Source organism: Mycobacterium sp. C31M (genome assembly GCF_053345865.1).
The window spans coordinates 1-57671 of sequence record NZ_JBKFAX010000020.1 but is presented as its reverse complement, the minus strand read 5'-3'; the positions used below and the strand labels follow the sequence as shown (position 1 = coordinate 57671).

Here is a 57671-nt window from a genome sequence, read left to right as displayed (position 1 = left end):
TCGATCGCCGACGACTCACAGCTGGTGCGCGATGCACGCGCCCGTGCCTTCGAGGACGCCAAGGATCGCGCCGAGCAGTACGCCGAGCTGTCCGGGCTGGACCTCGGCGATGTGGTGTCGATCTCCGAGACCGGTGGGGCGACCCCGCCGCCTCCGCCGATGCCGATGCCGCGCGGGGCGATGGCCGAGGCTGTCCCCCTGGCACCCGGCGAGCAGACCGTCGGGTTCACCGTGACGGCGGTGTGGGAACTGGTCTAAAGGGCCGCGAGATCCGCGTACCCGGGGTCACCGCCCCGACGCCGACCCCGATTACGCGGGTCTCGACAGAGATACGGCAGTCGGCTACGGGCTCTCGTACACCTTCGGCTCCAGCGTCCCGATGTAGGGCAGGTCGCGGTACCGCTCGGCATAGTCCAGCCCGTAACCGACGACGAACTCGTTGGGGATGTCGAAACCGACGTAGGTGACGTCGACATCGGCGCGCACCGCATCCGGCTTACGCAGCAGCGTGCATACCCGCAGCGACCGCGGGTTACGGGTCGCCAGGTTGCGCAGCAGCCAGGACAGCGTCAGGCCGGAATCGATGATGTCCTCGACGATCAGCACATCCCGGTCGTTGATATCGCGGTCGAGGTCCTTGAGGATGCGGACCACGCCGGACGAGGATGTCGAGGATCCATATGAGCTGACCGCCATGAACTCCAGCTGGGTGGGCACCGGGATGGCGCGCGCCAGATCGGTGACGAACATGACCGCACCCTTGAGCACGGTGATCAGCAGCAGGTCCTGATCCCCCGCCTGGTAGTCGGCGGCGATCAGGCCGGCCAGTTCGGCCGTCTTGGCCCTGATCTCGTCCTCGGACAGCAACACCGATTTGATATCGCCCGGATACAGCTCCGCAGTCACGCCCACAGCGTAGCGGGCATCATCGGACCGGTTCGCGGTAGAGCACCAGCATGCCGTCGCGGCGGGCCGCGAACAGCCGTTCCCGGGTCAGCCGACTGGGCACCGCGACACCACCCTGACCGCGCCAATCGGTGATCAGCGCGTCGACCGACCGGATCTGACCGTTGTTCAGATCGTTGGCCCCGCCGATGTGCAGCCAGTCTCGGATCACCCGGCGTCGCAGCGCGGTCGGCAGCGCGGCCAGCGCAGCGGTGGACAGGGTGCCGTCGGCGGGGACAAGCGACCCGGCGGCCGCGTCGAGCGCATCGGTGTCCTCGCGCAGCGCGTCCGCGGTCCGGGCCAGGGCCTCGGCCACGCCGCCGCCCAGAACCTCCTCCAGCAGCGGCAGCACCTCGGTGCGCAACCGGACCCGGGTGAACCTCGGATCGATGTTGTGCGGGTCCTGCCAGGGTGTCAGCCCGAGCGCCGCGCAGGCCGCCACCGTGGTGGTCCGCCGGATGCCCAGCAGCGGCCGGCCCCACGGATCGTCGTAGGCCCGCATCCCCGCGATCGAGCGCGGACCCGACCCGCGACCCAAACCCAGCAGCACGGTCTCGGCCTGATCATCGAGAGTGTGCGCCAACAGCACCGGCGCGCCGGCCCGCGCAGACTGCAACGCGGCATACCGGGCGGCGCGGGCGGCCGCCTCCGGCCCACCGACTTCCCCCACCTGAACCCGAACAACCTGTGCGTCAACACATCCCAGCGCCATCGCCTGGGCACGCGCCGCCTCGGCCACCGCAGCCGACTCGTCCTGCAGCCCGTGATCGACGATCAGGGCCGTAGTGGATCGAAGCGCGGCGGCCACAGCGGTGAGCGCCAACGAATCCGCCCCTCCGGACAACGCCACACACCAGGGGCTGTCACCGGGTAGCTGCGCGTCGGCGAAAGACCCTACCGCGGAACGCAACTGCGCTACAGGACCCGATCGATCCATCGCTGGGGCTCTTCGATCTCCTCGGGACGCGGCAGGGTGTCGGCGTCGGTCCAGATGGCGTTGAAGCGGTCCATGCCGACCCGGGACACCACCTCGTCGACGAACACCTTGCCGCGGGTGTACTGATTGAGCTTGGCGTCGAATCCCAGCAGCGTGCGGATGATCCGTTGCAGCGGCGGCTGTTTGCGTTGTCGGCGTTCGTCGAACCGGCGCCGGATGGTGGCCACCGACGGCACCACGGCGGGGCCGACGGCGTCCATCACATGTTCGGCGTGCCCCTCCAGCAGAGTGCCCAGCACCAACAGACGGTCCAGCGCCTGACGCTGTGGTTCGGCCTGCACGGCACGCAACAGGCCCACCACACCGGCCGAATTCGGCCCGTCTGGCCGGCCGCTGCGCTGGTTGCGCACGAACGCGCTGAGTCGTCCGACGATCTCGCCGACCTGTTCGCCGGTGTCACCGGTCAGCGTCTCCAACGATGACGACATGTGTTCGGCCAGCCAGGGATTGGCCCGGAACTGCACCCGATGGGTGACCTCGTGCAGGCACACCCACAGCCGGAAATCGGCCGGGTTGACCCGCAGCTGACGCTCCACCGCGATCACGTTCGGGTAGACCAGCAACAGCTCACCGCCATTACTGAACGGGTCGTACTGACCCAGGATGCCTCCGGAGATGAAGGCCAGCACCGCGCCGGTCTGCGCGCCGGTCACCTTCGCGGTCACCGCACCGGCCAGACCGTGCTTGCCGTCGTCGGTGCCGCCGGTCATCACCCGCATCGACTCAGTGGCCGCTTGCACCCATTGCGGGCGGTCGACCACCCGGGATTCGGGGACCTCGGCGCCCTCGTTGAGATGGGTGACCTCACGGACCGGCAGCTCGGCGGTGCGGGCCGATTCGGCGAGCTGGGCGATGGCCTGGTCACGGGTGTACTCGGTGGTGGCCGGTCCCGGCCGGGACAGTTTCACGCCGATGTTCGCGGCCACCGCCCAGTCGACAGACGCACCCACGGATCCGATTCCCCGGTCGCTGCGCTCTCCCCCGCAAGCGGGAGGTGCCCCCAGCCCGCCGGATCCGGCGCTCATCCGCCACACCCACAGGACCGCAGCTTGGCGGCCAGCGCGTCCAGCGAGGTCCGGCCGGTGGGCCCGGCATTGTTGGACAGGAAGGCGAAGGTCAGCACGCGCCCGCTGGAATCGGTGACGATGCCGGCCAGGGTGTTGGTCCCCGTCAACGATCCGGTCTTGGCGCGCAACCAGCCGGCCGAGGCCCGACCCTCCTCGGTGTCCAGGTAGCGATTGGACAGCGTGCCGCTGCCGCCGGCGATGGGCAGCAGGTCGACCAGCGGCCGCAACTTGGGCTGATCATCTCCGACGGCGACGGCTACCACCTCGTCCAGGGTAAGCGCGGTCAGCCGGTTGTCCACCGAAAGCCCACTGGAATCAAGCAGTTTGGCGCCGGTGGTGTCGATGTTGGCACCGCGCAGCTGGCTCAACACGGCCTGGGCGGCCCCGTCGAAGCTCTGCGGGCGGTTCAATGCGGCGGCCACCTCACGACCGATGGATTCGGCCATCACATTGTCCGACTCGTACATCATCTGGCGCAGCCGCTCGATCAGCGGCGGGGACTGCACCGACGCAATCTCCTCGGCATCCTGCGCAGAGCCGTTGTTGATGGTCACCGCGGCCGGGTCGACACCCAGTGCCACCGCCAGCGCGCGGCCGGCGTCCAGGGCCGGGGTCCGGGAGCGGCGCGAGTCGTAGGAGACCGGCTGGGTGCGGCCGCCGTCGAGCATCACCGACTCCATCGGCGCGATATCGCCGCCGTCGATGTCCAGCGGATCCCAGCCCACCGCCATCGTCGGCCCGCTGTAGGCGCTCAGATCGACCTGCACGCCGGTGACCCGCACCCCGGACTTCTCCACTTGCTCGGCCAGGTCGCTGATCCGCGCCGCACCCTTGTACCAGGTGGTTTTGCCGGCCGGAAAGGCCGACAGGGTGGGGTCGCCGCCGCCGCGCAGCACCACGATCCCCGGCCGGTCGCCGGTGTGCACCGTGGTGGTGAGCCGCGCATCGCGGTCCAGCGTCAGCAGGGCGGCAGCGGTGGTCAGCGTCTTGTTGGTCGACGCCGGCTGCATGGGAATGTTCACGCCTTGGGACCACAGTTCCTCGCCGGTCACCGCATCGGTGACACGGCCGGTCAGCGCGCCAAGATTGGGATCGGCCAGGGCGGTGGCCAGGGTGGCGGCCAGGCCCTTGACGGTCGGTTCGGTGGTCGCGTCACCCAACGGGTGCACGGCGGGGGCCGCGGTCGCCGCGGCGGGCTGCGCAGGCAGCGCGTTGCGGGCAGCGGTGCGCGAGGACGTCACCACCGCCGCGACACCGACCACGGCGGCGACGAGAACCAGAACCACCAGACCGATCACCAGGTGGGTGGATCGGCGCCATCGACCGGGCCGCATAACGTGCAGCGTATCGCTCGGATAGGTTGGACCCCGCCACGCCAAGCCAGACGAAGGAGCTACGCCGGTGTCGTTCGACGTCGTCATCGAGATCCCCAAGGGGTCCCGCAACAAGTACGAAGTGGACCATGAGACCGGCCGGGTCAAGCTGGACCGCTACCTCTACACCTCCTTCGGCTACCCCGCCGACTACGGCTTCTTCGAGAACACCCTGGGCGAGGATGGCGATCCGCTGGACGCGCTGGTACTGCTGCCCGAGTCGGTGTTCCCCGGCTGCATCGTCGAGGCCCGTCCGGTCGCGATGTTCAAGATGACCGATGAGGCCGGCGGTGACGACAAGCTGCTGTGTGTGCCCGCCGGCGACCCGCGCTGGGACCACATCCAGGATCTCGCCGACGTCCCGCCGTTCGAGCTCGAGGCCATCAAGCACTTCTTCGTGCACTACAAGGACCTGGAGCCGGGCAAGTTCGTGAAGGCCGCCGACTGGGCAGGCCGCGAAGAGGCCGAGGCCGAGCTGCAGCGTTCGATCGAGCGGTTCAAGGCCGAAGGGCACTGATCGGCTCGCCGATCGAAGGTCACTGAACCCCGCGGTGATTTAGCACCGCCGTAACAAGCGGTAACCCGGGTGTGTCCTGACCCTTCCATCCTGGACGGGTGTTGATGCATCAGGGAGTCGGCCTCGAGGTCTTCAATGCCTGGCCGGAACGCAAGGCCGTGCACGCGCTCTACGAGTGCACCAACAGCTACACGCTGGCCCGTGAGCTGGCCCGTGGGCGCGAGTACGACGACCACGACACCCTGTTCCGGCGTCTCGATGCGCTGCTGTTCGCGCTGTCGGAGGCCGATGTCGACCAGATCCTGGACGCCTGCCCAGATATCGGACGGCGCCCGCGCAGCGCGAAGTCGCAGGCCGAGCACTGCTCGGTGTGGGATGACGACCCCGAGCTGATGGCCGAGCTGGGTACGGCCTCGCACAGCTATGCCGACAAATACGGATTTGCGTTCGTGATGTTCGTCGACGGTCACTGCGCCAACGAGGTGCTGGCCGCGGTGGGTGACCGGATGCACCACGATGCCGATATGGAACGCAAGGTCCTGCGCAACGAGCTCGCCAAGATCGGGCGCAGCAGGCTGGAGCGGATGTTGGGCCCCGAGGGCGGCTTCCACAACTGGTAGTTGCGGGGGCCGGTCATCGTTCATGATGACCGGCATGACCGTTGACGGATTCTGCGACTCCCGGTTCGATCAGGTGGCCGACGCGCTCGGCCGGGCCGTTGACGACGGCGAGGAATGCGGCGCCGCCATCGCCATCGATATCGACGGGAAACTGGTCGTCGACATCTGGGGCGGGTATGCCGACGCCGCCGGGACCAGACCGTGGACCGCGGACACCATCGTCAACGTATGGTCCTCGACCAAGAACGTCACCGCGCTGGCCGCACTGATGCTGATCGACCGCGGCCTGATCACCCCCGATACCCCGGTGGCACAGGTCTGGCCCGAGTTCGCCGCCGCGGGTAAGGAGCGCATCGAGTTCCGGCATCTGCTCACCCATTCCAGCGGGCTGTCCGGCTGGGAGCAGCCGGTGACACCGGAGGACATTCTGGACTGGGATCGGTCGACGGCCATGTTGGCGGCGCAGGCACCGTGGTGGGAACCGGGTTCGGCCACCGGCTACCAGGCGTTGACCCACGGGCACCTGATCGGTGAGGTGGTGCGCCGGCTGACCGGCACCACGCTCAAACAGTTTGTGGCCGAGGAGATCGCCGGCCCGCTCGGGGCGGATTTCCAGATCGGCGCACGGCCCGCGGATGAGGATCGGATCGCCGAGATCATCGCTCCGGCAGATCCTTTCGAGGGCATACCGCCGATGGACCAGTGGACCGAGCAGATGCTCAAGACGTTCACCGGGCCTGCCCCCGACCCGCTGATCGCCAACACACCGGGTTGGCGCGCCGCCGATATCGGCGCGGCCAACGGGCACTCCAACGCCCGCGCGCTGGCCAAGCTCCTTTCGGCAATCTCGTTGGGCGGCACGGTCGACGGGGTGAGGCTGCTGTCCCCGGCGACCGTCGAGAGCGTCTTCGACACCCAGATCGAGGGCCCCGATCTGGTGCTCGCAGACCACCAGATCCGGATGGGGCTGGGCTTCGGCCTGCCCAGCCCGGCCATCGGCTACATCCCCGACGGCAAGATCTGCTTCTGGGGCGGCTGGGGTGGGTCCTGGGAGTCGATGAACCCCGAGTCACGCACCACCGTCGCCTATGTGATGAACAAGATGGGCCCGGGCATCGAAGGGTCGGCACGCACCGACCGGTACTTCCGGCTCATCTACGACGCGCTCGGAACCGCGTGACGTCGAGTCACTCGTCCCGCCTCCGCTGAATACAGGTCCGACGGAGCCTGGCCCGTCGGGTTCGCGTTCGGCAGGCGTCACGCCAGATGAACCCCGAAATACAGGTGTCGGGCCCGTACGGCTGAGCTGCTACCGGGGCGATGCCGGCACCCAGGGCCGAGGCGGCCAACGTCACGATGGGCGCAGCCACGGTCACCGCAAATTTGATGGTCATGGTGCTTGGACGCTAGGGTCCGCGCGCCGAAATCGGATCGGGTGTTTCCCTACGATCTGCGTATCTAGGGCCGCACCACGTTATGCAGCGGTTCACCGCGCACCAACCGCCCGATATTGGCCGCGATATCGTCGACCCGGCCTGCGAAGGTGTCGGTGGTGATACCCGAGGAATGCGGCGTCATCAGCAGATTCGGCAGCTCGTGGAACGGCAGGTCGGCCGGCGCCGCGGTGGCACCGCGGCCCGTCGCCTCCGGGTAGCGGTACCAGACGTCGATCGCCGCGGCCCCGAGTCGCCCCGTCAGCAGCGCGTCGTAGAGGGCGTTCTGGTCGACCAGCGGGCCGCGCCCGACGTTGATCAGCACCCCGTCCGGGCCCAGCAGGCTCAACTGATTCCGGCCGATCATCCCGGTGGTGGCCGGGGTCAGCGGTGCCGACACCACGAGCACGTCCGAGGCTGCGGCCAGCTCGTCGAGTCGGGACACGTCACCGGCCCAGTCCAACCCGTGCCCATCGTCGACCCGGCCGGAGCCGGTGACCGCGGCTCCGCGACATCCCAGTGCGCGCAACAGGTTCCACGATTGTTGACCGATATGCCCGAAGCCGACGAAGCCGATCTGCGCCCCGTGCAGGGTGGGCGGCTGGGCGATGGTGTCATCGTAGACCGCGCTGGCCCACACATCGCGGCGCAGCGCACGGTCCTGGGTCAGAAAGCGCCGCCGCAACATGATCGCTGTGGCCAGCACGTACTCGGCGATGGAACGTTCATGATGAAAGGTGTTGGCGACCAGTACATCAGGCCCCAAAGAGTCGAAGGCCACCCGGTCGGTTCCGGCGCCCGCGACATGCACCAGCTGTAATTTCTCGGCCACCGCCGCCATCTCGGGAGTGAATCGGCCCCCGACGTGGACGGCCGCATCCCGCAGCTGCTCGACGGTCCCACCCGGACCGGCCCAGACCACATGCACGCCCGGTGGCAGCGCGGACTCGAAATGTGTGCGGTGCGGCACCAGATTGCGGTCTGCGACGTGTACCTTCATGCGCGTTGCAGGCAGGGTCGCTTGCTGTCGAAGGTCCAGCCAGGGATCAGGTACTGCATGGCGATGGCGTCATCACGGGCGCCCAGACCCTCGGCGAGGTAGAGCTCATGCGCGGCGGCCACCCGGTCCTCGTCCAGTTCCACCCCGAGTCCCGGAGCGGCCGGCACATCGAGGTATCCGTCGACGATCTGATAGGGCGCCTTGGTGATTCGCTGGCCGTCCTGCCATATCCAGTGCGTGTCGATCGCGGTGATGTCCCCCGGCGCGGCCGCGGCGACGTGGGTGAACATGGCCAGTGACACGTCGAAATGATTGTTGGAATGCGACCCCCACGTCAGCCCCCAGGCATCACACAACTGGGCGACACGCACCGACCCGTTCATGGTCCAGAAGTGCGGATCGGCCAACGGGATGTCGACGGCGCCGGCCCGGATGGCATGGCCCATCTCGCGCCAGTCGGTGGCGATCATGTTGGTGGCGGTGGGAAGTCCGGTGGCGCGTTTGAATTCCGACATCACCTCGCGGCCGGAGAATCCGCCCTCCGGACCCACCGGATCCTCGGCATACGCCAGCACGTCGGTCAGGCCCCGGCAGGTCTCGATGGCGTCGGCGAGCAGCCATCCGCCGTTGGGATCCAACGTGATCCGGGCCTCGGGGAACCGCTGTGCCAACGCGGTGACGGCGGCGGCCTCCTCGGCAGCGGGCAGCACCCCACCCTTGAGCTTGAAATCCTGGAAACCGTACCGGGCCTGGGCGGCCTCGGCCAGGCGCACCACACCCTCGGGGGTCATCGCCTCGTCATGGCGGACCCGCAGCCAGTCATCGGCATCGGCGGCCTCATCGGCGGCGCTGCGGTAGGCCAGATCGGTCTTGGTGCGGTCGCCCACGAAGAACAGATATCCCAAGGCCTGCACTCGATCCCGCTGTTGGCCCTCACCCAGCAGAGCGGCGACGGAGACGCCGAGGTGCTGCCCGAGCAGGTCCAGCATGGCCGATTCGACGGCGGTGACGGCGTGCACGGTGACACGCAGGTCGAAGGTCTGTGCACCGCGTCCGCCCGCATCACGGTCGGCGAAGGTGCGGCGGATATCGGCCAGCACGTTGTTGTAGGCGCCGATGCCGCGACCCTCGACCAGGGAACGCGCCTCGGTCAGGGTGCGCTCGATGGCCGCACCGCCGGGCACCTCCCCGACACCGGTGTTGCCGTCGGAGTCGGTGAGGATCACCAGGTTTCGGGTGAAGAACGGAGCGTGCGCACCACTGAGATTCAGCAGCATGCTGTCAAGTCCGGCGATGGGGACGACCCGCATCTCGGTGACGATCGGGGTGCGCTTCAGCGAACTCATACCAGCCAGCCTATAAACGTCGGTTGATGCACGTCCAACACTGTTATCGCATCAATTGATCTACACATTGAATCCTCCACCTGGTCGTACCGCCTGATCAGGCAAACCACTTGTCACCATTGGCGACAGGTCGCAGCACCCGGCTGACCTTGTCCCCGACTGCGCACAAGGCCGCCACGATGCCCCTCTCCCGCTCCTCGGTCAGCCGCGCCAACGGCACCGAGGCACTGATCGCATCCTGGGCCGGGCGGCTGTAGCGCAGCGCCACCGCAAAACACCGGACCCCCTCGGTGTTCTCCTGATCGTCGGTGGCGTATCCGCGGATGCGCGCGGTGTCCAGCGCCTCGGCCAGTTCGGCGTGCGAGGTGAGCGTGTATGGCGTCAAGGCGGTCAGCTCGGCCGGCAGGTGCGCGCGGCGTTCGACACCGGCCCGCTCTGCCAGCAATGCCTTGCCCAGGGCAGTGGCATGGGCCGGCAACCGTCGGCCGACCCGGTTGGTCGCACGCCGGTACTGCCGGGACTCCCTGGAGGCCAGGTAGACGATGTCGGTGCCGTCGAGCCGGCCCAGATGGAACGTCTCGTCCCAGTCGGTCCGCAGATCATCGAGGAACGGCGCGATCATCGGAAGGTACGGGTCGCCGTCGAGATAGCTGGTGCCCACCAGCAGTGCCCGGATGCCGATCCCGTATCGGACCGCGGTCTCGTCCGTGTCGGTCTCCTGCATACGCACCCAACCCTGGGCCATCAGCGTGCGCAGCAGAGCGTGTGCGCTGCTGCGCGGCATGCCCAGTTCCTCACTGATCTCCCGGATCCGAGCGGGCTTGTCCTGGCGTGCGGCAAGGTATTCCAGCAGTTCGACGGTGCGAGCGGCCGATTTGACCCCCGCGCGTGCGGTCGATTCGCTCATAACAGCCCTGTCTGTTGGACGACCAGTACCAGCGCGCCGGCGGTGGAGGCACCGATGGCCGTCCAACGCTGCCGACGTGGTGTGAGAATGCGATTGGCGTACCGGGACAGCACGTATCCCAGCACCGCGGCGGGCACCAGCACCGCGAACATCTGCACGGTGTGCCGGTCGACGGCGCCGGTGACGGCCAGCATGGCGATCGACATCACCGAACCGACCAGGAAGAACCCGGCCATGGTGGCGCGCAGTTGGGCGCCGGTGCTGCGCTGCCAGACCAGTGCCATCGGCGGACCACCGATGGAGGTGGCGGTCCCGAGCACACCCGATGTCGCGCCCGCCAGCACCAGGTTGCGCCGGTGCGGTTCGGGGATCCAGCCCAGGCTGGTGACCACGACCCCGCCCAGCACCACCGCCGCGATCAGGATCGCCAGTGCCCGTTCGGGTATCGCCGCGAGCAGCAGCGCACCGGCCACCGTGCCGGGCACTCGGCCCAGCAGCGCCCAGCCGGTGCCGCCGAGATCGATGGCGGTGCCTTCACGCAGCACCACCAGCAGAGTCAGCAGGGTGGCCAGCATGATCAGCGTGCCGGGCACCAGGCCGGGGTCGACGATCGCGACCACCGGCGCGGCCAGCATGCCCATCCCGAACCCGATGGACGCCTGCAGGCACGATGCCAGCAGGACCGCGGTCACCACGACCGCGAATCCAGGCACCCCGAAACTGTTCACATTTTCCCGTCGCTTCGCTCGCCCAGGGTCATGCGCTGTGCGACAACGCCGATTCCTTGTGCGCCAGCGGATGGTGGCATTCGGCCGAATGCCCGGCGACCACCGGATCGATGGCCAGCGGGGGCCGTTGCTGGGCACAGATCTCGGTGGCATGTGCGCACCGGGTCCGGAACCGGCATCCCGACGGCGGGTTCAGCGGTGAGGGCACCTCGCCCTTGAGCAGGATCCGCTCGCCGCGCGCGGTGTCGTGCAGCTTGGGTGCCGCCGACATCAACGCCGCCGTGTAGTGGTGCTCGGGGCGATCGAAAACCGCACCGGTGGGCCCGTTCTCGATGATCCGGCCCAGGTACATCACCGCCACCCGGTCCGCCACATGACGCACCACCGACAGGTCGTGCGAGATGAACACGTAGGAGATCTTGAGTTCGGCTTGCAGGTCGTTGAGCAGGTTGAGCACCTGGGCCTGTACCGACAGGTCCAGCGCCGAGACCGGCTCGTCGCAGATGATGACCTCGGGATTCAGTGCGAGCGCACGGGCGATGCCGATGCGCTGGCGCTGCCCGCCGGAGAACTCCTGCGGGTACTTGCCGAATGCCTTGGCGCCCAGCCCCACCATGTCGAGCAGGCCACGCACCCGCATATCGCGGTCGGCGCGGGTCTTGTACAGGCCCTTGTGGGTACGCCACGGTTCGGCGATGATCTCGGCGGCCGTCATCCGGGAGTTCAGCGACGCATACGGATCCTGGAACACCATCTGCACGCGGCGACGGAACGTCAGCAGTTCCTTGCCCTTGAGCGCGAACGGATCGATCCCGTCGAAGCTCACGGTTCCGGAGTCTGGCCGCTCGAGCATCATCAGGGTGCGGGCCAAGGTGGACTTACCGCAACCGGATTCGCCGACCAGTCCCAGCGTCTCGCCGCGTCCCAGTTCGAGATTGATCCCGTCCAGGGCGCGCAACTGCTTCCCGCCGGACACCCGGAACGACTTGCTCAGATCGCGGACCGAAAGCACACGGTCGGCGTCCGCCACGGTTGATTCAGGCATGGTTAACCTCCCCGGGGAAGTGGCACGCGGACTTCCGGCGGCTGCCGGTGGTGCTGAGGGTGGGCCGGGTGCTGCGGCAGATATCGGCGACCAGCGGGCAGCGGTCCTGATAGACGCATCCGGCCGGGATGGAATGCAGATCCGGCGGCGAGCCGCCGATGGACTTCAGCTCGGCGCCACGTTCGGCGTCGACCGGGACCGAATCCAGCAGGCCCTTGGTGTAGGGATGCTTGGGGTCACCGAAAACCTCGGATACCGGCCCGGTTTCGACGATGCTGCCGGCGTACATGATGGCGACGCGGTCGGCTTCCTCGGCTACCAGGGCCAGGTCGTGGGTGATCAGCACGACCGCCATGTCGTATTCGGCGCGCAGGCTCTTGAGCAGGGCCATGATCTGCGCCTGCACCGTCACGTCCAGTGCGGTGGTCGGTTCGTCGGCGATCAGCACCTTCGGGTTCAGCGCGACCGCCATGGCGATCAGCAGGCGCTGGCGCATACCGCCGGAGAACTGGTGCGGGTAGGCCTTCATCCGGTCTTCGGGCTGCGGAATTCCCACGCGCGCCATCAGTTCGACGGCCTTGGCCTTGGCTTCCTTGGCCTTCATGCCGTGGTGGATGCGGAACGGCTCGGCCAGCTGCGTGCCGACGGTGTAGAGCGGGTTCAGTGCGGTCAACGCGTCCTGGAACACGATGGCCAGTTCGGGCCCTGCCATCTCGCGGCGCTTCTTGCGGTCCACGGCCAGGATGTCGACATCACCGATGCGCGCCGACCCGTCGGCGACCTGGGCCACCGGTTCCAGCAGCCCGACCAGTGCGGTCGCGGTCATCGACTTGCCGCAGCCGGATTCGCCGAGCAGCGCCAGGGTTTCGCCGCTGCGGGCGGCGAAGCTGACGTGGTCGACGGCCCGGACGGTGCCGTTGATGGTGCGGATGTCGACCGTCAATCCGTCGACCCGCAGGGCGGGATCGGCGTCCACCTGGTCCACCGGCGGATGTTCTGCTACTGCAGTCATTTAGAGGGCCTTTCCGGACTTGGTGAAGCGGGACAGTCGCTTCTGCGGGACGGTGAGGCGCCACCGCTGACCGGGATCGGTCGCGATGCGTGCCCAGGCGGCCAGGATGGTCGCCGAGACGGTGGTGATGACGATGGCCAGGCCGGGCAGGAAGGACAGCCACCAGGCGGTGTGCAGGTAGGTGCGGCCCTGCGAGACCATCAGGCCCCAGCTGACATCCGGGGGCTGGATACCGATACCCAGGAAGCTCAGCGAGCTCTCGGCGAGCATCACGTAGCAGAAGTCCAGGGTGGCCACGGTGAGCAGGGTGGGCAGCACGATCGGCAGCACGTGCCGGGTGATGATCGAGGTACCGCTGGCGCCGAAGGTGCGGGCGGCGTCGACGAACACCCGGCTGGACAGCTCGGCGGATTCGGCGCGGGCGGTGCGCAGATACACCGGGATGCGGGTGATGGCCAGCACCGCAACAATATTCGCTGCGCTGGGCGAGAACACGTAGAGCACGACGACAGCCAGCAGCAGCGACGGGAAGCTCATGATCACGTCGGCGACGCGCATCGCGACGGTCTCGCGCCAGCCGCGGTAGTAGCCGGCCCACATCCCGATGATCGAGCCGATCACCGCGGAGATCACCACCGCCGGGATGGCCACCGACAGGGTGGTCTGGCAGGCCACGATGAGGCGGGCCAGCATGCTGCGGCCCAGCGGGTCGGTGCCCAGGATGTTGGCCCAGCCGTGGGCCAGGGTGAACGGCGGCTGATTCGAGTTGTCCAGGTCGATCTTGGTGGCCAGGTCGCCGACCAGCATCGGGCCGAAGATCGCGGTCAGGATCACCAGGCTCAACACGACGGCCGCGGCGGCGGCGACGCGATCGTTGACCAGGAGCCGGAACCAGACGGAGCCGGCCGATTTCTTCTTGGACACCGGCTCGCCGACGATGGCGGTGGTCGGTTTGACCGGGACGAGATCGATCTGAGTCATGTTGGACTACCTAAACTTTCGCAGGTTCACGGACGCGGGCGTCGAGCAGCGCGTAGCAGGCGTCGATGGCGATGTTGAGGACGAAGATGCTGACCGCGGTGAGCAGTACCGCCGCCTGCAGCACCGCGAAATCGCGTTGCAGGATCGCGTCGATCATGAGCTTGCCGATACCGGGCCAACCGAAGATGGCCTCGACGACCACCGCACCGTTGATCAGGCCGACGGCCAGATCGCCGGCCACGGTGAGGGCGGGGGCCGCGGCGTTACGCAGTGCGTGGTGGGTGACGACCCGCAGATCGCCCGCACCCTTACTGCGCGCCAATCGGACATACGGCGCGGACAGCGCCGACACCATGGCGCCGCGGACCACCTGGGTGAGCACCCCGAGCGGGCGGATCATCAGGGTGGCGATCGGCAGGATCCAGGACAGCATGCCGGCATCGGTACCCGAGGTCGGCAACCAGCCCATCAGCACCGCGAACAGCCAGACACCGGTGATGGCGAACCAGAAGTCCGGGATGGAGGCCGCCGTCATGGACAGCAGGCTGGAGAACCGGTCGGCCAGCGAGTTCGGCCGGTAGGCGGCCCAGCAACCGATCACCACGGCGCCGATGATGGCCAGCAGCATGGTGACGAAGGCCAGTTGCAGGGTGGCCGGGAAGGCCCGCAGGGCCATCTCGGCTGCGGACTCACCGGTGCGCAGCGAGGTGCCGAAGTCCAGGTGGATGACACCCTTGAAATAGTCGATCAGCTGGGTGATCAGCGGATCGTTGAACCCGTTGGCCTCGGCGAACGCGGCGCGCTGTTCGGGGGTCGCCGACTCGGGCAGGTACAGGTTGGTGGGGTCACCGGTGAGCCGGGCGAGCAGGAAGACACCCAGCAGCACGATCACCAGAGGGATGGTGCTGGTGTACATCCGGCGTCGGAGAAAGGGAAACATGGGCTGTGCCTCTTTCGAATGAGGTCTAGGACTGGTCGGTACGGTCGCTCGCGGCCGGAGTCATTGCGGCCAGGCGCATCTCGTCGCCGGTCGCCGGGTCGGGGATGTAGTCGATGCGCGGCGACTTGCCCAGGATGCCCTGCATGTGGGCCAGGTAGGCCATCTGCATGATCTCCTGTGGTTCCTCGGCGAACAGTTTCGCGAAGGCATCCTGGCGGGCTTGTCCGGTCAGCACCTCAGCGGCACGGATCTTGGCATCGAACTCCGGTGTGCCGTAGGCGGCCTGCGGTCCGTCGGAGAGCATGTACTGGTCCAGCGTGAAGGCGGCATCACCGGCCTGGTTGCCGTGCATGATCATCAGCAGGTAGGGCCCGGTGTTCTCCGGGAAGGGGCGCAGCTGGTACTGCAGCTGGCCGGCGGTGTCCATCATCTCGATCTTGACGTTGAGTCCGATCTCGGTGAATTCGCTCTGCAACACCTCGATGGTCTCGGTGATCTTCGGGAACTGGGCGGTGCGGCCGATCAGCCGGATCTCGCGGTCCACCGGGACCCCGTCGGCCTTGGCCTCGGCGACGAGGGCCTTGGCTTTGTCGATATCGTGTGGCCACAAGGGCAGTTCGGCGTTGTAGCCGACGACACCCGACGGAATCAGCTGCGCGGCAGGCTCACCCAGGTCGCGGAAGAGCGCCTTGACGATGCCGGTGCGGTTGACGGCGTAGTTGATCGCCTGCCGGACCCGGATATCGTCGAGTGGCGGCTCGGTGGCCTGCATACGCAGTGCGGTGGTCTCGTTGTTCTGGAAGGGCACACCCAGATCGCCTGCGCCATCCTCCGGGCCCAGGCCCACGGCGATATCGGCCTCGTCATTGGTGATCATGGCGGCGCGCACGCTGCCCTCACTGCGCCACTGGTATTCGGCCTTGCCGAAGGCCGGGGCCTGACCCCAGTAGGTGGGGTTGCGGGTCAGCGTCAGCTTCTGGCCGTACTCCCAGTTGCCGATGGCGTACGGGCCGGTGCCGATGGGCTCGCGCACCTTCTCGGTCGTGCTGGTGGTGCGGGGCACCATTTCGACGAACGAGATACGCAGCGGGAGAATCGGATCGGGCTCGGTGGTGCCGACAACGACGGTGTTGACATCCGGCGTCTGCAGGTCCAGCTTCTCATCACCGAAGACATATCCGTCGACATTGCACTGCAGATCGGAGTTCACCGCGCGGTCGATGGAGAAGGCGGCGTCCTCGGAGGTGAAGGGCGCACCGTCGGAGAAGGTGACACCGTCACGCAGGTGGAAGGTCCACTGGTTGGGGCTGGTCTGCTCCCACTCGGTGGCCAGCAGCGGCTGCAGGTCGCCGGTGTTGGCGTCGCGTTCCAGCAGCGGTTCGGTGATGTTGGACCGCACCACGATGCCGGTCGACGTCAACGAACTCTCGCAGGGTTCCAGTGTCGGGGGCTCCTGCTGCAGCACGATGCGCAGGGTGTCGGGGTCGTAACCCCCACCGCCGGAGTTGGCGACGGTGCAACCGGCGCTCAGCACGCAGATACCGGTGAGGACGATGAGCTTGCGCATCGGTTGCAATGACCCGGTCGCTGCCATTGGGACCTCCAGATGAGATGTGGGCTGTTCGAGCTGAGTCGACGGATGAGATGTCTACGTATGTGGACGCCATCTGTGACGGTAGACACACGGTAGGAGCGGTTCTCGGACAGCGTCAACCGCCCGAAACGGCGTGATCTGCCGCGATTCGACGGGCCGGCGAGCCGGCATGCGGCCGCCGAGATTGCGTGTGACCTGCAGGTATGATGCTCGTGGTGACCGTTTGATACCTCGACGCAATCGGCAAAACGCAAGTCATGCGCGTTCTGCATTAACCCATGCTATTTCCGTGTTGGACAGGTATCCGCAGGTCTCCCTACCGTTGATCGTGAGCAGCAGAGGAGCAGCCATGTCCCAATCAGCCCCGATCACCGGCCGAGTCCTGCAGGTGGGCCCGCTCAAACCGTCGTTGGAGCAGACCCTGCGCACCGCATACGACGCTCTGGTGTTGCCCGAGGAGGCCGCGGCGCGGGCCGATTTCCTGGCCACCCACGCCGACGAGGTGACCGCCGTGGTGACCTCGGGACGGACCGGCGTCGACGCCGATCTGATGGCAGCGCTCCCCCGGCTCGGCGCGGTGGTCAACTTCGGTGTCGGCTATGACACCACCGATGTGGATGCCGCTGAACTTCGGGGCGTCGGGGTGAGTAATACCCCCGACGTCCTGACAGACTGTGTCGCCGACACCGCGGTCGGACTGATGATCGACACGTTGCGCGGATTCTCGGCCTCCGATCGTTATGTGCGGGCCGGCCGGTGGGTCAGCGACGGTAACTTCCGACTTACTCGGCAGGTCAGCAACACCCGCGTCGGCATCATCGGCCTGGGGCGGATCGGCAGCGCAATCGCCAAGCGGCTCACCGCCTTCGGCTGCTCGATCAGCTACCACAACCGGCGCCAGGTCGAGGGGTCGCCGTACCGCTACGTCGACAGCCCGGTGCAGCTGGCCGCCGATGTCGACGTGCTGGTGATCGCCGCTGCCGGTGGCAGTGCCACCAGCAAGCTCGTCGACAGTGCCGTGCTCGACGCCCTGGGCGCCGAGGGTTACCTCATCAACATCGCGCGCGGCAGCGTCGTCGACGAGCAGGCCCTGGTGGCCGCGCTGCGCGACGGCCGACTGGCCGGCGCCGGTCTGGACGTGTTCGCGCACGAACCACAGGTTCCCGCCGAACTGTTCGAACTGGACAACGTCGTTCTGCTGCCGCACGTCGGCAGCGGAACCGTGCAGACGCGCGCCGAGATGGAGGCGCTCACCCTGCGCAATCTCGACAGTTTCCTGACCACCGGGCAGCTGGTCACTCCGGTGGCGCAGCCCGCGGTGCGGGTCTAACCACCCACAAAACCGTCGAGCAGATCGTCGGTGGTCCACTCCCGGGCCGGCAGCACATCACGCAGCAACCGCAGCAGCGCCGGGTTGCTGCTGTCCTGTCGCCAGCAGGCGTCCAGTTCCACCGGGCGTTCCCGGAATGCCCCGATGGTCCGGAACACCACACCCTCGGGGTGCAATGTCGCCGCCGACGCCGGTACCAGGGCGATCCCGATTCCCGAGCGCACCAACACCAACATGGTGTGCACCTGGGTGACGAACTGGACGTACCGCGGGGTGGCCCCGGCGATGGTGAAGGTGCTGATCAACAATTCGTTGAAGTAGCGCGCCTCGACGGGCGAGTACATCACGAAATCCTCACCGTCCAGATCGTTGAGCGTAAGCTGCCGCGCCTGCGCGGCCAGCGGGTGATCTGCCGGCAGCGCGGCGACCAACTGCTCGTGCAACAGCGGACGGGACACGATACCGGGCCGTTTCAGTGGTGGCCGGGCCATGCCCAGGTCGATGTCACCACTGGTCAACGCCTCCAGCTGAACCGATGAAACCATCTCGCGCAGTTCGAGTTTGACATCGGGCAGCTTGTCCCGGGTGTGCTCCAGCAGCCGGGGCAGCACGGCATGGGCCGATGCCGCGGTGAATCCCACCACCACGGTGCCGAGGTCGCCCGCGGGCACCCGCTTGACGGTCAGCGCCGCGCTCTCGGCCAGCGCGACGATGCGGCGGGCATCGGGCAGGAAGGCGACACCGGCCGGCGTCAATGTCACCGACCGCGTGGTGCGGTCGATCAACTGGACGCCGAGTTCGGCCTCGAGTTGCTGGATCTGCCGACTGAGCGGCGGCTGGGTCATGTGCAGACGCTCGGCGGCCCGGCCGAAATGCAGTTCCTCGGCGACGGCGATGAAACAGGACAGCCGGGCCAGCGAGAACATCGATGCACTCCTCGTATCACCGCGACGGTGCGGGACGTCAGCAGTGCATCAGTCTAGCGCGGCGCGAACGATTCCAACTCGTACTTGTCGTGGAAGGCGCGCAGCTGCTCGTAGCGGTACCGGTTGTAGGCCATCGGCTCCAGCACCGCCCATTTGGGCAGCCAACGCCGGGCCGCCCGGATACCGGCCCGGTAGCAGGCGGACTCCAATTGCTTACGCGAGTTCCACTCACTGCCAAGCAGTTCCATCATCTTCGGGTGCGTCGCAGATTCGGCGCAGATCCGCGCGGGCCGGGCCAGTGCCGGGGTGGTCAGTGCCCACAGCGGCGCCACCAGCCGGTGCAGCCAGGCCGGGCCGAACAAGCTCGGCACCGGCGGACCGGAGAACTGGTCGGCCGCCCACAACAGGAAGGGGTTGGCGGCCAGCTCGGTGGCGGCGACCTCGTCGTAGTAGGCGCGCATCTTCGGCACGGTCGGCGGGACGTCGGCCGCCGAACTCGGCAGCCCCACATCGGCGATGGCGCAGACCGTGCGCCACACCACCTCGTGCTGCTGCGCGCTGAAGTTCTTGCCGTACACCGCGATATAACCGGCGTAGAAGATGTTCAGCGAGGTGGTGCCGACCCACTTCCACAGCTTCGGGTCCAGCGCGCTGAAGCGTTCGCCCTCGAACTCGCCCTTGCCGACACCGTGCACCGCACCGTGTTTGGCCTTGAGCCGCTCGGCGGTGGCCCGGCGGTCGGACTCGTCGCTGAACGCCAGCGGGCCGTTCCACAGATAGCTGTTGATGCCCCGGTCGGTGAAGTTGGCGGCGAACCGTCCGCTGGCATCGACCGCGGCGGCCACCTTGCGGTAGGCGACCTGGTCCAGCGCGAGCCGCCCGAACAGCCCAAACGCCAGTGGTGTGCCCATCCACCACCGCACGTCGGCGGCGAGTTCGTGGTGCGGCTGCCCCGACTCCCAGGGCTTGGGATCTTCTGCCACCTCGACCGGAACCACCGTGCTCGTCATCGCCGACCCCTATCGCCAAACAGGAAACGTGTGTGTGCAGTTTGAGGAAATCAGCACGGCCCGGCTGTGTCAAGATGGCTTGGTGGTGACCCGAAACTACGGCGGGCAGACCGCGGTCGACCGGGTGGCCGAACGACGGGCCAAGCTACTGGCCGCCGGCCTGGACCTGATGGGCACCCGCGGACTGGTCGGCACCACGGTCCGCGGCGTCACCGAGGCGTCCGGGGTCGCGGCGCGTTATTTCTACGAGAGCTTCACCGATATCGAGGCCCTGCACCTGGCCGTCTACACCGAGGTCATCGAGGAGGCGGCCCGCCGCTCGGTCGCCGCGCTGGCAACCGCACCGTCGGACGATCAGGCCCGTACCCGGGCGGTGATGGTCGAGTTGGTCGACCTGATCCTCGGCGACCCGCGCAAGGGCCGGATCCTGGTGCTGGAGGCCACCGCGTCACCCGCGCTGGGCCGGCGCAGCCTCGCCGAATCCAGCCGGTTCGCCGGCATGTTGGCCGCCACCGCGGCCGGCGGTGATCCGAGCGTGGCACCCGACGATCTGCCCACCGATCTGCGACTGGTGTCCCAGTTCCTGGTCGGCGGTGTCACCGCGACCATCGGCGCGGTGCTGCTCGGCGATGTCGAGGCCGACCGCGAGCATCTGGTGGATGTGCTGGTGGCGCTGTTCGAGGCGATCCGCGCTAGCTCAGTTTGATCGCGGCGATCTTCAACCGGCCGACGGCGGACTCCCACTCCGCGACGGTCGGCAGCCGGTCGTCGGCGAAGGTCATGCCCAGCTGGCGCTGTGCCTTCTTCGGGCCGTAGGACGTGGCGATCCTTTCCGCGAGCGCGGCGACCGCGGCCGGTTCGGTGATCAGTTCGCCACGCATCCGGGACTTGGCGCCGTCGACGTAGACGATGGCGTCGGCGCCGTCGCGGAAGTTGTACTTCCACTGCGCTTCCAGCACCACGTAGAGGGCGCCGTCGAGTCGGTGCGCGCTCACCGGCGTCGAGTATCGCTTACCCGACTTGCGGCCGCTGAACTCGACCACCATGAAATCGCTGATGAACCGTCCCAGCGGGGTTTTGAGCGCCAGCCCGAGCGCCGGGTTGACGACCTTGAGCAGCACCTCGGGGGGATGACCGACGTCGATCTGTTCTGCCATACCCTCACCGTAACCGGGCGAGCGAAGCGACGGGAAAAGACGGGCCTTACCAGCGCGGGCTGGCCGGGGTGAAGCTCGGGTCGACGGTCTGCATGTAGCCTGTGTCGTCACGATCGCGGATTCCGCAGCGGATGTACTGCTCGTGCAGCGCTGCCAGCGAGTCATCGTCGATCTCGACGCCGAGCCCGGGCCCGGTCGGCACGGGCACCGAACCGTCGACGAACCGCAGCGCGCCGTCCTTGACGACCTCTTCGGTTTTCCACGGCCAGTGGGTGTCGCAGGCGTAGGTGAGGTTCGGGGTGGCCCCGGCCAGGTGCACCATCGCGGCCAGGCTGATGCCCAGGTGCGAGTTGGAGTGCATCGACAGGCCCAGCCCGAACGTCTCGCAGATACCGGCCAGCAGCCGGGAGCGCTGCAGCCCACCCCAGTAATGGTGATCGGACAGAACGACTTTCACCGATTTCTTGAGCACGGCCGGCTTGAGCTGATCGAACGCCACGACGCACATGTTGGTGGCCAGCGGCAGCGGGGATTCGGCGGCCACCTCGGCCATCCCGTCCAGTCCGGGCGTCGGATCCTCCAGGTACTCCAGGATGCCGGCCAGCCCGGAGGCCACCTTGATCGAGGTCTGCGGGGTCCACGCGGCATTGGGGTCCAGGCGCAACGGCATACCCGGGAAGGCCTTGGCCAGCGCCTCGATACCGGCCATCTCCTCCTCGGGGGCGAACACGCCACCCTTGACCTTGATGGCGGTGAAACCGTACTCGTCGACGATCCGGCGGGCCTGGGCCACCAGCCCGTCCGGGTCCAGCGCCTCGCCGAACGGATCGGGCTCCGCACCCGGATGGGCCGCCCACTTGTAGAACAGGTAGGCGCTGAACGGCACCGCGTCACGCACCTTGCCGCCCAACAGATCCGACACCGGCCGGCCCAGCACGTGCCCCTGCACGTCCAGGCAGGCAACCTCGAACGGGGACAGCACCTGATCGACGGCGCTGGCCGTGGTGATCATGCCCGCGGTGCCGACGGCCGCGTCATCGCCGGCCAACCTTACCGCGATGGCCGCCCGGATCTCGTTGAGCGCAAACACGTCCAGGCCGGTGATGGCCTCCGCCGCGGCGGTCAGTCGGGCCAGGTGCCGGGTGTCGGCGTAGGTCTCGCCCAGGCCCACCAGACCCGCATCGGTGTCCAGCTGGATGATCGCCCGCAGCGCGTACGGCTGGTGCACCCCGACGGTGTTCAGCAGTGGCGGGTCGACGAATGCGACCGGGGTGATGCGGGCGCCGGTGATGCGGATCTGGGTTGTCATGATCAGACGGCCTGGCTCGCCTCGGCCAGCACGGCGCGTCCGGCGGCGACGATCGTGGTCAGCTCGGCGAGGTCCTGCGCCGAGGGCATCACCAGCGGCGGGCGGACCCCACCGGCAGGCACACCCTCCATGGTCACGCCGGCCTTGACCAGCGAGACGGCATAGCCGGGGACGGTGTCGCGCAGCTGCACCAGCGGGATGAAGAACGCATTCAGCAGGGCGTTGGTCAGTTCGGTGTTCCCCGATTCCAGCGAGTTGTAGAACGCCAGCGCCAGGTCGGGTGCGAAGGCGAAGGTCGCCGACGAGTAGAGCGGCACCCCGATCGCCCGGAAGGCCAGCTGCGTGGTCTCGGCGGTGGGCAGACCGTTGAAGAACAGGAAGTCGGGGTCGACCTGGGTGGTGACGGCCGCCACGATGCGGGCGACCTGGTCGAAATTGCCCGTGCCGTCCTTGAATCCGACGACATTGGGGATCTTGGCGACGGCCACCGCCGAGGCCTCGGTGAACTTCGCGTTGTTGCGGTTGTACACGATGACCGGCAGCGTCGTGACACCGGCGACCGCGGCAACGAAGTCGACCAGACCGGGCTGAGGCACCTCCACCAGGTACGGCGGCAGCAGCAGCAGGCCGTCGGCGCCCGCCTCCTGAGCGGCGATCGCGAACGCCTTGGCCTGGGCCACCGAACCGCCCGCACCGGCGTACACCGGGACACGTCCGGCGACCACCTCGACGGCCTTGCGGACCACGGCGCTGAACTCTCCGAGCTCCAGGGCGTGGAATTCGCCGGTCCCGCAAGCGATGAAGATGCCGCCGGGACCTGCTTCGATGCCCTTGGTCAGGTGTGCGGCCAGTGCGTCGAGGTTGACCGAGCCTTGATTGGGGCCGTCCTCGTTGAACGGGGTGACGGGGAAGAACAGGACGCCGTCAAAAACCGGGCGCGAGGTGGGTGCCATATCAGGAGGCCTTTCGGATCAGGTGGTGGTGGGAGTCAGGACCGGGTGAGTTCGCCGTCGACGCGGCGCCAGATGTGGTCGGGGTTGCCATCAGCAACAGCGCTGGGCAGCAATGACTTCGGGACATCCTGGTAGGCGACGGGGCGCAGGAAACGCTCGATCGCCCGGGCGCCCACGGAGGTGGTGCGCGAGTCCGAGGTCGCCGGGAACGGGCCGCCGTGCACCATCGCGTGGCACACCTCGACCCCGGTCGGCCAGCCGTTGAACAGGATTCGGCCGGCCTTCAGCTCCAACAGCGGCAGCAGTGCGCCGGCCGCGGCCACATCGGAGTCGTCGGCGTGCACGGTTGCGGTCAGCTGACCTTCGATGCCGCGCGCGACGGCGTGCATCTCGGCGGTGTCGGCGCAGCGCACGATCAGGCTCGACGAGCCGAACACCTCGGCCTGCAGATCCTCGGATGCCAGGAAGCTGGTGGCGTCGGTGCTGAACAGCGCCGCCTGGCCGCAGGTCTGGATACCGCCCGCCTCGCCGCGGCCCTCCAGTGTCGCTGCACCGGAGAGGCTTTCGACGCCGGCGGCGTAGCTGCGGGCGATGTTCGGGGTGAGCATCGGGGTGGCCGGGGCCGCCGAGATGGCCGCGGTGGCGGCAGCGACGAAGGTGTCCAGGGCGGGGCCGTCGACGGCGATGACCAGGCCGGGGTTGGTGCAGAACTGGCCGGAGCCCATGGTCAGCGATCCGATGAAGGCCTTGCCCAGGTCGCCGCCGCGGGCGGCGAGCGCACCGTCGAGCAGGAACACCGGGTTGATGGAGCTCATCTCGGCATACACCGGGATCGGTTCGGGCCGGCCGGCCGCGGCCGCCACCAGAGCGGTTCCCCCGGAACGTGATCCGGTGAAGCCGACGGCCTTGATCCGCGGGTCGGTCACCAGTGCGACACCCAGGTCCGGCCCGGAGCCGAAGAGCAGTGAGAAGGTGCCCGCCGGCATCCCGGTCTCGGCGATGGCGGCGGTGATGGCGCGGGCGACGATCTCGGAGGTGCCCGGATGCGCGTCGTGGCCCTTGACCACGACGGGGCAGCCGGCGGCCAGTGCCGAGGCGGTGTCGCCGCCGGCGACCGAGAAGGCCAGCGGAAAGTTCGAGGCGCTGAACACCGCAACGGGACCGAGCGGTACGAACCGCTGGCGGATGTCGGGGCGCGGCAGCGGAGCGCGATCGGGTTGCGCGGTGTCGATGCGGGCACCGTTCCAGCTGCCCTCGCGCAGCACACCGGCGAACAGGCGCAGCTGGCCGGTGGTCCGGCCGACCTCACCGGTGATCCGCGCGGTCGGCAGACCGCTCTCGGCGACGGCGCGGGCGATCAACGTCTCGCGCACGGCCTCGATCTGGGTGGCGATCGCCTCGAGGAATTGGGCGCGCTGTTCGGCGGTGGTCGCCCGGTAGGGCGCGAAGGCCTCGGCGGCGGCAGCAGCTGCCGCCTCGACGTCGCCGGTGTCACCATGGCGGTACGCGGGGTCCAGCGGCCGTCCCGCGGCCGGATCGAAGCCCTGGATCTCCTTGCCGGTGCCCGTGACGGGCGTTCCGGCGATGATCATCTGGCCGGTCAACTGGGTGGGAAGAGTCGCAGTCACATCAGCAACGGTATGACCCCAATCCATACATGTCCAAGACCGATTAAGCCTCGACTAATGCACGGATTGGATTAGTTCGAACTGTGTGTTCCGGCCGCCTGCGCGTACCACCACCGCGTGCCACGATAAGCCGTATCCCACCGCCGACGGGAGGGTGCCGTGGTGACCGAACTGCCCACGGGCATCGTGACGTTGCTGATGGCCGACGTCCAGGGCTCCACCCGACTCTGGGAGACCCAGCCGGCCGAGATGACCGCGGCCGTCGCCGAGATGGAACGCACGCTGTCCCGGCTGGCGACCACCCATCACGGTGCCCGGCCGCTCGAACAGGGCGAGGGTGACAGCTTTGTCGTGGCCTTCCGTCGACCCGCGGACGCGGTGGCGTGCGCGCTGGACCTGCAGCGCGCGCCACTGCACCCGATCCTGCTGCGCATCGGTGTGCACACCGGCGAGATCCAACTCCGCGACGCCGCCAACTACGCCGGGCCGACCATCAACCGCACGGCGCGACTGCGCGATCTGGCTCACGGCGGGCAGACGGTCCTGTCCGGCGCCACCGAGGCACTGGTCGCCGACAGCCTGCCCGAGCAGTGCTGGTTGACCGAACTGGGCACCTACCCGCTGCGCGATCTGCATCGCCCCGAACGCGTCAACCAGCTGTGCCACCCGCTGCTGCGCAACAGCTTTCCCGCGCTGCGCACATCCGCACCGCTGCAAGGCGCCAAGGCGCCGCTGCAACTCACCAGCTTCGTCGGCCGCGCCTCCCAGATCGAGGAGGTGGCACTGCTGGCCAAGGAGAACAGGCTCGTCACCCTGACCGGATCCGGCGGGACCGGCAAGACCCGGCTTGCGCTGCAGATCCTGAGCAGTTTCGACGCCGGCCAGTTCGTCGACCTGTCCTCGATCACCGACCCGGCGCTGGTGGCCAGCACCGTCGCACATGCCCTGGGCGCGCCCGACCGCCCCGGCCGGGCAACCGTCGACACCTTGGTCGAATCGATCGCCGACCGCGAACTCCTGGTGCTGCTGGACAACTGCGAACATCTGCTCGATGCCAGCTCCGCGCTCATCATGGACCTGCTCGGCAACTGCGCGGGCCTGCACTTCCTGGTGACCAGCCGGGAGCCGATCGGAGCGGCCGGCGAGGTGATCTGGCGGGTGCCCTCGCTGGCCCTCGACGACGAGGCCGTGGACCTGTTCGTCGAACGCGCCACCACGGCCCGCCCGGGTTTCACCGTCACGCCCAGGGTGAAATCGGTCGTCACCGAGATCTGCCGGCGCCTGGACGGGGTGCCGCTGGCCATCGAACTCGCGGCCGCCCGGGTCCGCTCGATGTCCCTGGAGGACATCCTCGACGGCCTGTCGCATCGATTCCGACTGCTGGTCAGCGGATCACGCTCGGCCGCGCACCGCCAGCAGACATTGCACGCCTCGGTGGACTGGTCGCACAACCTGCTCACCGGGCCCGAACGGAGCGTGTTCCGGCGCTGCTCGGTGTTCATGGGCGGGTTCGATCTGGCTGCCGCCCAGGCAGTCTGCGCCGGCGACGATGTCGCGACCTACGAGGTGCTGGATCTACTGACACTGCTCATCGACAAGTCGCTGGTCAGCGCGGAAACCACCGACGGACCGACCCGGTACCGGATGCTGGAGACGGTGCGCCAGTACGCGCTGGAGAAGCTGGCCGAGTCCGGCGAGGCCGATGCGGTGCGCGGTCGCCACCGCGACCATTACCTCGCCTTGGCCACGGCCATCAGCGCGCCCGGCACACCGGACCGGACCCGACGGATCGAGCAGGCCGACACCGAGATCGACAATCTGCGTGCCACATTCGAATGGAGCCTGGCCAACGGCGACAACGCGCTGGCCCTGCAACTGGCCTCCGCGCTGCCACCGCTGTGGCTGGCCCGCGGGCTCGTGCACGAGGGGCTGGCCTGGTTCACCGCCGCACTCGGTGAGCACGCCTCCCCCGACGACGCCGAGCTGACGGCATCGCAGGCCCGTGCCGTCGCCGACAAGATGTTCCTGGACGCGTCCGTGCGCGCCGCGGAAGGTCCCGAACAGGCCGAACGGGCCTTGCTGCTGGCCCGCGATTTCAACGATCCGGAGCTGTTGTTGCGCGCGCTGATCGCCTGCTGCAGCAATTCGGTGTTCACCCGCACCTCCGCCGACCGGCACTTCGACGAGGCGATCGGGCTGGCCCGCGAGCTCGGCGACACCTGGCATCTCGCCCAGCTGCTCAGCTGGCGGGCCTACGCCGCGATCGCCGGGGCCGGTGACCCGGTGACCGCCCGGGCAGCCGGGGCCGAGGGCCTGGCGTTCGCCGAGCAGATCGGCGAGGGTTACGTGGCCCGGGCCTGCCGATGCTGGGGTCATGGCGGGGCCTCGCTGCTGGCCGGTGACCTGGTCCAGGCGACCCGTGAATGTGCTTCCACCGCAGCGGATTCGGCCGACGGGCGCGACCCGCTGCACCAGGCGCAGGCGCTCATCACCGGCGCTCATGTGCTGGCCCGCCGCGGTGACACCGATGCCGCACGGCACTCGGCGAAATCTGCACTGGCCGCGGCCGCCAACCTGGGCGATATGTGGATCGGTCAGGCGCATGCCGCGATGGCGGTGACCTATCTGGCCGACGGCGAGGTCGACGCGGCCGGGGAGGCCAGCAGGCTGGCCGCGCACCTGCTCAAGGAGTACCGGCAGCTGGCGTCGATGAACCTGAACCCGGTGGGTGATGTGGCGATCGCCCGGGGTGATCTGCCCGTCGCCGAGGCGTGGATCGCCGAACTGCTGCCCGCGGTGCGGGGCTGGCATCTGGCCACGGCGCTGACCACCAGCGCCCGACGCAGACTGCGGGCCGGCGACCACGTCGGCGCCGGCCGGGATGCGCGGCAGGCGGCCATCGAGGCCGCCGAGACCGGCGCCGACGGCACCCTGCCCGACATCCTGGACTGTCTGTCACTGGCCGCCGCGGCCGGCGGCGACCCGCACCGGTCGGCGGTCATGGCCGGTGCCGCCGAGGCGACCCGCAGCCGGCAGGGTGCGATGCGATTCAAGATCTACGACACCGATCACGACACCGCGTCACAGGCCGGTCGCCGGGTATTGGGCGCGGCAGCCTTCGACGCGGCGTGGGCCGAGGGGGCCGGGCTGTCGCTGACCGATCTGTACGCGCTGCTGCGGGAGGCCTGAGCGGTCAGGCGCAGGCGCGGTTGCGCTGCTCCAGCAGACCGAGCACGGTGCGACCCAGTTCGGCCAGGTCCTGCGGCGCTGCGGCGCCCACCAGCGTCACCCCGTCGGCCACCCCGGCGGACTCGATATCGGCGATCAATCCGGCCAGGCCGTGCACGGTACCGGCGTAGCGCACCCCGGCGGCCGCGCCCAGGGAGGCGTACGCGGCGCGCACATCACCGTCGACGGCCACCCGGACATCGAGGATGACGGCGACGTCACCGTCGTCATGGCGCAACCGGTGCCGCGCGCGACGCGCCTGCTGCAGATCATCTGCCGCCACCCGGACCACCGGTTCGGGCCCGGTCGTCAGTTCACTCCACGCATCATCTGCCACAAATAGCCGCACAAGTGCAGGTTAGGAGCGCGCACCGGACCGGCCAATGGTTGCGATCAGTACGACCCGAACGGAACAACCCGGCCGCCGCGCGCCGCGCGCGAACCCGTCATCTGGCTTCAGTAGTTTTATAGCCGTGACAGCAGCGGAACCCGGGCAGGCGATCCCGCCCCAGTACCTACTCTCCTCAGCCGCTGCCACCCCGCGAACCTTGGTCGACATCCTCTACGAGAGCGCGCGCCGGTTCCCCGACGCGCCGGCCATCGACGACGGCGACGTGCAGCTCACCTATGCCGAACTGGTCGGCGATATCGAAGAGAGCGTGGCCTGGCTGGCCGCGCGCGGTATCGGCCGCGGCGACCGCATCGGCATCCGGATGCCGTCGGGCAGCTATGCGCTCTACACCGCGATCCTGGCCACCCTGGCCACCGGCGCGGCGTACGTGCCCGTCGATGCCGACGACCCGGAGGAACGGGCCGCCCTGGTGTTCGGCGAGGCGCAGGTCGTCGCGATCATCACCGAGGCCGGCCTGGTCCGCGGGCCGGGATCGTCGCGCGGCTGGCGGGCCGCCGCACCGCTGACCCGCGATGACGCCTGGATCATCTTCACCTCGGGGTCCACCGGCACCCCGAAGGGTGTGGCCGTCACGCACCGCAACGCGGCGGCCTTCGTCGATGCCGAGGCGGGGATGTTCCTGCAATCGGCGCCCCTTGGCCCCGGGGACCGGGTGCTGGCCGGGCTGTCGGTCGCCTTCGACGCCTCCTGTGAGGAAATGTGGTTGGCCTGGCGCAACGGTGCCTGCCTGGTGCCCGCCCCGCGGTCACTGGTGCGCAGCGGGATGGACCTGGGGCCGTGGTTGGTCAGCCGGGACATCACCGTGGTGTCCACCGTCCCGACACTGGCCGCGCTGTGGCCGGCCGAGGCACTGGAAGCAGTGCGGCTGCTGATCTTCGGCGGCGAGGCCTGCCCACCCGAACTGGCCGAACGACTGGCCGTCGACGGTCGCGAGGTGTGGAACACCTACGGACCCACCGAGGCGACCGTGGTGGCCTGCGCCGCCCCGCTGGACGGTAGGTCCGCGGTCAGCATCGGGCTGCCGCTGGCCGGCTGGGACCTCGCCGTCGTCGACAAGGAAGCGCAGCCGGTGGCGCTCGGTGAGGTCGGTGAACTCGTCATCGGCGGTGTCGGTCTGGCCCGCTACCTGGACCCGGAGAAGGACGCCGAGAAGTACGCGGCCATGCCGTCGCTCGGGTGGGAGCGCGCCTATCGCAGCGGCGACCTGGTCCGGCTGGAATCCGACGGCCTCTACTTCCAGGGTCGCGCCGACGATCAGGTCAAGGTCGGCGGCCGTCGCATCGAACTCGGCGAGGTCGACGCCGCACTGGTCAACCTGCCCGGGGTCAGCGGCGGCGCCGCCGCGGTCCGTAAGACCACCAGCGGCACTCCCCTGCTGGTCGGTTATGTCGCCAGCGCCGACCCGAACTTCGATCTGGCCGCCGCCCGCACCGCGCTGGCCGAGGCGCTGCCCGCCGCGCTGGTACCGCGGCTGGTGCTGCTCGACGATCTGCCGACCCGCACCTCCGGCAAGGTCGATCGCAATGCGCTGCCCTGGCCGCCGCCCGGTGCCGGGCAGGAGGACGAACCCGACCTGGGCGGCACCATGGGTTGGTTGGCCGGGCTGTGGCGCGATGTGCTGGCCGCCTCCGTCGACGGCCCGGAAGCCGATTTCTTCGCCCTCGGCGGCGGGTCGCTGTCGGCGGCCCAGCTGGTCACCGCGGTGCGCGGACGGTACCCGCAGGTCACCGTCGCCGACCTCTACGACCATCCGCGCCTCGGGTCGATGGCCGGTTATCTCGACGAGCTGGCACCTCCCCCGGAGGTGGTCCGCCGCGAAGTGCGTCCCACCCCGCTGCTCACCCAGGCCGCCCAGGTCGCGCTGTCGATCCCGCTGGCCACCCTGACCGGTCTGCAGTGGGTGATCTGGCTGGCGATCCTCAACAATGTCGCGGCCGCGGTGCATCTGGTGCCGTGGACCGCGCAGCTGAACTGGTGGTGGATCCTCGCCGGATTCGGAGTCTTCATCACCCCGCCCGGCCGGATGGGCATCGCGGTGCTGGGCGCACGCACCCTGCTGTCGAATCTGCAGCCCGGCTCCTACCGCCGCGGCGGCTCCGAGCATCTACGAGTCTGGTTCGCCGAGCGGCTGGCCGAGGCCAGTGGCGCCGAGAACCAGGCCGGCGCCCCGTGGCTGGTGTATTACGGCCGTGCCCTGGGCAATTCGATCGGCAAGGGGGTCGACCTGCATTCGGCCCCGCCGGTCACCGGGATGCTGACCGTCGGGCACCGCGCGTCGGTGGAACCCGAGGTGGACCTGACCGGACACTGGATCGACGGCGACCTGTTCCACGTCGGACCCATCAGCATCGGCAACGACGCCACCATCGGCGCCCGCACCACACTGTTCCCCGGCGCGACCATCGGCAAGAACGCCGATGTGGCACCGGGTTCCGGTGTGCTCGGCAAGGTGAAGAACGGCCAGTACTGGAAGGGTTCACCGGCGGCGAAGTCCGGTAAGGCCCGCCACCCGTGGCCCGATGAGCGCCCCGGACGCGCCCCGGTGTGGGTGCTGGCCTACAGCGTGACGTCGATGTTGTTGGGGGCCTTGCCGTTGGCGGCGCTGGCCGCCGGACTGGCCGTGCTGGGCTGGGCCATCCGCGACACCGCCACCCCGTCCGACGCGCTCGTCCCGGCCCTGGCCTGGACCCCGGTGGCCGCCCTGGTGGCCTTCGGCAGCTACGCCGCGCTGACGGTGCTGGGGGTACGCCTGCTGTCGGCCGGTCTGACCGAGGGCTATCACCCGGTGCGCAGCCGGGTCGGCTGGCAACTCTGGGCCACCGAGCGGCTGATGGACGCGGCCCGCAATTACCTGTTCCCGATCTACGCCAGCCTGCTCACCCCGTGGTGGCTGCGTCTGCTGGGTGCCAAGGTCGGTAAGGACACCGAGATCTCCACCGCACTTCTCACCCCGAAGTTCACCGAGGTGCAGGACGGGGCATTTCTGGCCGATGACACCATGGTGGCCTCGTACGAACTGGGCGGCGGCTGGATCCACGTGGCGAAGGCCACCATCGGCAAGCGTGCCTTCCTCGGCAACTCGGGAATCACCCAGCCCGGTCGCCGGGTCCCCGACGACGGCCTGGTCGCGGTGCTCTCGGCCGCCCCGCACAAATCCAAGGCCGGTTCGTCCTGGCTGGGCAGCCCGCCCATCCGGCTGCGTCGCCAGCCCACCGCCGCCGACGCGCTGCGCACCTTCCATCCATCGGCGAAGCTGAAGATCATGCGCTCGGTGGTCGAGACCTGCCGGCTGATCCCCGTCATCGTGACGTTCCTGATCGGCGTGACGGTGCTGGCCGCGTTGCACACGCTGGCCGATCTGATCGGTTACGGGTGGACCGCACTGGCCGGTGGACTGGTGCTGCTGGCCGCGGGTGCGCTGGCCGGAGCGATCGCGGTCGCTGCGAAATGGCTTGTGATCGGCCGGATCGCGGCCGTCGAGCATCCGTTGTGGTCGTCGTTCGTCTGGCGTAACGAGGTATCGGACACCTTCGTCGAGACGGTGGCCGCGCCGTGGTTCGCCCGGGCCGCCACCGGCACCCCGGTGATGAACATCTGGCTGCGCGGGCTGGGCGCCAAGATCGGCCGCGGCGTCTGGTGCGAGACGTACTGGCTGCCCGAGGCCGACCTGATCACGCTCGGCGCGGGCAGCACCGTCAACCGTGGCTGCGTGGTGCAGACACACCTGTTCCACGACCGGATCATGCGGATGGACAGCGTGGTCCTCGACGAGGGTGCCACGCTGGGTCCACACTGTGTCGCGCTGCCGGCATCCCGGATCGGCACCGCCGCCACCGTCGGCCCCGCCTCGTTGGTAATGCGCGGTGACGAGGTCCCCGATTTCACCCGCTGGCAGGGCAACCCCATTGCGCCGTGGACGAAGTCGAAGAAGAAGCGGCCCGAATGAGATCGATCAAGAAGGCCGCCAAGAAGGCGGTCGGAAAGGGCACGCACACCCCGCCCGTCATCGACCCCTACCTGCCGAACAACGGTAATTTCGGCTACCGGGTGTCACGCTACGAGCTCGACATCGAGTACAAGGTGGCCATCAACCGGCTCACCGGTTCGGTGACCGTCACCGCGGTGACGCTGGCCGCACTGCACGCCTTCACCCTCGATCTGTCCGGCGCCCTGACGGTGTCGAAGGTGTCGGTCAACGGCCGACGGCCTGCCAATTTCCGATGTAGCGGCGGCAAACTGCACATCACGCTCGGCGGCACCCTGCCCGCGGGTGCGGCGATGACCGTCGTGGTGCGTTACGGCGGTATCCCGAGGCCGCTGCGCACCACGTGGGGTGACGTCGGTTTCGAGGAACTGTCCAACGGCGCACTGGTCGCCGGTCAGCCCAACGGCGCCGCCTCCTGGTTCCCGTGTGATGACCATCCGGCCGCCAAGGCCAGTTTCCGCATCCGGATCAGCACCGACAGCCCCTATTACGCACTGGCCAACGGCGAGTTGCTGTCCAAGCAGACCCGGGCCAGCCTGACCACCTGGACCTATGAGCAGGCCGAACCCACCTCCACCTACCTGATCACCCTGCAGATCGGCGACTACGCCCGGCACAGACTGCAGAAGAGCCCGGTGCCCATGCACGCGGTGTTGCCGGATCGGTTGCGGCGCAACTTCGATCACGATTTCGGCAGGCAACCGCAGATGATGAAGCTGTTCACCCGCCGGTTCGGCCCCTATCCGCTCGACACCGGGTACACCGTCGTCATCACCGATGACGATCTGGAGATTCCCCTTGAGGCGCAAGGGCTTTCCATCTTCGGCGCCAACCACTGCGATGGCCGGCGCAGTGCCGAGCGGCTGATCGCCCACGAACTGGCCCACCAGTGGTTCGGCAACTCGGTGACGGTGCGGCGCTGGCGCGACATCTGGCTGCACGAGGGTTTCGCCTGTTATGCGGAATGGTTGTGGTCCGAGGAGTCCGGTGGGCCCAGCGCCGACGAACGGGCCCGCACCTACCACCGCAAGCTGGCCGACTCCCCGCAGAACCTGTTGCTCACCGATCCCGGCCCGACCGATATGTTCGACGACCGGGTCTACAAGCGTGGGGCGCTCACCCTGCATGCCCTACGCGGCACCATCGGCGATGACAATTTCTTTGCGCTGCTTCGGGATTGGACGACCCGCTACCGGCACAGCACCGCCGTCACCGATGATTTCACCGGGCTGGCCGCCAACCATGCCGAGGTGTCCTTACGCGGCCTGTGGGACCGCTGGCTGTACTCCACCGCCGTCCCGGACCTGTGACCGACGGCAGCTCTGCGGTACCGGCCAGCGGCCCGGCCACGCGGAGCAGTGTCGCCAAGGTGGGCCTGGCCACAGCGTTGACCGCGCTGTGCGGATACACGGTGCTCTATCTGGCCGCCCGCAGCCTGGAGCCCGCCGGGTTCTCGTTGTTCGGGGTGTTCTGGGGGGCTTTCGGGTTGGTCGGCGGTGTCGCCAACGGACTGCTGCAGGAGTCCACCCGCGAGGTGCGAGCCACCCGGATGCTGCCGACGCCAGGAGGTCCGCGTACCCATCCGATGCGGGTGGCGGCCGTCATCGGCGTCGTCGCTGCGGGTGCCATCGCGGTGTCGGCACCGCTGTGGTCGGGCCGGGTGTTCACCGAGGAGCAATGGCTCAGCGTCCTGCTGCTGAGCATCGGCCTGGCCGGAGTATGCCTGCACACAACGCTTTTGGGCATGTTCGCCGGTACCGACCGGTGGGGCCACTACGGCTCGTTGATGGCGGGCGATGCGGTGATGCGGGTGGTGGTGGCGGCCGCGGCCTTCGTGCTGGGCTGGGGTCTGGCCGGGTTCCTGTGGGCCACCGTCGCGGGGTGTCTGGTGTGGCTGGTCATGCTGCTGTGGTCGCCGAGCGCGCGTGCGGCGGCGGCACTGTCGACCGCGGGCAGCGCACGGACCTTCGTGAACGGGACGTTCCACTCGATGGCCGCCGCGGGCGCGAGTGCCGTTCTGGTGATGGGGTTCCCGGTGCTGCTGCAGGCCACCAGTGCCGAACTCGGCGCCGCCGGTGGGGTGATCATCCTGGCCGTGACCCTGACCCGCGCCCCGCTGCTGGTGCCGCTGACGGCCATGCAGGGCAACCTGATCGCGCATTTCGTGGATCAAACCGACCGGCGGCTACGCGCCCTGGTGACCCCCGCGGTGTTGGTGATGGTGATCGGCGGGGTGGGTGTGGCGGCCGCCGGCCTGGCCGGGCCGTGGCTGCTGCGCACCGCGTTCGGACCCGAGTATCAGGCCGCCGGTGCCCTGCTCGCCTGGCTGACCGCGGCAGCCGTCGCGATCGCGCTGTTGACGCTGACCGGTGCCGCCGCGGTCGCGGCCGCACTGCACCGCGCCTACGCGACGGGCTGGGTCGGCGCGACGCTGGCCGCGGCGGCGCTGCTGCTGTTACCGCTGGACCTGGAGACCAGAACGGTCGTCGCACTGATGTGCGGACCGATGGTAGGTATCGCGGTGCATCTGGTGGCGCTGGCAAGATCATGACGGCGGTTCCCACACACACGAGGAGACATATGTCCTGGCTAGTCACCGGCGGCGCGGGCTACATCGGCGCGCATGTGGTGCGGGCGCTGACCGAGTCCGGCAGCGATGTCGTCGTCATCGATGACCTGTCCACCGGCCTCGCACACTTCGTGCCCGAGGGTGTCGAACTGGTCACCGCGAACCTGCTCGACCTGGACACGGTGACCAAGACCCTGACCGATCACCAGGTCACCGGGGTCATCCACGTCGCCGGGTACAAGTACGCCGGCGAGTCGGTGAAGTACCCGCTGCACACCTATCAGCAGAACGTCACGGCCATGGCGACGCTGTTGGAGGCGATGGGCAGTGCCGGTGTCGACCAGATCGTGTTCTCGAGCAGCGCGGCCACCTACGGCACCCCCGATGTGGAGATCGTCGACGAGCAGACCGCGACGTCACCGGAGTCGCCCTACGGTGAGAGCAAGCTGATCGGCGAATGGTTGTTGCGTGATGTCGCACGCTCCCGTGAGCTTCGACACACCAGCCTGCGCTATTTCAACGTGGTCGGGTCGGGTTCGGTCGACCTGTTCGACCGCAGCCCGCACAACCTGTTCCCCAAGGTGCTGGACATGTTGTTCGGTGGCCGGATCCCGCAGATCAACGGCGGCGACTACCCGACACCGGATGGCACCTGCGTGCGCGATTACGTGCACGTGTCCGACCTGGCGCTGGCCCATGTCGCGGCGGCCCGCCGCCTGGAATCCGGTCAGCCCGTCGAGGCGGTGTACAACCTGGGCAGCGGTTCGGGCACCTCGGTGCGCGAGATCATGACCGCGATCCGCGAGGTCACCGGGATCGACTTCGATCCGGCGGTGACGCCACGGCGGGCGGGTGACCCGGCCCGGATCGTCGCCGCGGGCGAGCTGGCAGCGCGCGATCTGGACTGGCAGATGCGGCATTCGCTGACCGATATGGTCGCCTCGGCGTGGGCCGCCCGTCAGGCCGTCGGACAGGACTATCCGAGGGCCTAGAACTGCGCCCGTACAGTCGGGTGCGATGAAGAGCTGGGTCCCCCGTGTTGCCGTGGCGCTGATCGCACTGCAGCTGGCGATCCGCGGGGTGCTCGCCTTCGGCGGCTATTTCTACTGGGACGACCTGATCCTGATCGGCCGGGCCGGCACCCAGGGCCTGCTGTCACCGGAGTACCTGTTCGACGATCACGACGGGCATGTGATGCCCGGGGCGTTCCTGGTCGCCGGGGCCATCACCCGGCTGGTGCCGCTGCAGTGGTGGGCCCCCGCAGTCAGCCTGATCGTGTTGCAGCTACTGGCCTCGCTGGCGTTGTTGCGGGTGCTGTATCTGATCCTCGGGTGGCGGCCGGTGCTGCTGATGCCACTGACCTTCGCACTGTTCACACCGCTGACGGTGCCCGGGTTCGCGTGGTGGGCGGCCGCGCTGAACTCGCTGCCGATGCTGGCCGCGCTGGCCTGGGTGTGTGGTGATGCAATCCTGTTGGTACGCAGCGGCAATCGTCGCCACGCGGTGACCGGGGTGGCGGTCTACTTCGGTGCGCTGCTGTTCTTCGAGAAGTCCGCGGTGATCCCGTTCGTCGCCTTCGCGGTGGTTGCGCTGCTGGCCTGGGTCCGCCGGGAATCGGTTGCCGCTGTGTGGCAGCGCGGTTTTCGGTTGTGGGTCGGGATGCTCGCGGTCACGGTCGGCTGGGTCGGGGTGTATCTGCTGGTCGTGGATCAGCAGCGGTGGACGCTGGATCTGGGGATGACCGCCGAGCTCTGGTGGCGCTCGGTCACGCATGGGATCGTGCCGGGATTGGCGGGCGGACCGTGGGATTGGCAGCGCTGGGCGCCGGCCTCACCGTGGGCGACCCCACCGGCGACGGTGATGGTGCTCGGTTGGCTGGTGCTGGTGGCCGTGCTGGCGGTGTCGCTGGCGCGCAAGGACCGGATCGGGCCGGTCTGGGCCGCCGCGGCCGGATATGCGCTGGCCTGCCAGGTGCCGATCTATCTGATGCGCTCCTCGCAGTTCACCGCGCTGGAACTGGCCCAGGCGCTGCGATATCTGCCCGATCTGGTTGTGGTGTCGGCGATCCTGGCCGCGGTCGCCTTTGCGGCGCCGAACCGGTCGGACTCGGCCTGGCTGGACAGCTCACCGGCCCGGTCGGTGGTGGTGTGTGTGCTGGCGGTGGCGTTCGTCGCGAGCAGTCTCTATTCGACGGCGACGTTCCTGCGGGTGTGGCAGGACAGTCCGGTGCCGGAGTATCTGCACAACGCCCAGGCCGGGTTGGCGGGCGCGCCGCGCGGCACCCCGATGCTGGATCAGGAGGTCGACCCGATGATCATGCAGCGGGTGGCCGCCCCGGAGAACCTGGCCAGCCATATGTTCGCGCTGCTGCCGGAACGTCCCGAATTCAGCAGCACCACAACCGATCTCCATGTGCTCGACAGCACCGGACGGCTCCGGGAGGCGCTGGTGACCTGGGTGCGCGCGATCGTGCCCGGCCCCACCCCGAACTGCGGCTACTTGGTGCAGACCGATGCCGATGTGACACTGCCGCTGGACGGGCCGCTGCTGCCTGCGGACTGGACCGCCGAGATCAACTACCTGGCCAACAGCGAGGGCTCGCTGACCATGTCATTGGCCGAAGGCACCCCGGTGAAAGTGCCGACCCATCCCGGCCTCAATCGGGTGTTCGTGCGGCTGTCCGGGGCCGGTGACGCCATCAAGGTGAGCGCCAACACCGCCGCCCTGTCGGTATGCATTGCGTCGGGGCCCGTCGGATTCGTGGCACCGCGGTAGATCCGGCGTGTGCGGCCCGGAATTGTCGGTGGCCACGCCTACGGTTGGCTGATGATCTCGTCGGACTCACGCCCATCGACGGTGGCCCCATGTCGGCACTGCGGCACCGAAACCGTGTGGCTGCAGACCGCTTATGGCAGGTGGCTGCTGTTCGACGCGGCGGAGTTCCCGACCGAAGACAGTGCTGCCGGCAACCGGTTCGCGATCCGACGTCGGTCACGCCAGGTGGTCGATCTCGATGACGTGTACGAGAGTCGCTGGCCGACAACCTGCCTGCACCTGCACCGGTTCGAATGCCCGACGAGCTACGACGAGTCCCGCTTCCACCAACGCCGGCCGCGGCAGGCCAACGAGATCGATCTCGACGATCTTTTCGGCCGGCTCGCCGAACGCCGGGCGGCTCAGCGCCGGGTGGGTTAGGGGCGCGGCGCGGTCAACCGCATCGCAGCATCCACTGCGACGGCACGGCGCCGCGCGATCTCGGTCGTGTCCTCGGTGAACGAGTCGGGGTGCGGCAGGTTCGCCCATGCCAGACCGGTCGAGAACAGCAGCACCAGCAGATCTTCAGGGCGCCAACCCGGATCGACGTGACCACCCGCCTGCGCCGTCTCGATCGCGGCGACCGCCTGCTCCATGGGTGGTGCGTCCTCGAACTCCGGCGCGCCGAGATCGAACCCCTCCAGCCGGGCCCAGGTGATCATGCGCAGGTGTTCCGGCCTGCGGCAGGCCAGGTCGAAGACATCCCCGACGAACTCCGCGACCGCGTCCGGACGTAGCGTGACCGATCGGAAGAACTCGGCACCGTCGCTCACGAAGACCTCGCGGAACAACGCCTCCTTGTCACCGAAGTGCGCGTAGAGGCGCTCCTTGCTGGCGTGCGCGGCCCGGGCGACGCGATCGATCCGGGCGCCGGCCAGGCCGTACTGCGCGAACTCGGCGCGGGCCGCGGCGAGGATGTCCCCACGCAGCTCCGTTGTGCTTCTCACAGCCGCATCATAACCAGACGAACTAGTTCGTTCGGTACCGTGGAGGGATGACCGTCATGACCGACACCGCCAATCTGATGAATCAGCCCGGCCGCATCCGTGCCATCCGGCGAGTCGTCGAGATGGTGGCCGACGGCGCCGCACCGCTGGTGGACCTGTACCGCCCGTACCTGGCCGGGCTGGAGCACCTCCCCCGCGACGGTCGATTCCTGTTGGTGGGCAACCACACCCAGTCCGGAACCGAAGGATTCCTGATTCCCTATGTGGTGCGTCGCGAGCTCGACACGCTGGTCCGGCCGCTCACCGACCGCGCCTTCGGCAAGATGCCCGGTCCGGCGGCCGACCTGCTGGCCGCATGCGGGGCCACCGTCGGCGCACCCGAATCCGCGCGCGAACTGATGCGCCATGACCAGCCGATCCTGGTGTTCCCGGGCGGCGGCCGCGAGATCGCCAAGTTCAAGGGTGAGGAGAACACCCTGAACTGGCGCGGCCGTGCAGGATTCGCCCGGATCGCCGCCGAGCACGACTATCCGATCGTCCCGGCCGGACTGATCGGTGGTGATGACGTCTACCGCAGCTTCACCACCCGCGACGGAGCCTGGGGCAGATTCAGCGCGGGCCTGTCGAAACGCCTGGCCGGCAAACCCGATATGGCCATGCCACTGCTGCGCGGGATCGGCCCGACCATGATCCCGCGGCCACAACGTATGTACCTGGGCTTCGCCGAGACCATCGATACCACCAGACCCGCAGGCGTCACCGTCGAGGACTGGACCGAGACGATCAAGGCCCGCACCCAGGAATCCTTGGAGGCGGTGCTCGCCGAGCTCCAGGAGATCCAGGCAGGCGATCCATACCGCGAATTGAACCCGCTGGCCTGGCGGGATGCCGTGCAGCCGTGGGGATGTGGAGCCACCTAGGAGAATCGAACTCCTGACCTATTCATTACGAGTGAATTGCTCTACCGACTGAGCTAAGGTGGCGCGCCTGCCGAGGCAGGCGGGACGAGTCTACGGCAGGGCCTGCCCGCCGCCCTAATCAGTGAGAAAGCCGATCAGTTCCGCTCGGTGCGCAGGGCCTGCCCGACCGTGGCGACCATGGCGTCGACCGCGAACTTCGGCTTCACGTTGACCGCCAGCGCCTCCCGGCACTCCAACACCGCCTCGATACAGCGCAGCAGCCGGTCCGGCGGCACATGCTGGGCCATCGCGCCGACCCTGTCGGCCATATCGGGGTGGTTGGCGGTCACCTGACCGGCACCTGCGGATACCACCAGCGCATCGCGGAAATAGGTGGCCAGATCCATCAGCGCCCGGTCCAGGGCATCACGCGAGGCCCGGGTCTGGCGGGACTTCTGCCGTTGCTCCAGCAGTTTCAGCGCCCCGGCCGCGCCGCGCATGGTGCCCGCGGTGCCCTTGCCGGTGCCACCGGCTCCCAGGGCCGTCCGCAGTTCCTCGGCCTCGGACTCATTGCGGTCGACATTGGATGCCTTGGCCTCGGCCTCGGCCGTGACCACCAGCTCCTCGGCCGCGGCATAGGCCCGCGACGGGGTCGCGGCGTCACGGGCCAGGCCCAACGCCTTCTCACGACGCTGCCGCGAATCCGGATCGACGGCCAGTCGCCGGGCCCGACCGACATGCCCTCCGCTGACCGAGGCCGCCCAGGCCGCCATGTCGGCGGCAATCTGGTCACGCTCGGTGAGCACCTCGGCGATCGCGGTGGTCGGAGGTGTCACCAGCGCGACATGCCGGCACCGGGACCGTAGCGTCACCGCGATGTCCTCGGGATCCACCGAGGGCGCACACAGCAGGAACACCGTCGACGGCGGCGGCTCCTCCACCACCTTCAGCAGCGCGTTGGCCGCACCCTCGGTGAGCCGGTCGGCATCCTCCACGACCACGATCTGCCACCGCCCGGTACCCGGCCGGCGCGACGCGATCTGCACGATCTCGCGCATTTCCTTCACCGCGATCGACAGGCCCTCGGGGATGATCCGGCGCACATCGGCGTGGGTACCGGCCATCGTCGTCGTGCAGGCCCGGCACTCCCCACACCCCGGCGTGCCCTCCGAGGTGCACTGCAGCGCCGCCGCGAAGCACACCGCCGCCACCGACCGGCCCGACCCGGGCGGCCCGGTGATCAGCCAGGCATGCGTCATGCCACCCGCTGTGAGTCCGCTGTGAGAGTTTTCACCCCGGGAGGCCAACGCGGCCGCGACCAGCTCCTCCTCGACATGGTGTTGGCCCACCAGAGAAGAAAAAACACCGCTGCGCACTCCTGCACCCTAGTGGCACGCTCGGACACGACACGGCCGCAGCGACGCGACACGTCCCGGCCGACCGATACGGTGAACGGGTGAGTGCGGAGGCCATCCCGATCGGGCGCATCAGTGCGTTCGTCCGCTGGGTTGCCCGCACGCCCTGGCCGGTGTTCCTGCTGGGCATGGTCCAGGCCGACATCATCGGCGCGCTGCTGGTCCTGGGCTTCCTGCGGTACGCGTTACCGCCGGAGGACCGGGTCCAGCTCCAGGAGCTGCCCACCTTCAACCTGGCCGTCTTCCTGGGCTTCCTGTTCGTGTCGTTCAGCATCGCCGCCTATGTGACGCTGCGCCTGCTGCTACCGGTGATCCGGTGGCAACGGCACGACACCCTGCTCGGCGATGCGGCCACCATCAGCGAGGTGGCCCGGGCCCGCGCGCTGAAGATGCCGTACTACCGCTCGGTCATCAACGTCACCAACTGGTTCCTGGGCTCGGTGGTGTTCATCGTCGCCAGCTGGCCGGTGGCCAGCCGGTCGGCCCCGGTGGTCGCGGTGGCCTCCGCGCTGGGCGCCACCGCGGTGGCCATCATCGGGTATCTGCAGTCCGAACGGGTGCTGCGGCCGGTGGCGGTGGCCGCGCTGCGCACCGGTGTGCCGGAGAACTTCCGCGCGCCCGGGGTGATCCTGCGCCAGGTGCTGACCTGGGTGCTGTCGACCGGCGTGCCCATCCTGACCATCGTGCTCGCCGTGGTCGCCAGCAAATTCGAGATCCTGCGTGCTCCCTCGGACAAGCTGACCACACCGATCCTGCTGCTGGCCATCGCCGCCCTGCTGATCGGTCTGGTGGGCACCATCCTTGTGTCGATGTCCATCGCCGACCCGCTGCGCCAGCTGCGCTGGGCGCTCGGCGAGGTGCAGCGCGGAAACTACAACGCGCACATGCAGATCTATGACGCCAGCGAACTCGGCCTGCTGCAGGCCGGTTTCAACGACATGGTGCGCGACCTGGCCGAGCGGCAGCGGCTGCGCGACCTGTTCGGCCGCTACGTGGGTGAGGACGTGGCCCGCCGGGCCCTGGAACGCGGTACCGAACTGGGCGGCCAGGAGCGCGATGTCGCGGTGCTGTTCGTCGACCTGGTCGGCTCCACCCAGCTGGCCTCGACCATTCCGGCGTCCGAGGTCGTCAACCTGCTCAACGAGTTCTTCCGGGTCATCGTCGACACCGTCAACAAACACGGCGGATTCGTCAACAAGTTCCAGGGGGACGCGGCGCTGGCCATCTTCGGCGCCCCGATCGAGCATCCCGACGCCTCCGGTGCCGCCCTGGCCGCCTCCCGTGAGCTGCACGACGAACTGGTGAACGTGTTGGGGCAGACCGAGTTCGGTATCGGAGTCTCGGCGGGCCGGGCGATCGCCGGACACATCGGCGCGCAGGCCCGCTTCGAGTACACCGTGATCGGCGACCCGGTCAACGAGGCCGCACGCCTGACCGAGCTGGCCAAGCTGGAGGAGGGCCACGTGCTGGCCTCTGCCATCGCGGTCAGCGGGGCCGTCGACGCCGAGGCGCTGGCCTGGGATGTCGGCGAGATCGTGGAGCTGCGCGGACGGTCCGCGCCCACCCAGCTGGCCCGCCCGGCCGTCCGGGCGATCGCACCGACACCGGCGCCGGAACCGACCGGTTAGGCCTTCTTCGCCGCCTTCTTCGCGGGTGTCTTCTTGGCCACCGTCTTCTTTGCAACAGCCTTCTTGGCCGCCGCCTTCTTCGCCGGGCTCTTCTTGGCGGCCTTCTTCACCGGACCGCGGGCTCGCCTGTCGGCCAACAACTCCGAGGCCCGCTCGTCGGTGATGGACAGCACGTCATCACCCTTGCGCAGGCTGGCGTTGGTCTCACCGTCGGTGACATAGGGACCGAAGCGACCGTCCTTGATGACCATCGGCTTACCCGAGGCCGCATCGTTGCCGAGCTCGCGCAGCGGCGGGGTGGCCGCCCCCTGCCGACCACGGCGCTTGGGTTCGGCGTAGATCTTGAGTGCCTCGTCGAGGGTGATGGTGAACATCTGCTCTTCGGTGGCCAACGACCGGGAATCGGTGCCGCGCTTCAGATATGGGCCGTAACGACCGTTCTGCGCGGTGATCTCCTCGTTGTTCGCGGGGTCGACGCCCACGACGCGCGGCAGCGACAGCAGCTTGAGCGCATCTTCCAGGTTGACGGTTTCCAGGTCCATGGTGCGCAGCAGCGAACCGGTGCGCGGCTTGGGGCCCGTCGGCGTCTTCTTCTTCTTGGCACCGACACCGTCCGAGCCGTCGTCGGGGTCCTCGGGGGCGGGCAGCACCTCGGTGACGTACGGGCCGAAACGCCCGTCCTTGGCCACGATCTCGTGTCCGGTCTCCGGGTCCACGCCGAGGCTGCGGCCCTCCTGCGGTGTCGCGAAAGCCTTTTCGGCGAGCTCGATGGTCAGCTCGTCAGGGGTCAGCTCGTCCTTGAGGTTGGCGCGCTGCGGTTTGAGCTCACCCGGGTTGTCCGGATCCTCGATCATCCGCTCCAGGTACGGGCCGTTACGCCCCACCCGGACGTTGACGGCGCGGCCTTCGGCATCGTCGAAAAGCTTGATGGAGTTGACCAGTCGGGCGTCGATCTCTTCGAGATTGCCACCGACGAGCTTCTTGAGCCCACCGGCGCGGGCGATCGAGCCGTCCACCCCGTGCTCGCCACCGAAGTAGAAGTTGTTGAGCCAGTTGGTACGTCGCTCGTTGCCGGAGGCGATCGCGTCGAGCTCGTCCTCCATGGCGGCGGTGAAGTCGTAGTCGACGAGCCGACCGAAATGCTGTTCCAGCAACCCGATCACGGCGAACGCGACCCAGGACGGCACCAGCGCGCTGCCCTTCTTGTGCACGTAACCGCGGTCCTGGATGGTCTTGATGATCGAGCTGTAGGTCGACGGCCGGCCGATGCCCAGCTCCTCGAGCGCCTTGATCAGCGAGGCCTCGGTGTAGCGGGCCGGGGGGCTGGTGGTGTGCCCGTCGGCGGTCAGGTCCGCAGCATCGACACGCTGGCCCTGCGTCAGGTTCGGCAGCCGACTCTCGGCGTCGTCGGACTCACCGCCGGCCTGCTCGTCGATGCTCTCGACGTAGGCCTTCAGGAAGCCCGGGAAGGTGATCGTGCGACCGGAGGCGTTGAACACCACCTGCTCGCCGCCGACGGCAGTGCCGTCAATCGAACGACTGCTCGCCTGACCCGAAATACGAAGCGACAGAGTGGTTCCGCGCGCATCGGCCATCTGCGAGGCGACGGTGCGCTGCCAGATCAGCTCGTAGAGCCGGAATTCGTCGGTCTCCAGCGCGCTGTGCAGCTGACCGGGGGTCTGGAACACGTCACCGGACGGGCGGATGGCCTCGTGGGCCTCCTGCGCGTTCTTCACCTTCCGGGTGTACTGCCGCGGGCTCGGGTGCACGTACTCCGGGCCGTACAGGTCGCGGGCCTGGTTGCGGGCGGCGTTGATGGCCGACTCCGACAAGGTCGTCGAGTCGGTACGCATATAGGTGATGTAGCCGTTCTCGTACAGCCGCTGCGCGATGCTCATGGTGCGCTCGGAGGAGAACCGCAGCTTGCGCCCGGCCTCCTGCTGCAGCGTCGACGTCATGAACGGCGCATACGGCTTACGGGTGTAGGGCTTCTGCTCCACCGAGGAGACCGCCAACTGCGCGCCGCGCAGTCCGGTGGCCAGCCCGGTCGCGGCGGCCTCGTCGAGGACGAGCACCTCATCGGGCTTCTTGACCGCACCCAGGGAGTCGAAATCGCGACCGGCGGCCACCCGACGGCCGTCGACGGTGTTGAGTCGGGCGGTGAACCGCGGCGGGGACGCGGCCGGGTCGGAGACCGAAGCGTCCAGTTCGGCGCTGACATCCCAGTAGCCGGCGCTGCGGAACGCCATCCGCTCGCGTTCACGCTGCACGATGATGCGGGTGGCCACCGACTGCACGCGGCCGGCCGACAGCTTCGGGGCGACCTTCTTCCACAGCACCGGGGACACCTCGTAGCCGTAGAGGCGGTCCAGGATGCGCCGGGTCTCCTGGGCGTCGACCAGGTCGATGTCCAGATCGCGGGGGCTCTCGGCAGCGGCCCGGATAGCCGGCTCGGTGATCTCGTGGAAGACCATCCGCTTGACCGGGACCTTCGGCTTCAGCGTCTCCAGCAGATGCCAGGCGATGGCCTCACCCTCGCGGTCACCGTCGGTGGCGAGGTAGAGCTCGTCGACACCCTTGAGCAGATCCTTGAGCTCGGTGACCGTGCCCTTCTTGTCCGGGCTGACGATGTAGAGCGGCTCGAAGTCGGCATCGACGTTCACCCCGAGCCGTGCCCAGGGCTCCGACTTGTACTTGGCGGGGACATCGGCAGCGGCCCGCGGCAGGTCACGGATGTGTCCGCGGGAGGATTCGACGATGTAATTGGAGCCCAGGTAGCCTGCGATCTTGCGCGCTTTGGTCGGCGACTCGACAATCACGAGCCGTCGGACGTTACCGGCGCCTGCCACCTTCTTCTACTCTCCACTTCTGTGCTGCCAGGCAATTCTGTCACTCTGGCAACTGACAATTTCGCATCCTGGGCGGGCATGTGCAAACTGGCTCGCCAGCGACGGGGCCTTACATTCGCGGCCAATGTGCGAACGCATCGGTGTCCCCGGGTGGTTCCCCGACGTTCTCTACCAGGCGTGATAGCCGTCTTCTCCCACTGATCCGCAACGCCGGATGTGATCCCCGGGTACCGATCAGGGTGGGTGCGATTCCCGCCCGCATCAGCGCCGATGCCAGGGCCGCGTGGGTGTCGGGCGCATGCGGGTCCAGTCCCAGCAAGTACCGCTCGGCCTCCGGGGAGCCCGCCGCCAGCGTCCACGCCCGCAGCACCCGCGGCCCCGGCACCCAGCTGGCAGGCACGGTCTTGACCGCGCCGCGTGTCCACGCGCCGGCGACGTCCACCAGTCGGGTGTCCAGGGCGGTGCGCACCAGCGGGGTGTGCTCGTCGGTGCGGGCGATCTCCGGCGTCAGACCGGCCTCGTCGATCATCTCGGCCAGGCCCTGGGCGCGCCATAGCGCGTCCACGACCACCGACAATCGGGCCTGCGTCCCGACGATCACCACCTGCCCCTGGGCAGCCAACAGCCCGGTCAGATCGGCCAGCGCCGGGGGCACCGACTCCGCCGAGAAGAAGGACAGTTGGCTCACAGTTCGACACTATCCGGGGCGAGCGAGGCGACGGGTCAATGGCGCGGGCGTCGGATACGAAAACACCCCCGGCTCGGCCGGGGGTGTTCTCAACCTCTGTTGGCTCAGACGGCGCGAACGCCGGTGGCCTGCGGCCCCTTGGGGCTCTGGCCGACCTCGAACTCGACCTTCTGGTTCTCCTCCAGGGTGCGGAAGCCCGACCCCTGGATTTCCGTGTAGTGGACAAACACGTCAGCGGAGCCGTCCTCGGGTGCGATGAAGCCGAAGCCCTTCTCCGCGTTGAACCACTTCACAGTTCCCTGTGGCATCTTTCGTACTTTCCTTCTCTTACCGGGTGCGGTTCACCGACGTCCGGTGTACCGGGCCCGTTCCGACCGCTTACCAACGCGTGTGTAATCGGAACTCGACCCGACCTACAACCCTCGCAGGAACGCGATCGCAACGTCGATCCTGCGGGTGCAAATACACGAACACAGAAGCTGCGACCGCCTTTAGTCAACCACGTTCAACGCGGCAGCGACAGTCTCGGAGCCATCAAGTAGTTAACAATTCACCTGGGGATACATGCCGGTGAACTGGAAAGGAGCCTTGTGTCTGCGTCGGGGACCGCTGACGGGTCCGATTTCGGTCGAGATCTGCTGTCCAGCGCTGTCCGGGGCACCCCCGCCGATGAGGATCCGGTGCGGCACATCGAGGATCTGCCGCCACGCCGCAGCGATACCGCATCGTGGCCCGCGTGGGCCGATCCGGATCTGGTCGCCGCCTTCGCCGAACGTGGTGTCAGCACACCGTGGTCACATCAGGCGGCGGCCGCCGACCTGGCCCACACCGGACGGCATGTGGTGCTGTCCACCGGCACCGCCTCCGGCAAGTCCCTGGCCTATCAGCTGCCGATCCTGACCGCGCTGGCCGCCGACCCGCGGGGCCGCGCGTTGTATCTGTCCCCCACCAAGGCGCTCGGGCACGATCAGTTGCGCGCCGCCCACGAACTGACCTCGGAGCTGCCCCGCTGCCACGATGTGGCGCCCTGCGCCTATGACGGCGATGCCGGCACCGACCTGCGCCGATTCGCCCGTGAACGATCGCGATGGATCTTTTCCAACCCGGACATGATCCACCTGTCGCTGCTGCGCAACCACGCCCGCTGGGCCGTCTACCTGAAGAATCTGAAGTTCGTCGTCGTCGACGAATGCCATTACTACCGCGGCATTTTCGGTTCCAACGTGGCGTTGGTGCTGCGTCGGCTGCTGCGGCTGTGCGAACGGTACGGCGGTTCGCCGACGGTCATCTTCGCCAGCGCCACCACCGCCGCTCCCGCCGAGACCGCGTCCCGGCTGATCGGGCAGACCGTCACCGCGGTGACCGAGGACGGTTCACCGCACGGCGGTCGCACCGTGTGTCTGTGGGAGCCGGCCCTGCTACCGGATCTGGTCGGTGAGAACGGGGCACCGGTGCGGCGGTCGGCGGGCGCCGAAGCCGCCCGGGTGATGGCCGATCTGATCGCCGAGGGGGCCCGCACGCTGGCCTTCGTCCGGTCGCGGCGCGGTGCGGAACTGACCGCGCTGGGAGCCCGGGACCGGCTCGAGGACATCGCCCCCGAGCTCGCCGGGCAGGTCGCCTCCTACCGCGCCGGCTACCTCGCCGAGGATCGCCGGGCACTGGAGCACGCGCTGTCCGAGGGCGGGCTGCGCGGGCTGGCCACCACCAACGCGCTCGAGCTCGGGGTGGACATCGCCGGCCTGGACGCGGTGGTACTGGCCGGCTTCCCCGGGACGGTGACGTCGTTCTGGCAGCAGGCCGGCCGCTCCGGGCGGCGTGGGCAGAGCGCCTTGATCGTGCTGATCGCGCGCGACGACCCGCTGGACACCTATTTGGTGCATCACCCGCGGGCGCTGCTGGCCAAACCGATCGAAAAGGTGGTCATCGATCCGGGAAATCCGTACGTGTTGGGTCCACAGCTGCTGTGCGCGGCCACCGAGCTGCCGCTGACCGATACCGAGGTGCGGGCCTGGGATGCCGAGGCCGTGGCCGCCGAACTGGTGGACGACGGGCTGCTGCGCCGCCGCGCCGGCGGCTGGTTCCCCGCACCCGAGATCGACCCGCACCCCGCGGTCGACATCCGCGGCGGATCTGGCGGGCAGATCGCGATCCTGGAGTCCGGGACGGGCCGGATGCTCGGGACCACCGGCACCGGGCAGGCACCGGCATCGGTTCACCCGGGTGCGGTCTATCTGCATCAGGGCGAGACCTATGTCGTCGACAGCCTGGATTTCGAGGACGGTATCGCGTTGGTGCACGCGCAGGATCCCGGTTACACGACGGCCGCCCGCGAGGTCACCGATATCGCGGTGACCGGTGCCGGTGAGCGGATGACGTTCGGGTCGGTGACGATCGGGGTGGTACCGGTCTCGGTGTCCAACACCGTCACCGGGTTCCTGCGCCGCCGGCTCGACGGCGAGGTCATCGATTTCGTCGAGCTGGACATGCCCACCCGGACGTTGGACACCGTCGCGGTGATGTGCACGATCGAACCGGAAGTCTTGTACGCCAACGGTATCGATCCCCTGGCGGTACCCGGGTCGCTCCATGCGGCCGAACACGCGGCGATCGGTCTGCTGCCGTTGGTGGCCAGTTGCGACCGCGGGGACATCGGCGGGGTGTCGACGGCCTCGGGTCCCGAAGACGGCCTACCGACGATCTTTGTCTACGACGGGCATCCCGGGGGTGCCGGATTCGCGGACCGGGGATACCGGCAGCTGTCGGTGTGGTGGGAGGCGACAGCGGAGGCCATAGAGGCGTGTGAGTGCCCGGCCGGATGTCCGTCATGTGTGCAGTCACCCAAGTGCGGCAACGGCAATGACCCGCTGGACAAGGCAGGCGCGGTACGGGTTCTGCGGCTGGTACTCGGCGAACTGGCCCGACACTGACGTCGTTTTGACGGCCCACCCCTCGTCGACCGTCCCGTTCAGAGGCACCACGCCAGCCACGCCGAGCACATTCGCCTGCAGCAAAACGGTCGGACAACGCGATCCGTTCTCAGTCCCGGAGCACCGGGCGCAGACGGAAATTACCTTTTCAGCGGGTCAGCTGCAACTCCTTTGGCGACCAGCGACCGCTATCGGCACGCCGCCGACACGCATCCAACAGCAGATTCCGACTGATTCCGAAGCCTGAGCAAACGGCAGGCGTAATGGTCACCGGCGGCTAAACTTCCCGGTATGGACCACGACTGGCTGCTCGTGGAGACGCTGGGTGACGAGCCTGCCGTCGTAGCGCAGGGGTCACGCACCAAGAACCTGGTTCCGATCAGCACTTTCCTACGCCGCAACCCGCACCTGATGGCCATCCAATCGGCGATCGGCGAGACGGTGCGCGCCGGTCACGCGCTGAGCAGCATCACCCCCAAACACGACCGCGTGATCCGCACCGAGGTGGTGCACATGTCCGACGGGGTGATCCACGGTGTGCACCTGTGGATCGGCCCGCCCGGTGTCGATCCGCCTGAACGGCCGATACCGGGCCCGCTCAAATGGGATCTGACCACCGGGGTGGCCACCGACACCCCGGAATCGCTGACCAATTCCGGGCGCGATATCAGCGTGGAGGCCACCCACGGTCGCGCGTTCGCCGAGGATCTGCCCGCCCGCAACCTCAACCCGAACGAGTCCAAGGTGCTCTCGATGGTGATCCGGGCCAAACCCGGGAACTTCCTGTGCAGCACATGGAATGTCACCGACTACCGGGGCCGACCGATCACGGTCGGGTTCGTCGCCCGAGCGGTAACCGAGCAGCAGGACGACGGCAGCGAACGATTGATCTGCCGGGCGATGAACTGGCGCAGTGTGGTGGAGGGACCGGTGGTGCGTCCCGACGATCTGGCCCAGCGCATCCTCAACGGCCTGTCCGCACCCGGGGTGCACCGGGCGCTGGTCGACCTGAACCACTGGCGGCTGCTCAAGTGGCTGGACAAGCCCTGCCCGTTCTACGACTGGCGGGCCGGGGAACGTGGCGAGAACGTGCTGGACCCCGCCGATGAGCACCACGTTCTTGCCATGGCAAGGGAATTCGTGGACGGGCCGACGGCGCGGGTGCTACGTCTGCCGGCCTACGGCGGGGGTTTCACCCCGGTGCACGTAACCGTCAACCGGGTCGAACTCGACGACGAGACCTACGCCGCGCTGCTGTCCATGCGACTGCCCACCGACGAGGAACTGGTCGCATCGCTGCACGGTGGCACTGTCGTCGACGGCTCCGACTCCGACACCCGGGCAACCCTGAAATCGATGCTGCGCCTGGGCAAATCGGCCGATCACGGCGCCTGAGCAGGTCCGGCGCGGGCCCGGGCCGACACCTGCCACCCGGACAGCACCGTCGTCGCCGTCACGGTGACCAGCACGTCCAGGCCGTCCACGGCGCACTCGGCCACCGTGCCCGCATTGGCGTGTGTCACTGATTCGACTGCCGCGCAGGCACTCTGCTCACCGGCCGCCAACCGCGCCGCACCGGCCAGCGCGGACAGATCGGCCGCGGCCTGCGCACGGTGCCGGGTGATCACCACTGATCCCAGCACCGTGGCCCCCGCGGTCATCGTGAGCAGCACCGCGATCAGCGCGACGGCCAGCAGCGTCGCCGCCCCGCCCTCGTCAGCGACCCGACTCGGCCGCCGCGACGGCGTCGGCGGTGATGGTGATCCCGGGTAGCAGCGCCGATGTGGTGCTGACCCGGGCCACCACGAAGGCCCCGTCGCGGTCCACCGATATCGCCGCCCCGGCCGGTCCGACCCGGCGCGCCGCCGCCACCCCGTCGTCACCGCGGGCGACCAGCCGGGCGGCCTCGCGGGCCGCGTCCACACAGCGGATCTGCAAGACGGTGGCGTTGACACCGGCCAGGCACACCACCAGCACCGTCGCCAGGGCGGCGATCGCAAACGCGGCTTCGACGGTGACCGCACCACGATCATCAATCAGACACTGGTGTTCAGCGCGCGGCTGATGATGTTGGACAGCGCGGTGACGATCGAATCCCCGGTCACCACGGTGTACAGGATCGCCCCGAAGGCCGCGGCCGCGATGGTGCCGATGGCGTATTCGACCGTGCTCATCCCGGACTCGTCGGCGACGGCCAGCATCAACCTCGCCTGTACCGATCGGATCATGTTCGCCAGCATGCATTCTCCCCTTCAACTCACAGACCTGATATCAAGTCGCCGGCCAGTCCGGCGACCACCGGGACGATCCCGAGACAAACGAATGCCGGTAGGTAACACAGGCCCAGCGGCCCGGCGATCAACACCGAGGCCCGCTCGGCCGCGGCATCCGCGGCCGAACCGGCATCGGCCCGAACCTGATCGGCCAGTTCGGCGACGCTGCCCGCCAGCGCGGCACCCGATACCGCAGAGCGCCGGGCCAGCCTGGCCAACGCAGCGCCGTAGCGGTCACCGTCCGCACCCGGATCAGCCCAGGCCCGTTCGGATTCCGCGCCGAGTGCCAGCAGATGCCCGGCCCGGATGAGTTGCTCGGCCAGTCGCGGGGGTGCCAACGGGGCAGCCGCGGCGGTCGCAGTGGCCGTGGCCATTCCGGCAGACAAGCAGGCCGCCAGCACATCCAGGCACGACGCGGCCGCCAACGGATCCCGGGGTGCGCGCGGCGGCACCACCGGAGCGCTGACCCTTAAGTCGCGACCCGGACCCGCGCCCAGCAGCACTGCACCGGCCAGAAGTAATGCGGCCCAGGTCATGTCGACACCCCGGCGATGATACGATCCGACCAGAACAGCCCCGCACAGGACAGGGTGACCCCGACCAGCAGGACGACCGCGCCGCCGCCGCTCAGCAGGAATCGCACCGGCTCGGCGCCGATCAGCTGGCCCATCGCGATACCGAGCACCGGCATGCCGGCCAGCACCGCGGCGGTGGCGCGGGCCCCGGCCAGACCGGCGTCCAGTCGGACCCGGAACCGATCCCGCTCGACGATGTCATGCTGGACGGCACGCATCAGGGTGGCGATCGCCAGTCCGTGTGCCTGCGCCAGTCGCCAACACACCGCCATCCGCTGCCAGTGCTCCGGTGACGCGGAATCGTCAGCCACCGACCGGAATCCGGCAGCGAAATCGGCGCCGAGACGGCCCCGCGCCGCGACGGCCAGCAGCTTCGAGCCCACCGGAACGTCGACCTCACCGGCTGCCGCCCCCAGTGCCGCGACCGGGTGCGCACCGACCCGCAGCTCCCCCACCACGATGTCGAGTGCATCGCGCAGGCCGGCCGATTCGGCGATGCCCACCGCTCGCCGGCTCACCGACCGCCGTCGCAGCACGACGGTGACCACCACCACGGCGCCGGCCAAAACGACCGTCGGCTCCAGCAGCACCGAAGCGCCGAGCACGGCCGACCCACCGGCGCACCATCGCAGGCCCCTCCCCGGTGTCGGCGCCTCGACCACGATTCTGAGCCGATGCCGGGCGGGTGCCGGGGTGACCAGAAGTGCGGTCGCCAGCAGTAACGCCGCGGCCGTCATCGCGGCACCCGCGCGTCGATGAGATGCTGCAAACAATCCATCCCGCAGCCGAACCCGCGATCGGCGTGCCACGCGGTGCGCGCCGTCACCCAGCCGTCCGCCGCCCGCGCCAGTACCGCGATCTCGGTCAGTCGGCGACGGCCCCGCCGGTCCCGGCCGACGTGCAACACCAGCTGCACCGCGGCGGCCAGTTGGCTGTGCAGCGCCGCCCGGTCCAGCCCACCGAGCGCGGCGAGCGCCTCCAGGCGGGCGGGAACCTCGGCGGCACTGTTGGCGTGCACGGTGCCGGCCCCGCCGTCGTGCCCGGTGTTCAGCGCGGTCAGCAAGTCGACGACCTCGGCACCACGGACCTCACCGACCACGATGCGGTCCGGTCGCATCCGCAGCGCCTGCCGGACCAGATCGCGCATCGTCACCTCCCCGACACCCTCGATATTCGCGCCCCGGGCAACAAGTTTCACCACGTGTGGGTGTTGCGGCGCCAGTTCGGCGGCATCCTCGACACAGATGATGCGCTCACCGTCGGCGACCGTACCGAGCACCGCCGACAACAGGGTGGTCTTGCCCGCTCCAGTGCCCCCGCAGATCAGGAATGCCAGCCGGGCACCGATGATCTGTGCCAGCAGGTCCGCGGCCGGCGCCGGAATCGCGCCGGCGGCGATCAGCGCAGGGAGGTCCTGGCCGGCTGGGCGAAGCACACGCAGCGAGATGCAGGTGCCGGCCGCGGCGACCGGCGGCAGCATGGCATGCAACCGGACGGTATCGGCGCCCAGGCAGGTGAGCTGGGCGTCGACCCACGGTTGGCTGTCATCGAGGCGCCGGCCCGCCGCCAGCGCCAGCCGTTGCGCGAGCCGGCGCACCGCGTCCTCGTCGGCGAACCGGATTGTGCTGCGCCGCAACCCGTCGCCGTCATCGATCCACACCGCGTCCGGAGCGGTGACCAGCACGTCGGTGGTTCCCGGCGCACGCAGCAGCGGGTCGAGGATTCCGGCGCCGGTGAGCTCGGTCTGCAGTGTCCGCAGGCTGCTCAGCACCTCGGTGTCGCCGAGCAACCCGCCCGATTCGGCGCGGATGGCATCGGCCACCACCGCGGGCCGCAGGGGTGCCTGCTCGGCGGCCAGACGTTCCCGCACACGGTCGATCAGCGTATTGCTCATGCCGGCACCGGCTGTCCACGCAGCACCTGCAGGACCTTGGCCGCCGCCTGCGCCAGTGGTGACCGCGCACGCAGATCGAGCCCACCTCGCTCGAGAGCACCGGCCAGCCCCGGCTGCGGGCGCATGGCAGCGAGCAGCGGAAGCCCGACACCGGCCGCCACATCGGCGGCGCGCAGCCCACCGGGCGCCGGCCCACGGACCACCAGGCCGATGTTCGGATTGACCGCGCATGCCCACCCCGCGAGCGCACCGGCGGCCGCGGCCGCACGGACGTCGGCCGGCACCATCATCACGACCAGATCGGCTGTCCCCAAGGCCATCTCGGTGACCAGACCGGCCCGGCGCGGCGTATCGCAGACCACGGTCACCCCTGCCCGCCGACCCGCGTCGATGATGGCGCCGAGCGGGCCGCACTCGACCTCCCCGCCACTGCGGCCGCCGGACAAAACGGTGACGGTGCGCCGCTGCGGTAGTGCGGCGCGCAGTGCGTCATAGCCGAGCCTGCCGTCACTGAGCGTCAGGTCGGGCCACCGCAGCCCCGGTACTCGCTCGGTGCCCATCGCCAGATCGATCCCGCCTGCCCACGGGTCGGCATCGATGAGTAGTGCCGACGGCGCCGACTGTGCCAACGCGGCCGCCATCAACGAGGCACCCGCACCGCCACACCCACCGAGCACGGCGAGCACCCCGCCACGTCCGCCCATTTCGGTGTCCGCCGCGGCGAGCGCCTCGACCAGCTGCCCGTCCTGTTCGGGTAGCCGGAGGAACTCCTGGGCGCCGACGGCGACCGCCGCACGCCATTCGTCGGCACCGGGCACGTCACGTCCGACCAGCAGGACACGGTCGCGACGGGGTAGGCCCTGCGGTGCGCACCGATGCGCACACACCGCGTCGAGCACGACCGCGCGCGCACCAAGCCAGCCGGTGCGCCCGGACGGGCGGTCGGCGTGCACGACGCGCAGTCCGGCCGCGGCCGCCACCCGGTCCACATCGTCACGCAGGGATCGGTCGTCGACCAATGCCAGGACTGCCGCGGTTGTCGTCACCACCCCAGACTGCGAGCGCGCGCGCACCGTGCGCCAGGGGCTTTCACGGATCTGTGGATGAACCCGCGATTGTGCACAACCGGGCGGTGAAAACGGCGTTCCGCAACGTTGCGCAGAGATCGCAAATTGACGCGGAAAGAAAAAACCCCCGAAAAAGGGACGACCCCCGCCAGGGGGGGAGGAGGCGGAGGTCGTCGTGTATCAGCCCCGGGGGGTCGGGCTGATCCACACTCGGCTAAGGCCGAGTAATAGCCACTATACACACGGATTTACCCGGTGGCGCAAGTAGCGAACGCCGGGATTCGTAGCCGTTTGTCAAAAATCGTGCAGAATGCGACACGTGTCTTGAGCTGCCACTTTCCCATCGCTGGGAAAGTTATCCCCGCCGATCGGCTTATGCTGGAATGCGTGACGGTATCCGACGGGCCCGCCGAAAGTGTTGTCGCGCCGGATCCCGCAGCGCAGAGCGGCCAACCCATCCGCACGGCGGCATTCTTCGACCTCGACAAAACGGTCATCGCAAAGTCCAGCACCCTCGCTTTCAGCAAACCCTTCTTTGATCAAGGACTGCTCAATCGTCGTGCGGTCCTGAAGTCGTCGTACGCACAATTTCTCTTCCTGATGTCCGGCGCCGATCACGACCAGATGGACCGGATGCGCACCTATCTGACCGATATGTGCACCGGATGGGATGTCGAGCAGGTCCGTTCGGTCGTCGGTGAGACACTGCACGAGATCGTCGATCCGCTGGTGTTCGACGAGGCCGCCAACCTGATCGCCGATCACAAACTCTGCGGCCGCGATGTGGTCGTGGTGTCGGCCTCCGGCGAAGAAATCGTGGCACCGATCGCCGCGGCGCTGGGCGCCACCCACGCGATGGCGACCCGGATGGTCGTCGAGGACGGAAAGTACACCGGCGAAGTCGCCTTCTACTGCTTCGGCGAGGGCAAGGTCGACGCCATCCGGGAACTCGCAGAGCGGGAGGGCTACGCCCTTGAGCACTGCTACGCGTATTCGGACTCGGTCACCGACCTACCGATGCTGGAGGCCGTCGGCCACCCCTCGGTGGTCAATCCCGATCGCGCGCTGCGCAAGGAGGCCGGCGCGCGCGGCTGGCCGGTGTTGACCTTCAGCCGTCCGGTCTCGCTGCGCGATCGTCTACCCGCCCCGTCCGGCGCGGCCGTGGCCACCACGGTCGCAGTCGGACTCAGCGCCCTGGCCGGCGGCGCGCTGACCTACTCGCTGCTGCGGAAAGTGCTGCCACGCACGGCTACTCGTCGGTAGCTGGCCACAACACCGAAGCCATGCCGTAACGATCAGGATTCACCCCCCATTGATACTTGATGTGACCGCGGTCACGTAGTACAAAGGAGGCACGGAAGCTCGGCAAGGCCAAGGCCACACCGGAAGAGAAGGTGTGATCTCCCGAGTCGGGATTCCCAGCACGGATCACCGGAACCCACGCGGAGCTCAAGCCGCGATACAGGCAGAAGCGTTGTGGGCCTGCGGAATTCCGAAAAGCGAATGGCGTCGACAGCCCCTTGGGTGGGGTTGCAGTCGTAGCGCATCGGGAGAACGCCGAGGCCACCCACACAACCCACCTCAGCACGCTTGGTAACCGGAATCCGTGCTAGCGGGCGGCGAGCCGGGTCAGACGCAAGTCTGGTCTCGGAACGCCGCCCGCTTCATTTGCTGGGCGTGTCCCGAGCAGCCTCGGCGATCGACAGCGCCTCACGCGCGCCGGCATGTAGGGCCTGGCTGCTGAGCACCAACCAGGCACCCAATCCGTTCGGCGTGCCGGACGCGAACCCACGCGCCGCGGCCCGGTAGTTGCCGGACTGTTTCATCCAGAACATCTCCGGGACCCCTAGCCCGTGCGGGTCCAGACCGCTGGACATGGTGATCAGCCGCGACACCGCTCGCGCGACCACACCGTCGGCGGCGCCGAAGGGCTCCAGGGTCAGCAGCTCACCGTGCGCGACAGCTGCCAATACATAGGCAGGCACCGTCGTCGCGCCGGTCACCAACTCGGCGAGCATCTCCAGTCGCGGCCCGACCTCGGGCTCCGAACGCGGGCGGCCCAGCCGGTCGTCGTCCACCAGATCGGCGGCGGCCAGGGAATGCAACCGGGCCAACGCCTGCAACGGTGCGCGCTGCCATACCTTGGTCAGGGCGGTGGCGCCGCCCTCGAGCGCCTCGGACACCCGCAGTGCGCCGGCGAGCACCGGATCGGGTTCACCCGCTTCGTTGAGATTCAGTGATCCGCCGTCGAGCACCGAACTCGCCCGCGCGGCCCGCAGCGCGGCCTCGGCCGCCGTCTGCGGCCATCCGCGCAGGTTCGTCCGGTGCCGGTGCGCCCGTCCCAACGCTTCGCGCGCCTCGTCGCCGGCGGCGGCGACACCTTCCAGCGACACCAGCGGGGAAAGCGGATCGGTCATTGGCATCACGCTAGCCGACCGCTGGACTCGCAATCTCCGACCGTTCGGCGCAGTTCGCGAACCGTCCGCAGCGCATCCTGTGACGCTCCAACGCCACTGCAACCTTTGGTGACTAGGCTCACAGCCATGAGCGACACCACAGCGACGCAGACCGGCGTGCCATCAGCCTATCCCCCGCCCGCCGAGTTCGTGGCCAATGCCAATGCGACGGCGGCTCTCTACGACGCGGCCGAGGCCGACCGGTTGGCGTTCTGGGCCACCCAGGC

51 protein-coding genes and 1 tRNA gene (1 of these 52 running past the window's edge) are annotated in these 57671 nt (G+C 68.6%); 18 read left to right on the top strand and 34 right to left on the bottom strand.

What is annotated here, in order from left to right; genetic code table 11:
- Nucleotides 1–258, top strand: the 3' end of a protein-coding gene (locus ACLBYA_RS25970; RefSeq protein WP_447712341.1) for an SIMPL domain-containing protein. The gene continues 486 nt to the left of window position 1, outside the view; 258 of the gene's 744 nt are visible here — the last part of the coding sequence; the start codon falls outside the window, past its left edge; its stop codon occupies nt 256–258.
- 84 nt (nt 259–342) lie between these two features.
- Here ACLBYA_RS25970 and hpt read toward each other — a convergent pair whose 3' ends face one another.
- The 4 genes from hpt to dacB all read right to left on the bottom strand — a co-directional run bounded on the left by hpt (nt 343) and on the right by dacB (nt 4343).
- Nucleotides 343–912, bottom strand: coding sequence for a hypoxanthine phosphoribosyltransferase (gene hpt / locus ACLBYA_RS25965; protein WP_447712340.1), 570 nt, complete (start codon nt 910–912; stop codon nt 343–345).
- Nucleotides 913–925: 13 nt separating this feature from the next.
- Nucleotides 926–1882, bottom strand: coding sequence for a tRNA lysidine(34) synthetase TilS (tilS, locus tag ACLBYA_RS25960; protein ID WP_447712339.1), 957 nt, complete (start codon nt 1880–1882; stop codon nt 926–928).
- Nucleotides 1861–2892, bottom strand: a complete 1032-nt coding sequence (locus ACLBYA_RS25955; protein WP_447712338.1) for a zinc-dependent metalloprotease — start codon at nt 2890–2892, stop codon at nt 1861–1863. Before ACLBYA_RS25955 ends, tilS begins: the two co-directional genes overlap by 22 nt.
- A 71-nt stretch (nt 2893–2963) precedes the next feature.
- The gene (dacB, locus tag ACLBYA_RS25950) at nt 2964–4343 is read right to left on the bottom strand and encodes a D-alanyl-D-alanine carboxypeptidase/D-alanyl-D-alanine endopeptidase (protein WP_447712337.1); all 1380 of its coding nucleotides are present in this window, start codon (nt 4341–4343) and stop codon (nt 2964–2966) included.
- Nucleotides 4344–4410: 67 nt separating this feature from the next.
- Here dacB and ACLBYA_RS25945 point away from each other — a divergent pair, with 67 nt between their 5' ends.
- From ACLBYA_RS25945 to ACLBYA_RS25935, 3 genes are all read left to right on the top strand, one after another.
- Nucleotides 4411–4899, top strand: coding sequence for an inorganic diphosphatase (locus tag ACLBYA_RS25945; RefSeq protein WP_447712336.1), 489 nt, complete (start codon nt 4411–4413; stop codon nt 4897–4899).
- A gap of 104 nt (nt 4900–5003) precedes the next feature.
- Nucleotides 5004–5519, top strand: a complete 516-nt coding sequence (locus ACLBYA_RS25940) for a 2-oxo-4-hydroxy-4-carboxy-5-ureidoimidazoline decarboxylase (RefSeq protein ID WP_447712408.1) — start codon at nt 5004–5006, stop codon at nt 5517–5519.
- 34 nt (nt 5520–5553) lie between these two features.
- Nucleotides 5554–6699 (top strand): serine hydrolase domain-containing protein, encoded by a 1146-nt coding sequence (locus tag ACLBYA_RS25935; protein ID WP_447712335.1) that lies wholly within the window; start codon nt 5554–5556, stop codon nt 6697–6699.
- 278 nt (nt 6700–6977) lie between these two features.
- Here the strand turns inward: ACLBYA_RS25935 and ACLBYA_RS25930 are convergent, their stop codons facing one another.
- From ACLBYA_RS25930 to ACLBYA_RS25890, 9 genes are all read right to left on the bottom strand, one after another.
- A complete protein-coding gene (locus ACLBYA_RS25930) occupies nt 6978–7952 on the bottom strand; it encodes a 2-hydroxyacid dehydrogenase (protein WP_447712334.1) in 975 nt (324 codons plus the stop codon).
- Nucleotides 7949–9298 carry a glucarate dehydratase gene (gene gudD / locus ACLBYA_RS25925; protein WP_447712333.1) on the bottom strand — a complete coding sequence of 450 codons (1350 nt, stop codon included), beginning with the start codon at nt 9296–9298 and terminating at the stop codon, nt 7949–7951. The genes ACLBYA_RS25930 and gudD overlap by 4 nt, the downstream gene beginning before the upstream one ends.
- Nucleotides 9299–9395: 97 nt before the next feature.
- A complete protein-coding gene (locus ACLBYA_RS25920) occupies nt 9396–10205 on the bottom strand; it encodes an IclR family transcriptional regulator (RefSeq protein ID WP_447712332.1) in 810 nt (269 codons plus the stop codon).
- Complete coding sequence (locus ACLBYA_RS25915) at nt 10202–10918, bottom strand: sulfite exporter TauE/SafE family protein (protein ID WP_447712331.1); 717 nt, start codon at nt 10916–10918, stop codon at nt 10202–10204. The genes ACLBYA_RS25920 and ACLBYA_RS25915 overlap by 4 nt, the downstream gene beginning before the upstream one ends.
- A 43-nt stretch (nt 10919–10961) precedes the next feature.
- Entirely contained in the window at nt 10962–11978 is a 1017-nt protein-coding gene (locus ACLBYA_RS25910) for an ABC transporter ATP-binding protein (RefSeq protein ID WP_447712330.1), read from the bottom strand.
- On the bottom strand, nt 11971–12990 hold the full coding sequence (locus ACLBYA_RS25905) for an ABC transporter ATP-binding protein (RefSeq protein WP_447712329.1): 1020 nt from the start codon (nt 12988–12990) through the stop codon (nt 11971–11973). The genes ACLBYA_RS25910 and ACLBYA_RS25905 overlap by 8 nt, the downstream gene beginning before the upstream one ends.
- Complete coding sequence (locus tag ACLBYA_RS25900) at nt 12991–13971, bottom strand: ABC transporter permease (RefSeq protein ID WP_447712328.1); 981 nt, start codon at nt 13969–13971, stop codon at nt 12991–12993.
- Between the two features lie 10 nt (nt 13972–13981).
- Entirely contained in the window at nt 13982–14911 is a 930-nt protein-coding gene (locus ACLBYA_RS25895; RefSeq protein ID WP_447712327.1) for an ABC transporter permease, read from the bottom strand.
- Nucleotides 14912–14936: 25 nt separating this feature from the next.
- Nucleotides 14937–16505 carry an ABC transporter substrate-binding protein gene (locus tag ACLBYA_RS25890; protein WP_447712326.1) on the bottom strand — a complete coding sequence of 523 codons (1569 nt, stop codon included), beginning with the start codon at nt 16503–16505 and terminating at the stop codon, nt 14937–14939.
- A 349-nt stretch (nt 16506–16854) separates the two neighbouring features.
- Here ACLBYA_RS25890 and ACLBYA_RS25885 point away from each other — a divergent pair, with 349 nt between their 5' ends.
- Nucleotides 16855–17835: a 2-hydroxyacid dehydrogenase gene (locus ACLBYA_RS25885; protein WP_447712325.1), complete on the top strand. Its 981-nt coding sequence runs from the start codon at nt 16855–16857 to the stop codon at nt 17833–17835.
- On the opposite strand, the gene ACLBYA_RS25880 is transcribed toward ACLBYA_RS25885, so the two are convergent.
- Together ACLBYA_RS25880 and ACLBYA_RS25875 are read right to left on the bottom strand one after the other, a co-directional pair.
- The gene (locus ACLBYA_RS25880; protein WP_447712324.1) at nt 17832–18761 is read right to left on the bottom strand and encodes a LysR substrate-binding domain-containing protein; all 930 of its coding nucleotides are present in this window, start codon (nt 18759–18761) and stop codon (nt 17832–17834) included. The two genes, ACLBYA_RS25885 and ACLBYA_RS25880, sit on opposite strands and share 4 nt — an antisense overlap.
- A gap of 53 nt (nt 18762–18814) precedes the next feature.
- On the bottom strand, nt 18815–19771 hold the full coding sequence (locus tag ACLBYA_RS25875; RefSeq protein ID WP_447712323.1) for an oxygenase MpaB family protein: 957 nt from the start codon (nt 19769–19771) through the stop codon (nt 18815–18817).
- Between the two features lie 82 nt (nt 19772–19853).
- Between ACLBYA_RS25875 and ACLBYA_RS25870 the strand changes: the two genes are divergently transcribed.
- Entirely contained in the window at nt 19854–20477 is a 624-nt protein-coding gene (locus ACLBYA_RS25870; RefSeq protein WP_447712322.1) for a TetR/AcrR family transcriptional regulator, read from the top strand.
- On the opposite strand, the gene ACLBYA_RS25865 is transcribed toward ACLBYA_RS25870, so the two are convergent.
- From ACLBYA_RS25865 to ACLBYA_RS25850, 4 genes are read right to left on the bottom strand one after another with little or no spacing between them, the layout of a single operon-like run.
- Complete coding sequence (locus ACLBYA_RS25865; protein ID WP_447712321.1) at nt 20464–20928, bottom strand: hypothetical protein; 465 nt, start codon at nt 20926–20928, stop codon at nt 20464–20466. The two genes, ACLBYA_RS25870 and ACLBYA_RS25865, sit on opposite strands and share 14 nt — an antisense overlap.
- A gap of 46 nt (nt 20929–20974) precedes the next feature.
- Nucleotides 20975–22240, bottom strand: a complete 1266-nt coding sequence (locus ACLBYA_RS25860) for a glucarate dehydratase family protein (RefSeq protein ID WP_447712407.1) — start codon at nt 22238–22240, stop codon at nt 20975–20977.
- Nucleotides 22240–23190, bottom strand: coding sequence for a 5-dehydro-4-deoxyglucarate dehydratase (locus ACLBYA_RS25855; protein WP_447712320.1), 951 nt, complete (start codon nt 23188–23190; stop codon nt 22240–22242). The genes ACLBYA_RS25860 and ACLBYA_RS25855 overlap by 1 nt, the downstream gene beginning before the upstream one ends.
- Nucleotides 23191–23225: 35 nt before the next feature.
- A complete protein-coding gene (locus ACLBYA_RS25850; RefSeq protein WP_447712319.1) occupies nt 23226–24818 on the bottom strand; it encodes an aldehyde dehydrogenase (NADP(+)) in 1593 nt (530 codons plus the stop codon).
- Nucleotides 24819–24980: 162 nt separating this feature from the next.
- On the opposite strand from ACLBYA_RS25850, the gene ACLBYA_RS25845 reads away from it, so the two are divergent.
- Nucleotides 24981–28007, top strand: a complete 3027-nt coding sequence (locus ACLBYA_RS25845) for an ATP-binding protein (protein WP_447712318.1) — start codon at nt 24981–24983, stop codon at nt 28005–28007.
- A gap of 4 nt (nt 28008–28011) precedes the next feature.
- Here the strand turns inward: ACLBYA_RS25845 and ACLBYA_RS25840 are convergent, their stop codons facing one another.
- Nucleotides 28012–28383, bottom strand: a complete 372-nt coding sequence (locus ACLBYA_RS25840; protein ID WP_447712317.1) for a hypothetical protein — start codon at nt 28381–28383, stop codon at nt 28012–28014.
- Between the two features lie 136 nt (nt 28384–28519).
- On the opposite strand from ACLBYA_RS25840, the gene ACLBYA_RS25835 reads away from it, so the two are divergent.
- From ACLBYA_RS25835 to ACLBYA_RS25810, 6 genes are read left to right on the top strand one after another with little or no spacing between them, the layout of a single operon-like run.
- Nucleotides 28520–32404 (top strand): Pls/PosA family non-ribosomal peptide synthetase, encoded by a 3885-nt coding sequence (locus ACLBYA_RS25835; protein ID WP_447712316.1) that lies wholly within the window; start codon nt 28520–28522, stop codon nt 32402–32404.
- Nucleotides 32401–33753 (top strand): M1 family metallopeptidase, encoded by a 1353-nt coding sequence (locus ACLBYA_RS25830; protein ID WP_447712315.1) that lies wholly within the window; start codon nt 32401–32403, stop codon nt 33751–33753. The genes ACLBYA_RS25835 and ACLBYA_RS25830 overlap by 4 nt, the downstream gene beginning before the upstream one ends.
- Nucleotides 33750–34994, top strand: a complete 1245-nt coding sequence (locus ACLBYA_RS25825; RefSeq protein WP_447712314.1) for a hypothetical protein — start codon at nt 33750–33752, stop codon at nt 34992–34994. The genes ACLBYA_RS25830 and ACLBYA_RS25825 overlap by 4 nt, the downstream gene beginning before the upstream one ends.
- Before the next feature lie 29 nt (nt 34995–35023).
- The gene (gene galE, locus ACLBYA_RS25820) at nt 35024–36004 is read left to right on the top strand and encodes a UDP-glucose 4-epimerase GalE (protein ID WP_447712313.1); all 981 of its coding nucleotides are present in this window, start codon (nt 35024–35026) and stop codon (nt 36002–36004) included.
- 25 nt (nt 36005–36029) lie between these two features.
- Nucleotides 36030–37787: a hypothetical protein gene (locus tag ACLBYA_RS25815; protein WP_447712312.1), complete on the top strand. Its 1758-nt coding sequence runs from the start codon at nt 36030–36032 to the stop codon at nt 37785–37787.
- A 51-nt stretch (nt 37788–37838) separates the two neighbouring features.
- Complete coding sequence (locus tag ACLBYA_RS25810; protein WP_447712311.1) at nt 37839–38207, top strand: DUF6083 domain-containing protein; 369 nt, start codon at nt 37839–37841, stop codon at nt 38205–38207.
- Here ACLBYA_RS25810 and ACLBYA_RS25805 read toward each other — a convergent pair.
- The gene (locus ACLBYA_RS25805) at nt 38204–38773 is read right to left on the bottom strand and encodes a TetR family transcriptional regulator (protein WP_447712310.1); all 570 of its coding nucleotides are present in this window, start codon (nt 38771–38773) and stop codon (nt 38204–38206) included. The genes ACLBYA_RS25810 and ACLBYA_RS25805 overlap by 4 nt on opposite strands.
- A 47-nt stretch (nt 38774–38820) precedes the next feature.
- On the opposite strand from ACLBYA_RS25805, the gene ACLBYA_RS25800 reads away from it, so the two are divergent.
- Complete coding sequence (locus tag ACLBYA_RS25800) at nt 38821–39693, top strand: lysophospholipid acyltransferase family protein (protein ID WP_447712309.1); 873 nt, start codon at nt 38821–38823, stop codon at nt 39691–39693.
- On the opposite strand, the gene ACLBYA_RS25795 is transcribed toward ACLBYA_RS25800, so the two are convergent.
- Together ACLBYA_RS25795 and ACLBYA_RS25790 are read right to left on the bottom strand one after the other, a co-directional pair.
- Nucleotides 39681–39756: transfer RNA gene (locus ACLBYA_RS25795), tRNA-Thr, on the bottom strand. The genes ACLBYA_RS25800 and ACLBYA_RS25795 overlap by 13 nt on opposite strands.
- A 71-nt stretch (nt 39757–39827) precedes the next feature.
- Entirely contained in the window at nt 39828–41048 is a 1221-nt protein-coding gene (locus tag ACLBYA_RS25790) for a DNA polymerase III subunit delta' (protein WP_447712308.1), read from the bottom strand.
- A gap of 2 nt (nt 41049–41050) precedes the next feature.
- Between ACLBYA_RS25790 and ACLBYA_RS25785 the strand changes: the two genes are divergently transcribed.
- Nucleotides 41051–42715 (top strand): adenylate/guanylate cyclase domain-containing protein, encoded by a 1665-nt coding sequence (locus ACLBYA_RS25785; RefSeq protein ID WP_447712406.1) that lies wholly within the window; start codon nt 41051–41053, stop codon nt 42713–42715.
- Here ACLBYA_RS25785 and topA read toward each other — a convergent pair.
- The 3 genes from topA to ACLBYA_RS25770 form a co-directional block, all read right to left on the bottom strand.
- A complete protein-coding gene (topA, locus tag ACLBYA_RS25780; protein ID WP_447712307.1) occupies nt 42712–45564 on the bottom strand; it encodes a type I DNA topoisomerase in 2853 nt (950 codons plus the stop codon). The two genes, ACLBYA_RS25785 and topA, sit on opposite strands and share 4 nt — an antisense overlap.
- A 109-nt stretch (nt 45565–45673) precedes the next feature.
- A complete protein-coding gene (locus ACLBYA_RS25775) occupies nt 45674–46252 on the bottom strand; it encodes a hypothetical protein (protein WP_447712306.1) in 579 nt (192 codons plus the stop codon).
- Nucleotides 46253–46356: 104 nt separating this feature from the next.
- A complete protein-coding gene (locus ACLBYA_RS25770; protein ID WP_006243848.1) occupies nt 46357–46560 on the bottom strand; it encodes a cold-shock protein in 204 nt (67 codons plus the stop codon).
- 282 nt (nt 46561–46842) lie between these two features.
- Here ACLBYA_RS25770 and ACLBYA_RS25765 point away from each other — a divergent pair, with 282 nt between their 5' ends.
- Nucleotides 46843–49179, top strand: a complete 2337-nt coding sequence (locus ACLBYA_RS25765; protein ID WP_447712305.1) for a DEAD/DEAH box helicase — start codon at nt 46843–46845, stop codon at nt 49177–49179.
- 291 nt (nt 49180–49470) lie between these two features.
- Nucleotides 49471–50574, top strand: coding sequence for a PAS domain-containing protein (locus ACLBYA_RS25760; RefSeq protein ID WP_447712304.1), 1104 nt, complete (start codon nt 49471–49473; stop codon nt 50572–50574).
- Here the strand turns inward: ACLBYA_RS25760 and ACLBYA_RS25755 are convergent.
- The 7 genes from ACLBYA_RS25755 to ssd are packed head-to-tail and all read right to left on the bottom strand — an operon-like array spanning nt 50562 to nt 54967.
- On the bottom strand, nt 50562–50840 hold the full coding sequence (locus ACLBYA_RS25755; protein WP_447712303.1) for an Rv3654c family TadE-like protein: 279 nt from the start codon (nt 50838–50840) through the stop codon (nt 50562–50564). The genes ACLBYA_RS25760 and ACLBYA_RS25755 overlap by 13 nt on opposite strands.
- 55 nt (nt 50841–50895) lie before the next feature.
- A complete protein-coding gene (locus ACLBYA_RS25750; RefSeq protein WP_447712405.1) occupies nt 50896–51216 on the bottom strand; it encodes a TadE family type IV pilus minor pilin in 321 nt (106 codons plus the stop codon).
- Nucleotides 51216–51419, bottom strand: a complete 204-nt coding sequence (locus ACLBYA_RS25745; RefSeq protein WP_447712302.1) for a DUF4244 domain-containing protein — start codon at nt 51417–51419, stop codon at nt 51216–51218. The genes ACLBYA_RS25750 and ACLBYA_RS25745 overlap by 1 nt, the downstream gene beginning before the upstream one ends.
- Nucleotides 51420–51436: 17 nt before the next feature.
- The gene (locus tag ACLBYA_RS25740; RefSeq protein ID WP_447712301.1) at nt 51437–51988 is read right to left on the bottom strand and encodes a type II secretion system F family protein; all 552 of its coding nucleotides are present in this window, start codon (nt 51986–51988) and stop codon (nt 51437–51439) included.
- Entirely contained in the window at nt 51985–52764 is a 780-nt protein-coding gene (locus ACLBYA_RS25735; protein ID WP_447712300.1) for a type II secretion system F family protein, read from the bottom strand. Before ACLBYA_RS25735 ends, ACLBYA_RS25740 begins: the two co-directional genes overlap by 4 nt.
- Entirely contained in the window at nt 52761–53921 is a 1161-nt protein-coding gene (locus ACLBYA_RS25730) for a TadA family conjugal transfer-associated ATPase (RefSeq protein ID WP_447712299.1), read from the bottom strand. Before ACLBYA_RS25730 ends, ACLBYA_RS25735 begins: the two co-directional genes overlap by 4 nt.
- Complete coding sequence (ssd, locus tag ACLBYA_RS25725; protein ID WP_447712298.1) at nt 53918–54967, bottom strand: septum site-determining protein Ssd; 1050 nt, start codon at nt 54965–54967, stop codon at nt 53918–53920. Before ssd ends, ACLBYA_RS25730 begins: the two co-directional genes overlap by 4 nt.
- A gap of 408 nt (nt 54968–55375) precedes the next feature.
- Here ssd and ACLBYA_RS25720 point away from each other — a divergent pair, with 408 nt between their 5' ends.
- Complete coding sequence (locus ACLBYA_RS25720; RefSeq protein ID WP_447712297.1) at nt 55376–56251, top strand: HAD-IB family hydrolase; 876 nt, start codon at nt 55376–55378, stop codon at nt 56249–56251.
- A gap of 401 nt (nt 56252–56652) precedes the next feature.
- On the opposite strand, the gene ACLBYA_RS25715 is transcribed toward ACLBYA_RS25720, so the two are convergent.
- The gene (locus ACLBYA_RS25715; RefSeq protein WP_447712296.1) at nt 56653–57405 is read right to left on the bottom strand and encodes an oxidoreductase; all 753 of its coding nucleotides are present in this window, start codon (nt 57403–57405) and stop codon (nt 56653–56655) included.
- Nucleotides 57406–57671: the final 266 nt, after the last annotated feature.

Bases quoted from the DNA above. Each gene is read 5' to 3' on its own strand.
- ACLBYA_RS25855 (WP_447712320.1), bottom strand. From the start codon at position 23,190: ATGGCACCCACCTCGCGCCCGGTTTTTGACGGCGTCCTGTTCTTCCCC.
- galE (WP_447712313.1), top strand. From the start codon at position 35,024: ATGTCCTGGCTAGTCACCGGCGGCGCGGGCTACATCGGCGCGCATGTG.
- gudD (WP_447712333.1), bottom strand. From the start codon at position 9,298: ATGAGTTCGCTGAAGCGCACCCCGATCGTCACCGAGATGCGGGTCGTC.
- ACLBYA_RS25770 (WP_006243848.1), bottom strand. From the start codon at position 46,560: ATGCCACAGGGAACTGTGAAGTGGTTCAACGCGGAGAAGGGCTTCGGC.
- ACLBYA_RS25885 (WP_447712325.1), top strand. From the start codon at position 16,855: ATGTCCCAATCAGCCCCGATCACCGGCCGAGTCCTGCAGGTGGGCCCG.
- ACLBYA_RS25890 (WP_447712326.1), bottom strand. From the start codon at position 16,505: ATGGCAGCGACCGGGTCATTGCAACCGATGCGCAAGCTCATCGTCCTC.
- ACLBYA_RS25760 (WP_447712304.1), top strand. From the start codon at position 49,471: ATGGACCACGACTGGCTGCTCGTGGAGACGCTGGGTGACGAGCCTGCC.
- ACLBYA_RS25875 (WP_447712323.1), bottom strand. From the start codon at position 19,771: ATGACGAGCACGGTGGTTCCGGTCGAGGTGGCAGAAGATCCCAAGCCC.
- ACLBYA_RS25935 (WP_447712335.1), top strand. From the start codon at position 5,554: ATGACCGTTGACGGATTCTGCGACTCCCGGTTCGATCAGGTGGCCGAC.
- ACLBYA_RS25730 (WP_447712299.1), bottom strand. From the start codon at position 53,921: ATGAGCAATACGCTGATCGACCGTGTGCGGGAACGTCTGGCCGCCGAG.
- ACLBYA_RS25830 (WP_447712315.1), top strand. From the start codon at position 32,401: ATGAGATCGATCAAGAAGGCCGCCAAGAAGGCGGTCGGAAAGGGCACG.
- ACLBYA_RS25800 (WP_447712309.1), top strand. From the start codon at position 38,821: ATGACCGTCATGACCGACACCGCCAATCTGATGAATCAGCCCGGCCGC.
- dacB (WP_447712337.1), bottom strand. From the start codon at position 4,343: ATGCGGCCCGGTCGATGGCGCCGATCCACCCACCTGGTGATCGGTCTG.
- ACLBYA_RS25880 (WP_447712324.1), bottom strand. From the start codon at position 18,761: ATGTTCTCGCTGGCCCGGCTGTCCTGTTTCATCGCCGTCGCCGAGGAA.
- ACLBYA_RS25865 (WP_447712321.1), bottom strand. From the start codon at position 20,928: ATGGCAGAACAGATCGACGTCGGTCATCCCCCCGAGGTGCTGCTCAAG.
- ACLBYA_RS25910 (WP_447712330.1), bottom strand. From the start codon at position 11,978: ATGCCTGAATCAACCGTGGCGGACGCCGACCGTGTGCTTTCGGTCCGC.
- ACLBYA_RS25715 (WP_447712296.1), bottom strand. From the start codon at position 57,405: ATGACCGATCCGCTTTCCCCGCTGGTGTCGCTGGAAGGTGTCGCCGCC.
- ACLBYA_RS25735 (WP_447712300.1), bottom strand. From the start codon at position 52,764: ATGACGGCCGCGGCGTTACTGCTGGCGACCGCACTTCTGGTCACCCCG.
- ACLBYA_RS25810 (WP_447712311.1), top strand. From the start codon at position 37,839: ATGATCTCGTCGGACTCACGCCCATCGACGGTGGCCCCATGTCGGCAC.
- ACLBYA_RS25900 (WP_447712328.1), bottom strand. From the start codon at position 13,971: ATGACTCAGATCGATCTCGTCCCGGTCAAACCGACCACCGCCATCGTC.
- tilS (WP_447712339.1), bottom strand. From the start codon at position 1,882: ATGGATCGATCGGGTCCTGTAGCGCAGTTGCGTTCCGCGGTAGGGTCT.
- ACLBYA_RS25895 (WP_447712327.1), bottom strand. From the start codon at position 14,911: ATGTTTCCCTTTCTCCGACGCCGGATGTACACCAGCACCATCCCTCTG.
- ACLBYA_RS25745 (WP_447712302.1), bottom strand. From the start codon at position 51,419: ATGCTGGCGAACATGATCCGATCGGTACAGGCGAGGTTGATGCTGGCC.
- ACLBYA_RS25755 (WP_447712303.1), bottom strand. From the start codon at position 50,840: ATGACCGCGGGGGCCACGGTGCTGGGATCAGTGGTGATCACCCGGCAC.
- ACLBYA_RS25940 (WP_447712408.1), top strand. From the start codon at position 5,004: ATGCATCAGGGAGTCGGCCTCGAGGTCTTCAATGCCTGGCCGGAACGC.
- ACLBYA_RS25930 (WP_447712334.1), bottom strand. From the start codon at position 7,952: ATGAAGGTACACGTCGCAGACCGCAATCTGGTGCCGCACCGCACACAT.
- ACLBYA_RS25740 (WP_447712301.1), bottom strand. From the start codon at position 51,988: ATGACCTGGGCCGCATTACTTCTGGCCGGTGCAGTGCTGCTGGGCGCG.
- ACLBYA_RS25905 (WP_447712329.1), bottom strand. From the start codon at position 12,990: ATGACTGCAGTAGCAGAACATCCGCCGGTGGACCAGGTGGACGCCGAT.
- ACLBYA_RS25920 (WP_447712332.1), bottom strand. From the start codon at position 10,205: ATGAGCGAATCGACCGCACGCGCGGGGGTCAAATCGGCCGCTCGCACC.
- ACLBYA_RS25815 (WP_447712312.1), top strand. From the start codon at position 36,030: ATGAAGAGCTGGGTCCCCCGTGTTGCCGTGGCGCTGATCGCACTGCAG.